Annotated in this window: 53 protein-coding genes and 2 pseudogenes (2 of these 55 running past the window's edge); 16 read left to right on the top strand and 39 right to left on the bottom strand. The window is 71.7% G+C overall.

What is annotated here, in order from left to right; genetic code table 11:
• The 3 genes in view from FF096_RS09075 to FF096_RS09085 are tightly spaced (at most 7 nt apart) and all read right to left on the bottom strand, a layout consistent with a single transcriptional unit that may run on beyond the window.
• On the bottom strand, nt 1-852 hold the 5' portion of the coding sequence (locus FF096_RS09075; protein ID WP_309222959.1) for a lysine 5,6-aminomutase subunit alpha TIM-barrel domain-containing protein. Its footprint begins 708 nt before the window's first position; only the first 852 of its 1560 coding nucleotides appear in the window; its start codon is at nt 850-852; its stop codon lies beyond the left edge, outside the window.
• Nucleotides 849-2414 carry an amidohydrolase gene (locus tag FF096_RS09080; RefSeq protein WP_155216852.1) on the bottom strand — a complete coding sequence of 522 codons (1566 nt, stop codon included), beginning with the start codon at nt 2412-2414 and terminating at the stop codon, nt 849-851. The genes FF096_RS09075 and FF096_RS09080 overlap by 4 nt, the downstream gene beginning before the upstream one ends.
• Before the next feature lie 7 nt (nt 2415-2421).
• Nucleotides 2422-3471, bottom strand: coding sequence for a zinc-binding alcohol dehydrogenase (locus tag FF096_RS09085; RefSeq protein ID WP_309223052.1), 1050 nt, complete (start codon nt 3469-3471; stop codon nt 2422-2424).
• 153 nt (nt 3472-3624) lie between these two features.
• Between FF096_RS09085 and FF096_RS09090 the strand changes: the two genes are divergently transcribed.
• Complete coding sequence (locus FF096_RS09090; RefSeq protein WP_309222960.1) at nt 3625-5031, top strand: lysine 2,3-aminomutase; 1407 nt, start codon at nt 3625-3627, stop codon at nt 5029-5031.
• 96 nt (nt 5032-5127) lie between these two features.
• Here the strand turns inward: FF096_RS09090 and FF096_RS09095 are convergent, their stop codons facing one another.
• Nucleotides 5128-5322, bottom strand: a complete 195-nt coding sequence (locus tag FF096_RS09095; RefSeq protein WP_155216349.1) for a CsbD family protein — start codon at nt 5320-5322, stop codon at nt 5128-5130.
• Between the two features lie 263 nt (nt 5323-5585).
• Here FF096_RS09095 and FF096_RS09100 point away from each other — a divergent pair, with 263 nt between their 5' ends.
• Nucleotides 5586-6194: a histidine phosphatase family protein gene (locus tag FF096_RS09100; RefSeq protein WP_155216351.1), complete on the top strand. Its 609-nt coding sequence runs from the start codon at nt 5586-5588 to the stop codon at nt 6192-6194.
• A gap of 11 nt (nt 6195-6205) precedes the next feature.
• Here FF096_RS09100 and FF096_RS09105 read toward each other — a convergent pair whose 3' ends face one another.
• The 3 genes from FF096_RS09105 to FF096_RS09115 form a co-directional block, all read right to left on the bottom strand.
• Nucleotides 6206-6676: an Lrp/AsnC family transcriptional regulator gene (locus FF096_RS09105; RefSeq protein WP_309222961.1), complete on the bottom strand. Its 471-nt coding sequence runs from the start codon at nt 6674-6676 to the stop codon at nt 6206-6208.
• Between the two features lie 85 nt (nt 6677-6761).
• The gene (locus tag FF096_RS09110) at nt 6762-7904 is read right to left on the bottom strand and encodes an acyl-CoA dehydrogenase family protein (protein ID WP_155216353.1); all 1143 of its coding nucleotides are present in this window, start codon (nt 7902-7904) and stop codon (nt 6762-6764) included.
• On the bottom strand, nt 7901-9016 hold the full coding sequence (locus FF096_RS09115; protein ID WP_309222962.1) for a Xaa-Pro peptidase family protein: 1116 nt from the start codon (nt 9014-9016) through the stop codon (nt 7901-7903). Before FF096_RS09115 ends, FF096_RS09110 begins: the two co-directional genes overlap by 4 nt.
• Before the next feature lie 171 nt (nt 9017-9187).
• On the opposite strand from FF096_RS09115, the gene FF096_RS09120 reads away from it, so the two are divergent.
• Nucleotides 9188-9415: a hypothetical protein gene (locus FF096_RS09120; RefSeq protein ID WP_155216355.1), complete on the top strand. Its 228-nt coding sequence runs from the start codon at nt 9188-9190 to the stop codon at nt 9413-9415.
• Nucleotides 9416-9549: 134 nt separating this feature from the next.
• Nucleotides 9550-10458, top strand: coding sequence for a 5'-3' exonuclease (locus FF096_RS09125; RefSeq protein ID WP_155216860.1), 909 nt, complete (start codon nt 9550-9552; stop codon nt 10456-10458).
• 6 nt (nt 10459-10464) lie between these two features.
• Here FF096_RS09125 and FF096_RS09130 read toward each other — a convergent pair whose 3' ends face one another.
• The 4 genes from FF096_RS09130 to FF096_RS09145 form a co-directional block, all read right to left on the bottom strand.
• Nucleotides 10465-11997: a cell wall anchor protein gene (locus FF096_RS09130; RefSeq protein ID WP_155216357.1), complete on the bottom strand. Its 1533-nt coding sequence runs from the start codon at nt 11995-11997 to the stop codon at nt 10465-10467.
• Between the two features lie 153 nt (nt 11998-12150).
• Nucleotides 12151-12969 carry a sugar phosphate isomerase/epimerase gene (locus FF096_RS09135; RefSeq protein ID WP_309222963.1) on the bottom strand — a complete coding sequence of 273 codons (819 nt, stop codon included), beginning with the start codon at nt 12967-12969 and terminating at the stop codon, nt 12151-12153.
• On the bottom strand, nt 12966-14120 hold the full coding sequence (locus FF096_RS09140) for a dihydrodipicolinate synthase family protein (RefSeq protein WP_309222964.1): 1155 nt from the start codon (nt 14118-14120) through the stop codon (nt 12966-12968). Before FF096_RS09140 ends, FF096_RS09135 begins: the two co-directional genes overlap by 4 nt.
• Nucleotides 14117-15268, bottom strand: a complete 1152-nt coding sequence (locus FF096_RS09145) for a Gfo/Idh/MocA family protein (protein WP_155216359.1) — start codon at nt 15266-15268, stop codon at nt 14117-14119. Before FF096_RS09145 ends, FF096_RS09140 begins: the two co-directional genes overlap by 4 nt.
• Before the next feature lie 266 nt (nt 15269-15534).
• Between FF096_RS09145 and FF096_RS09150 the strand changes: the two genes are divergently transcribed.
• Nucleotides 15535-16551: a LacI family DNA-binding transcriptional regulator gene (locus tag FF096_RS09150; RefSeq protein ID WP_309222965.1), complete on the top strand. Its 1017-nt coding sequence runs from the start codon at nt 15535-15537 to the stop codon at nt 16549-16551.
• Between the two features lie 36 nt (nt 16552-16587).
• Here FF096_RS09150 and FF096_RS09155 read toward each other — a convergent pair whose 3' ends face one another.
• The gene (locus FF096_RS09155) at nt 16588-17295 is read right to left on the bottom strand and encodes a hypothetical protein (protein WP_155216363.1); all 708 of its coding nucleotides are present in this window, start codon (nt 17293-17295) and stop codon (nt 16588-16590) included.
• 71 nt (nt 17296-17366) lie between these two features.
• Between FF096_RS09155 and FF096_RS09160 the strand changes: the two genes are divergently transcribed.
• The gene (locus FF096_RS09160) at nt 17367-18896 is read left to right on the top strand and encodes an alpha-N-arabinofuranosidase (RefSeq protein ID WP_155216365.1); all 1530 of its coding nucleotides are present in this window, start codon (nt 17367-17369) and stop codon (nt 18894-18896) included.
• A gap of 105 nt (nt 18897-19001) precedes the next feature.
• Nucleotides 19002-20219 carry a hypothetical protein gene (locus FF096_RS09165; protein WP_155216367.1) on the top strand — a complete coding sequence of 406 codons (1218 nt, stop codon included), beginning with the start codon at nt 19002-19004 and terminating at the stop codon, nt 20217-20219.
• A gap of 16 nt (nt 20220-20235) precedes the next feature.
• Here the strand turns inward: FF096_RS09165 and FF096_RS09170 are convergent, their stop codons facing one another.
• The 5 genes from FF096_RS09170 to FF096_RS09190 form a co-directional block, all read right to left on the bottom strand.
• The gene (locus FF096_RS09170; protein WP_155216369.1) at nt 20236-22044 is read right to left on the bottom strand and encodes an IucA/IucC family siderophore biosynthesis protein; all 1809 of its coding nucleotides are present in this window, start codon (nt 22042-22044) and stop codon (nt 20236-20238) included.
• On the bottom strand, nt 22031-22669 hold the full coding sequence (locus tag FF096_RS09175) for a GNAT family N-acetyltransferase (RefSeq protein ID WP_309222966.1): 639 nt from the start codon (nt 22667-22669) through the stop codon (nt 22031-22033). The genes FF096_RS09170 and FF096_RS09175 overlap by 14 nt, the downstream gene beginning before the upstream one ends.
• A complete protein-coding gene (locus FF096_RS09180; RefSeq protein WP_155216371.1) occupies nt 22666-23946 on the bottom strand; it encodes a lysine N(6)-hydroxylase/L-ornithine N(5)-oxygenase family protein in 1281 nt (426 codons plus the stop codon). The genes FF096_RS09175 and FF096_RS09180 overlap by 4 nt, the downstream gene beginning before the upstream one ends.
• A 35-nt stretch (nt 23947-23981) precedes the next feature.
• Complete coding sequence (locus FF096_RS09185) at nt 23982-25532, bottom strand: aspartate aminotransferase family protein (protein WP_155216373.1); 1551 nt, start codon at nt 25530-25532, stop codon at nt 23982-23984.
• A gap of 136 nt (nt 25533-25668) precedes the next feature.
• A complete protein-coding gene (locus FF096_RS09190) occupies nt 25669-25836 on the bottom strand; it encodes a hypothetical protein (RefSeq protein WP_155216376.1) in 168 nt (55 codons plus the stop codon).
• A gap of 251 nt (nt 25837-26087) precedes the next feature.
• On the opposite strand from FF096_RS09190, the gene FF096_RS09195 reads away from it, so the two are divergent.
• The gene (locus tag FF096_RS09195) at nt 26088-28130 is read left to right on the top strand and encodes a penicillin acylase family protein (protein WP_309222967.1); all 2043 of its coding nucleotides are present in this window, start codon (nt 26088-26090) and stop codon (nt 28128-28130) included.
• Nucleotides 28123-28686, top strand: a complete 564-nt coding sequence (locus FF096_RS09200; RefSeq protein ID WP_155216378.1) for a GNAT family N-acetyltransferase — start codon at nt 28123-28125, stop codon at nt 28684-28686. Before FF096_RS09195 ends, FF096_RS09200 begins: the two co-directional genes overlap by 8 nt.
• A 36-nt stretch (nt 28687-28722) precedes the next feature.
• On the opposite strand, the gene FF096_RS09205 is transcribed toward FF096_RS09200, so the two are convergent.
• The 7 genes from FF096_RS09205 to FF096_RS09235 all read right to left on the bottom strand — a co-directional run bounded on the left by FF096_RS09205 (nt 28723) and on the right by FF096_RS09235 (nt 34377).
• Entirely contained in the window at nt 28723-29427 is a 705-nt protein-coding gene (locus FF096_RS09205) for a dihydrofolate reductase family protein (protein WP_309223053.1), read from the bottom strand.
• Nucleotides 29427-30068 (bottom strand): GTP cyclohydrolase II, encoded by a 642-nt coding sequence (gene ribA, locus FF096_RS09210; protein WP_155216380.1) that lies wholly within the window; start codon nt 30066-30068, stop codon nt 29427-29429. The genes FF096_RS09205 and ribA overlap by 1 nt, the downstream gene beginning before the upstream one ends.
• An 11-nt stretch (nt 30069-30079) precedes the next feature.
• Nucleotides 30080-31018, bottom strand: a complete 939-nt coding sequence (locus FF096_RS09215) for a lysylphosphatidylglycerol synthase domain-containing protein (protein ID WP_309222968.1) — start codon at nt 31016-31018, stop codon at nt 30080-30082.
• 86 nt (nt 31019-31104) lie between these two features.
• On the bottom strand, nt 31105-31929 hold the full coding sequence (locus FF096_RS09220) for a methyltransferase domain-containing protein (protein WP_155216382.1): 825 nt from the start codon (nt 31927-31929) through the stop codon (nt 31105-31107).
• Nucleotides 31926-32954, bottom strand: a complete 1029-nt coding sequence (locus FF096_RS09225) for a glycosyltransferase family 4 protein (protein WP_155216873.1) — start codon at nt 32952-32954, stop codon at nt 31926-31928. The genes FF096_RS09220 and FF096_RS09225 overlap by 4 nt, the downstream gene beginning before the upstream one ends.
• A gap of 7 nt (nt 32955-32961) precedes the next feature.
• Nucleotides 32962-33393, bottom strand: a complete 432-nt coding sequence (locus tag FF096_RS09230) for a 6-carboxytetrahydropterin synthase (protein WP_309222969.1) — start codon at nt 33391-33393, stop codon at nt 32962-32964.
• Nucleotides 33394-33396: 3 nt separating this feature from the next.
• Nucleotides 33397-34377, bottom strand: coding sequence for a zinc-binding alcohol dehydrogenase (locus tag FF096_RS09235; RefSeq protein ID WP_309222970.1), 981 nt, complete (start codon nt 34375-34377; stop codon nt 33397-33399).
• Between the two features lie 96 nt (nt 34378-34473).
• Here FF096_RS09235 and FF096_RS27465 point away from each other — a divergent pair.
• Nucleotides 34474-36953 (top strand): annotated as a pseudogene (locus FF096_RS27465) (CDP-alcohol phosphatidyltransferase family protein); the annotation flags it as partial.
• 131 nt (nt 36954-37084) lie between these two features.
• Here FF096_RS27465 and FF096_RS09250 read toward each other — a convergent pair.
• The 3 genes from FF096_RS09250 to FF096_RS09260 all read right to left on the bottom strand — a co-directional run bounded on the left by FF096_RS09250 (nt 37085) and on the right by FF096_RS09260 (nt 40763).
• Entirely contained in the window at nt 37085-38197 is a 1113-nt protein-coding gene (locus FF096_RS09250; RefSeq protein WP_155216879.1) for a ricin-type beta-trefoil lectin domain protein, read from the bottom strand.
• Nucleotides 38198-38436: 239 nt separating this feature from the next.
• On the bottom strand, nt 38437-39480 hold the full coding sequence (locus FF096_RS09255; protein WP_309222971.1) for an SAM-dependent methyltransferase: 1044 nt from the start codon (nt 39478-39480) through the stop codon (nt 38437-38439).
• A 98-nt stretch (nt 39481-39578) separates the two neighbouring features.
• The gene (locus FF096_RS09260; RefSeq protein ID WP_155216386.1) at nt 39579-40763 is read right to left on the bottom strand and encodes a snapalysin family zinc-dependent metalloprotease; all 1185 of its coding nucleotides are present in this window, start codon (nt 40761-40763) and stop codon (nt 39579-39581) included.
• A 232-nt stretch (nt 40764-40995) separates the two neighbouring features.
• On the opposite strand from FF096_RS09260, the gene FF096_RS09265 reads away from it, so the two are divergent.
• From FF096_RS09265 to FF096_RS09285, 5 genes are all read left to right on the top strand, one after another.
• A complete protein-coding gene (locus FF096_RS09265) occupies nt 40996-41574 on the top strand; it encodes a hypothetical protein (protein ID WP_155216388.1) in 579 nt (192 codons plus the stop codon).
• A gap of 98 nt (nt 41575-41672) precedes the next feature.
• Nucleotides 41673-42353, top strand: coding sequence for a response regulator transcription factor (locus tag FF096_RS09270; protein WP_155216390.1), 681 nt, complete (start codon nt 41673-41675; stop codon nt 42351-42353).
• A gap of 13 nt (nt 42354-42366) precedes the next feature.
• Nucleotides 42367-43848 carry a HAMP domain-containing sensor histidine kinase gene (locus tag FF096_RS09275; protein WP_155216392.1) on the top strand — a complete coding sequence of 494 codons (1482 nt, stop codon included), beginning with the start codon at nt 42367-42369 and terminating at the stop codon, nt 43846-43848.
• Nucleotides 43845-44735, top strand: a complete 891-nt coding sequence (locus FF096_RS09280; protein ID WP_155216394.1) for a Gmad2 immunoglobulin-like domain-containing protein — start codon at nt 43845-43847, stop codon at nt 44733-44735. Before FF096_RS09275 ends, FF096_RS09280 begins: the two co-directional genes overlap by 4 nt.
• A gap of 173 nt (nt 44736-44908) precedes the next feature.
• A complete protein-coding gene (locus FF096_RS09285) occupies nt 44909-45454 on the top strand; it encodes a DUF488 domain-containing protein (RefSeq protein ID WP_309222972.1) in 546 nt (181 codons plus the stop codon).
• 73 nt (nt 45455-45527) lie between these two features.
• Here FF096_RS09285 and FF096_RS09290 read toward each other — a convergent pair whose 3' ends face one another.
• Nucleotides 45528-45683, bottom strand: a complete 156-nt coding sequence (locus FF096_RS09290) for a hypothetical protein (RefSeq protein WP_196222496.1) — start codon at nt 45681-45683, stop codon at nt 45528-45530.
• Between the two features lie 41 nt (nt 45684-45724).
• Between FF096_RS09290 and FF096_RS09295 the strand changes: the two genes are divergently transcribed.
• The gene (locus FF096_RS09295) at nt 45725-46699 is read left to right on the top strand and encodes a hypothetical protein (protein ID WP_196222497.1); all 975 of its coding nucleotides are present in this window, start codon (nt 45725-45727) and stop codon (nt 46697-46699) included.
• A 36-nt stretch (nt 46700-46735) separates the two neighbouring features.
• Here the strand turns inward: FF096_RS09295 and FF096_RS09300 are convergent.
• From FF096_RS09300 to FF096_RS09350, 11 genes and pseudogenes are all read right to left on the bottom strand, one after another.
• Nucleotides 46736-46897: pseudogene (locus FF096_RS09300) on the bottom strand (RtcB family protein); the annotation flags it as partial.
• Nucleotides 46898-47098: 201 nt separating this feature from the next.
• A complete protein-coding gene (gene mnhG, locus FF096_RS09305) occupies nt 47099-47473 on the bottom strand; it encodes a monovalent cation/H(+) antiporter subunit G (RefSeq protein ID WP_155216398.1) in 375 nt (124 codons plus the stop codon).
• Complete coding sequence (locus FF096_RS09310) at nt 47470-47733, bottom strand: monovalent cation/H+ antiporter complex subunit F (protein ID WP_155216400.1); 264 nt, start codon at nt 47731-47733, stop codon at nt 47470-47472. The genes mnhG and FF096_RS09310 overlap by 4 nt, the downstream gene beginning before the upstream one ends.
• Entirely contained in the window at nt 47730-48359 is a 630-nt protein-coding gene (locus FF096_RS09315; protein WP_309222973.1) for a Na+/H+ antiporter subunit E, read from the bottom strand. Before FF096_RS09315 ends, FF096_RS09310 begins: the two co-directional genes overlap by 4 nt.
• Nucleotides 48356-49933 (bottom strand): Na+/H+ antiporter subunit D, encoded by a 1578-nt coding sequence (locus FF096_RS09320; RefSeq protein ID WP_155216402.1) that lies wholly within the window; start codon nt 49931-49933, stop codon nt 48356-48358. The genes FF096_RS09315 and FF096_RS09320 overlap by 4 nt, the downstream gene beginning before the upstream one ends.
• The gene (locus FF096_RS09325; protein WP_309222974.1) at nt 49930-50394 is read right to left on the bottom strand and encodes a Na(+)/H(+) antiporter subunit C; all 465 of its coding nucleotides are present in this window, start codon (nt 50392-50394) and stop codon (nt 49930-49932) included. Before FF096_RS09325 ends, FF096_RS09320 begins: the two co-directional genes overlap by 4 nt.
• Nucleotides 50391-53213 carry a Na+/H+ antiporter subunit A gene (locus tag FF096_RS09330; protein WP_309222975.1) on the bottom strand — a complete coding sequence of 941 codons (2823 nt, stop codon included), beginning with the start codon at nt 53211-53213 and terminating at the stop codon, nt 50391-50393. Before FF096_RS09330 ends, FF096_RS09325 begins: the two co-directional genes overlap by 4 nt.
• A 119-nt stretch (nt 53214-53332) precedes the next feature.
• Nucleotides 53333-54256, bottom strand: a complete 924-nt coding sequence (locus tag FF096_RS09335) for an ion transporter (protein ID WP_155216404.1) — start codon at nt 54254-54256, stop codon at nt 53333-53335.
• Nucleotides 54257-54507: 251 nt separating this feature from the next.
• Nucleotides 54508-55320: a M15 family metallopeptidase gene (locus FF096_RS09340; protein ID WP_155216406.1), complete on the bottom strand. Its 813-nt coding sequence runs from the start codon at nt 55318-55320 to the stop codon at nt 54508-54510.
• Entirely contained in the window at nt 55317-56558 is a 1242-nt protein-coding gene (locus tag FF096_RS09345; protein ID WP_309222976.1) for a D-alanyl-D-alanine carboxypeptidase, read from the bottom strand. Before FF096_RS09345 ends, FF096_RS09340 begins: the two co-directional genes overlap by 4 nt.
• A gap of 76 nt (nt 56559-56634) precedes the next feature.
• Nucleotides 56635-57516, bottom strand: the 3' portion of a protein-coding gene (locus tag FF096_RS09350) for a D-alanyl-D-alanine carboxypeptidase family protein (RefSeq protein WP_230462471.1). The gene runs 360 nt beyond the window's last position; only the last 882 of its 1242 coding nucleotides appear in the window; its start codon lies off the right edge, out of view; it ends in the stop codon at nt 56635-56637.

A 57516-nucleotide genomic window follows, 5' to 3' on the forward strand; every position in this document is an offset into this window, starting at 1 on the left:
CGAGAACCGCTGGTCCACGAACGTCCGCACCGGATTGATGTCCCGGAACAGAATCCCGTACATCGAATCGTTGAGCATCATGTCCAGACGCTCCAACCCGGCCAACGTCGCCATCTCCGGCATACACAGCCCCGACGCGTAGTTCGTCAGCCGCACATACCGGCCCAACTCCTTCGACGACACATCCAACGCCGCCCGCATCAACCGGAAGTTCTCCTGCGTCGCGTACGTGCCGGCGAACCCCTCCCGCGTCGCACCCTCCGGCACGTAATCAAGCAACGACTGCCCCGTCGACCGGATCACCGCGATCACATCCGCCCCGGCCCGCGCCGCCGCCTGCGCCTGCGGGATGTCCTCGTAGATGTCCCCCGTCGCCACGATCAGATAAATCCACGGCCGCCGCGGCGGATCCCCGAACCGCCGCACCAACCGCTCCCGCTCGGCCCGCCGCCGATCGATACGCCGAATCCCCGCCGCCACCGCCCGCCGCGCCGCCCGCCGCGCCGCCGTCGCCGCCCGACCAGACGGCACCACGAACCGCACCGACCCCGCCGCCGCCTTCTGCGCCAACAACGTCACATCCGCGCACTGCTCCCGCACCAACGCGTCGAACACCGGCAGCGCCACCCCGTGACCCAAACCGACATCCGCCACCACCGCCTCCACCAGACGGTTCACCCACGGAATGCCATCCGGATCAGCACCGGCCACCCCCGCCAGCCGCAGCACCGCCCGCTCCACCGACACCGTCGTATGGCTACGCGCCAACTCCACCACCGGCTGCCCGGCCCGCCGCGCCAACTGACGCGCCCGCGCCACCAGCACCGGATCCAGATCAAGCTTCCCAGTCACGCGGACCCTTCCTCATAAATCACCTCGCCACGCAACACCGTGCGCCGGCACACCGGCAACGGCGTCGGATCATCCGCACCCCGCGCCTCCGGATCCTCGGCCTGCAACACCGGCAACCCCCGCTCCACCCCAGCCGGCGTCGACCACACCGCGAACGTCGCCGGCGCACCCAACGCCAGAACCCCCTCGCTGTCCAGATGCACCGCCCGCCAACCACCCCGGGTATGCGCCGCGAACGCAGCCCGCACACTCATCCGCTGCACCGGGTTGTGATGCGCCACCGCCGCCCGCACCGAACCCCACGGATCCAACGGCGTCACCGGCGAATCCGACCCGAACGCCAACGCCACACCCACCCCGTGCATCGCACCCATCGGATTCGACGCCAACGCCCGCGCCAACCCCAACCGCGCCTCATACATCCGACCCGCGCCACCCCACAACCGGTCGAACGCCGGCTGCATCGACGCCACCACCCCGAACTCCACGAACCCGGCGATCAACCGCCGATCCACGATCTCCGCGTGCTCCACCCGATGCCGCGCCGCCCGCAACCGATCCGTACCCACCTGCCGGGCCGCCGCCGCGAAACCCTCCAACACCGTCGACACCGCCGCGTCACCGATCGCATGGAACCCGCCCTGCATCCCATGCGCCGCACAATCCAACAAATGATCACGGACCTGGTCCGCGCTCAGATAACCGTGACCACACCCGTCACCATCGGCGTACGACTCCGACAGAAACGCCGTACGCGACCCCAACGCACCATCAGCGAACAAATCACCACCGGCACCGACCGCACCCAACTCCCGCGCCCGAGCCGCACCACCCAACTCACCCCAGTACCCGTACACCTCCGGCACCCCCGCACCGGAAATCGCCAACAAACCGGTGAAATCCTCCTCATCGGAAATCTCCGGCCCACCACACTCGTGCACCGCCGCGATCCCCAACGACGCCGCCCGCCGCAACGCCACCCGCTGCGCCGCCACCCGCTGCGCCCGCGTCACCGACGCCCGCGCCACCGCCCGCACCACATGATGCGCATCACGACGCAGCCAACCCGACCCGTCGTACCCCGGCACACCGGCCGCCTCCGGACACGCCGCCAACAACGCCGACGACACCAACGCCGAATGAATCGACGCCTGCGACAGATACACCCGCCGCCCGGCCGCCGCCCGCCCCAACTCCTCCGCCGACGGCGGACACCCCACCGACCACGTCGACTCGTCCCACCCGTGCCCCAACACCACCGCGTCCGCCGGCAACCCCGCCGCGAACGCCGACACCGCGTCCAACAACTCACCAGCCGAACGCACCCCGGACAGATCCAGCCCGGACAACACCAACCCCGTGTCGCTGACATGCACATGCGCGTCCACGAAAGCCGGCGTCACCAACGCACCAGCCAGATCCACCACCCGATCCGCCGACGGCGCCTCCGCATCCGAACCCAGCCAGGCGATCCGCCCATCACGCACCAGCAACGCCGTCGCGGACGGATCCGCCGGACAATGCAACACACCGGCGCGATACAAGGTCGAGGGGTTGTTCATCATGGCCTCAGTCTGCCGCCAGCCGCGCCTCGAACAGCCCACGCACCCCCGGCTCACCCCGCAGCAGACCCAACGCCAACTCCGCGTGCCCCGGCACATAACCGTTACCGACCAGCATCGTCACGTCCGCCGCCAGACCCTCCGCACCCAACGCCGCCGCCGCGAAACTCGTCGCCATCGAGAAAAAGATCACCGTGCCGCCGTCCGCGGTCGCCAACACCGCGCCATGCTCACAACCCGGCACATCCACACACACCACCGTCACGTCCGCCGGCACCCCCAACGCCGACGTCACCGCCGTCGACAACGCCACCGGATCACGCGCGTCGGCCATCGCCACCGCATCCGCAACACCGGCCGCCACCAGCGCGTCACGCTCCCCGACCACCGGCACCACACCGACCGTACGACCCGCACCCGCCCGCCGCGCCGCCGCCAACGACAACGAACCGCTCTTACCCGCCCCGCCGACCACCGCCACCGCCACCGGCCGGTCACCGCCCTCGGCCGACCGCTGCGCCACGTACTGCGACACCACCCGCGACGTCAACGCCGGCGCACCACACACGTCCAGCACCGCCAGGGACAGCTGCGGATCAAGATCCGTCGGCAGCACCGCCGCGACCGACCGGGCGAACAGAATCGCCCACCCCTCGCACGGCACCTGCTCACTACGACCGTCCCAACGGGCCAACCCGTCGGTCACCACCAGCGGAGTCAACGTCAACGACACCAACGTGGCCACCCGATCGCCCACCGCCAACCCCAACGGCGACCGACGACCCGCCTCCTCGACAGTGCCGATCAACATGCCACCCGACCCGGTCACCGGGTTCTGCATCTTCCCCCGGGTGGCGATGATGTCGAGCACCTCGGCCCGCACGGCGTCACCGTCCCCACCGTGCTTGACCGACAACTGCCGGAAACTCGCCGCGTCCAGGTTCAACCGCTCCACCCGGATCCGCACCTCGTTCGGCGCGATCTCCGCACTCGCGTCCAGCCGCCAGGCAGCCTGCGGCAGCACACCCGCCGGTTCCACGACGCGGTGCAGGCCCACCGGTGACGTCACGCCGACCTCCCCTGTCCGACCGCCTGAAGCCCCGCCTTCGGCTCGCGTGGCGGGAAAACTTACGGCAGACTAATTTCTCTACCGAAATTTTTCCAGTAGCCTTCGGGTCGCTGACCACCCGGACAGACCAGAGGAGGGGCCGTGACCCAGACCCAACCGCCGGTGCAGACCATCCCGGCACCACCGCCGGCCCCCACCACCGCCCGCACCGGCCAGCCCTACGAATACCGCCGCACCCCACTCGTCGAACCCGACTGGACCCGCTTTCCCGGCTGGCGCGACATCACCCGCGACCAGTGGGAGAACGCCCAGTGGCAACGCGTCAACTGCGTCAAGAACATCAAGCAACTACGCACCGTGCTCGGCGACACCGTCGACGACACCTTCTACGCCGACCTCGAAGCCGACCAGCGCGCCCTGGCCACCATGTCCATGCTGGTTACCCCACAAATGATCAACACCATGACGCCGGACGCGCCACCCACGACCGAAGCGCTGCTCGCCGACCCGATCCGGCGCTACATGATCCCGGTGGCCTCCGACCGACGCACCGACTGGCCGTCACACCCGTACGCCACCCGCGACTCACTCCACGAACACGACATGTGGGTCGCCGAAGGACTCACCCACCGCTACCCCACCAAAGTCCTCGCCGAACTGCTCTCCACCTGCCCGCAGTACTGCGGCCACTGCACCCGCATGGACCTGGTCGGCAACTCCACCCCCACGGTCGACAAACTCAAACTCACCCTCAAACCCGTCGACCGCTACAACGCCCACATCAGCTACCTCAAGGCACACCCCGGAGTCCGCGACGTCGTCGTCTCCGGCGGCGACGTGGCCAACGTGCCCTGGCGCAACCTCGAGTCCTACCTCATGCGCCTGCTGGAGATCGAAACCATCCGCGACATCCGGCTCGCCACCAAGGCACTCATGGGCCTACCCCAGCACTGGCTGCAACCCGACGTCGTCGAGGGTCTGGAGCGGGTCGCCCGCACCGCCGCCCGGCGCGGCGTGAACCTCGCCATCCACACCCACGTCAACCACGCCCAGTCCCTCACCCCACTGGTCGCCAGGGCCGCCCAGACCGCCCTCGACATCGGCGTACGCGACGTACGCAACCAGGGCGTGCTGATGCGCGGGGTCAACGCCACCAGCACCGACCTACTCGACCTCTGCTTCGCGCTCCAAGGCGAAGCGGGCATCCTGCCCTACTACTTCTACATGTGCGACATGATCCCCAACGCCGAGCACTGGCGCGTCCCCGTCTGGCACGCCCAGCAGCTCCAGCACGACATCATGGGCTACCTGCCCGGGTACGCCACCCCACGGATCGTCTGCGACGTGCCCTTCGTCGGCAAGCGCTGGGTGCACATGGTCACCGAGTACGACCGGGACCGCGGCATCTCCTACTGGACGAAGAACTACCGCACCTCCATCGAGTCCGCCGACCTGGAGGCGCTCAGCAAGCGCTACGCCTACTACGACCCGATCGACACCCTCCCCGAAGCCGGTCAGCAGTGGTGGCGCGACCACCGCGACGACTGACCACAGCAGCCGAGCCGGCGGCGACACCACCTGCTGGCCGTCACCGAGCACGAACGGGCCGCCGGGTTCAACCCGGCGGCCCGTTCGGCTGGACGGTCACTTCGTGACGGCGTCCTTCGCGTTCCGCCCGGCCTCCTTGACCTTCTCACCGGCCTCACGGGCGCGCGCTTCGCTCTGCTGACTGGCGCCCTCGGCCCGCATGCGCTCGTTGTCGGTCATCTCGCCGATGCGCTCCCTGGCGGCGCCGCTCAGTTCCTCGACCTTGTTCTTCGCCTTGTCGGTGAAGCTCATGTCGTCTCCCCTGCCTGGTCGGCGTAGCGCGGAGCGGACCGCTCCGCTGTGTGTCGTGTCCCCCGGTGCGGCGAGCTAAAACGGCTGTGCGGGTGGGTGGTGGCTGCCACATCCGCTAAGCCATCCTAGGATACTAGAAAGTGGGCGGTAGATCCTGACGGTGTCCGGCAGCGGGGCCCGCCCGGCTGGTTGACTGAGGCCATGGGCCTGCGAACCGGAGACCACCCGGCGGTGTGTGCCGGGCGACGTCAGGGCTCGACGGCATGAGCGAGATCGTGCTCGTCCGGCACGGGGAGACCAGCTGGAGCGCCAGCCGTCGGCACACCTCGTACACCGACCTGCCCCTCACCCCCGACGGCGAGCGGCAGGCCCGCGCACTCGGACCGGCCCTGGCCGGACGGCGGTTCGCCGCCGTGCTGACCAGCCCCCGGCTACGGGCCCGACGCACCGCGCAGCTGGCCGGGCTGGCCGTCACCGACACCGACGACGACCTCGCCGAATGGCACTACGGCGACTACGAGGGCCGCACCACCGCGCAGATCCAGCAGGAACACCCCGGCTGGAGCGTGTGGACCGACGGGTGTCCGGGCGGCGAGTCACCCCACGAGATCGGCGCACGCCTCGACCGGCTGCTCGCCAAGCTGCACCCCCTGCTCGACCAGGGACCGGTCGCACTGGTCGGCCACGCACACGCGTTACGCGTGCTGGGGGCCCGCTGGCTCGGCCTGCCCCCGTCCGCCGGCGGGCTGTTCCGCCTGGACACCGCCACCCTCAGCGTGCTCGGCCACGAACACGGCCGCCCGGTGATCCTCCGGTGGAACCAACCACCGCCCGCACCGCCCGAACAACGCGCCGCCACGGCCCGCCACTGACCAGCCGTCGATCAGCGGGGCGGCGGGACCGTCGGCTCCCGCCCCACCTTCGGTGGCCGATGCTCGTACGGGGTGGACAGCACGACCGTCGTCCGGGTGGTGACGTTGGCCGCCGTCCTGATCTCCTGAAGCACCCGCTCCAGATCGGCCGGACCGGCCACCCGGACCAGCAGCAGGTAGAAGTCCTCCCCCGCCACCGAGTAGCACGAGTCGATCTCCGGCAGGTGAGCCAGCCGTTCCGGCGCGTCGTCCGGCTGCGACGGGTCGAACGGCCGGATCGCCACGAACGCCGTCAGGGGCAGATCCAGCGCCTCGAAGGAGACCCGCGCCGCATAGCCCTTGATGACCCCGCGCTGCTCCAACCGACGCACCCGCTGGTGCACCGCCGAGACCGACAGGCCGACCTTCTCCGCCAGATCCGTGTACGACAGTCGGCCGTCCGCGGTCAGCGCCACCACGATGGCGCGGTCGATCTCCTCCACGGCGTGGAACCTACCGCCTACGGCCGGTCAACGCGACCGACAAGCCGCCCGCCGTCGCCATCCGCAGGTCGACGGTCGCGGTCGGTCAGCCCTTCGCCAACGCCCGGGAGATCACCAGGCGCTGGATCTGGTTGGTGCCCTCCACGATCTGCAACACCTTCGCCTCCCGCAGGTACCGCTCGACCGGGTGGTCGGCGACGTATCCCGCGCCGCCGAGGACCTGCACCGCCTCCACGGTCACCCGCATCGCCACGTCCGTGGCGAACAACTTCGCCTTGGCCGCCTCGATCGAGTACGGCCGCCCGGCGTCCCGCAGCCGCGCCGCGGACAGGGTCAACGCCCGGGCGGCGGAGATCTGGGTGGCCAGGTCGGCCAGGATGAAGCCGAGGCCCTGGAAGTCGATGATCGCCTTCCCGAACTGCTCGCGTTGCCGGGCGTAGTCCACCGCGTAGTCCAGCGCCGCCTGGGCCAGCCCGACCGCGCAGGCGGCGATGCCCAGCCGCCCAGAGTCCAGAGCGGACATGGCGATGGTGAAACCCGCCCCCGCGTCACCGATCAGCCGGTCGGCCGGCACCCGGGCCTCGTCGAAGACCACCTGCGCCACGGGCGAGGAACGCAACCCCATGGTGCGCTCGGCGGCCTGCGGAAGGATGCCGGGAGTGGCCCGGTCGGCCAGCAGGCAGGAGATGCCACGCGAGCCCGGCCCGCCGGTACGGCAGAAGATGTTGTAGAAGTCGGCCACCTGCGCGTGCGTGATCCACGCCTTGGTGCCGGTGACCACGTAGCTGTCCCCGTCGCGCACCGCCCGGGTGTTCAGCGACGCCGCGTCCGAGCCGCCCTGCGGCTCCGACAGGCAGTACGCCCCGAGCAACTCGCCGCCGATCATGTCGGGCAGCAGCTTGCGCTGTTGTTCACTGCCGAACGTGGCGACCGGGTGGCAGGACAGGGTGTGCACGCTGACCGCCTCGGCGACCCCGAGCCAGCGGCTGGCCAGGATCTCCAGCACCTGTAGGTAGACCTCGTACGGCTGGGCGGCGCCCCCGTACTCCTCCGGGTAGGGCAGGCCGAGCAGGCCCGCTCGGCCCAGCGTGCGCAGCACCTCCCGGGGGAACTCACCCCGCCGTTCGTACTCGACCACCTTCGGCGCGAGTTCCCGGTCGGCCAACTCGGTGGCCAACTCCAGCAGGTCGTGTGCCTCGTCGGAGGGCAGGATCCGGTCGACAGTCATAGTGTGATCAGCTCCGTGGGGGTGGTGTTGAGCCGTCGTACGCCGTCCGTCGTGCAGACGACGATGTCCTCGATCCGGGCACCGTGCCGCCCGGCCAGGTAGATGCCGGGCTCGACGGAGAAGGTCATTCCCGCCGCCAACGGCCGATCGTTTCCGGCCACCACGTACGGCTCCTCGTGGCCGTCCAGGCCGATGCCGTGACCGGTGCGGTGCAGGAACGCCTCGCCGTACCCGGCTGCGGTGATCGGGGTACGGGCGGCGGCGTCCACGGTCGCGGCGCTCACCCCGGGGCGGACCGCCGCCACGGCGGCACACTGTGCCTCGTGCAGCACCGCGTAGTAGTCGAGGAACCCGGGCGGTGCGGTGCCGCCGGCCAGGTAGGTGCGGGTGCAGTCGGAACGGTAGCCCGAGGGCATGGTGCCGCCGATGTCCACCACGACCGGCTCACCCCGGCCGATCGGCCGGTCGGAGGTGCCGTGGTGCGGGCTGGCGCCGTTCGGCCCGGCGGCCACGATGACGAAGTCGACGGTGACGTGCCCGGCCGCCCGGATCGCGGCGGCGATGTCGGTGGCCACCTCCACCTCGGTGCGCCCCGGCCGTAGCCACTCCCCCATCCGGGCGTGTACCGAGTCGATCGCCGCGCCCGCCTCGGCCAGGGCCTCCACCTCCGCGGCCGACTTGTGGACACGCAGTTCCCGCAGCACCGACGAGGCGAGCCGCTGCCGGGCGTCGGGCAGTGCCGCCCGCAGCGCCAGCACCTGCTCGGCCCACATCCGGTCGGCCAGACCGACCTCGCCGACCGGTCCGCCGAGGGCGGCGGTCACCAGCGGGTACGGGTCGGTGCCGTCGGCGTGGTCGACGATGCGTACCCCGGTGGCCGGTGCCGGCGACGCCTCGGCCGCCGGCCGTTCCAGGGTCGGCACGATCAGCGTCGGTTCACCCTCGGCCGGCAGCACCAGCAGGGTCAGCCGCTCACCGGCGTGCGCGTCGTACCCGGTCAGGTAACGCAGATCGGAGCCGGGGCTGAGCAGCAACGCGTCCAGCCCGGCGGCGGCGACGGCACGCTGCGCGGTGACCAGTCGCCCCGGCGGATACAGGTCCTCGAACCCCACCCAGCTAGCTTAACGGTCGTTTGGGTGTGGTGGGCGGACGGTGTCGAAGCCACCGACGCGGACCGGTCAGGATTCGAGAAGCATCGACCGTCGGACCTCACTAGCTTGGCCATCAGCTTCTCCCGGCCGGGCGATCGCCCGAGCTGATACCGCCACACACAGGAGGTACCGATGAGCGGGAACAACTGGATCCGGCAGATCCACCGGTGGCTGGCGATCGTGTTCACGGTGACCGTCATCGTCACCTTCGTCGCGCTCGCCCAGGAGGATCCGATCGTCTGGATCTCCTACCTACCGCTGCTGCCGCTGGCCCTGCTCATGTTCACCGGTCTGTACCTGTTCGTGCTGCCGTACGTGGTCAAGCGGCGCGGCGGGCGGGGCCCGGCCGGTGCGAGCTGACCGCGCGACCGGGCCGGAACGGTCATCGGTGCCTCCTTCGTCGCATCACCCGCAACGCCCCGACGGCCTGCCGTGCGCGGTGAACGTCAGTGGGGTGTGCCAGGCTGTCGAGCGTGACAGCGCAGACCCCGATCATGCTCATCGACGCGCCCAGTCTCTACTTCCGGGCGTTCCACGGCATCCCCGAATCCGCCGCGAAGACCACCGACGGTCAGCCGGTCAACGCCGTGCGTGGGTTCCTCGACATGCTCGCCAGCCTGGTACGCACCCGGCGGCCCGGTCGGATGGTGTGCGCGATGGACCACGACTGGCGGCCCGACTGGCGGGTCGCGCTGCTGCCGTCGTACAAGGCACACCGGGTCGCTCCCGAGGGCGGCGAGGTGGTGCCGGACACCCTCACCCCGCAGGTGCCGATGATCCTGGAGGTGCTCGACGCGCTGGGGGTGACCGTCGTCGGGGCGGCCGGCTACGAGGCCGACGACGTGCTGGGCACCCTGTCGGTCACCCAACCCGGCCCGGTGGAGGTGGTCTCCGGCGACCGGGACCTGTTCCAGCTGGTCGACGACGCCCGGGGAGTGCGGCTGCTCTACATCGGGCGGGGCGTGGCCAAGCTGGACGACTGCGACGATGCCGCGGTACGCGCCCGCTACGGGGTGCCCGCCGACCGGTACGCCGAGTTCGCCGCGCTCCGTGGCGACCCCTCCGACGGGCTGCCCGGAGTGGCCGGGGTCGGCGAGAAGACCGCCGCCCGGCTGATCGACAGGTACGGCGACATCGCCGGCATCCTCGCCGCCCTCGACGACCCGGCCGCCGGTTTCGCACCCGGGCTGCGGACCAAGCTCAACGCGGCACGCGACTACCTGGCCGTGGCACCGAAGGTGGTGCGGGTCGCCCTGGACGTGCCGCTGCCCGCCCTGGCGACCGAGCTGCCGGCGGCACCGGCCGACCCGCGACGGCTGCTCGACCTGGCCGAGCGGTGGAACCTCGCCGGCTCCACCCGACGCCTGGTCGACGCGCTCGCCTCCCGTACCCCGGCGGGCTGACCCGGCTCAGACGATGAACCGGATCCGGCCGCGGCGGGCCAGCAGGTAGCCGAGGGCCCCGGCGACGATCAGCACGAGACCGACACCGACGATCAGGCCGATCGGGGTGCCGGTGATCGGCAACGACCCTCCGCCTCCGCCGCCGCCGGAGAGCCGCACCTGGATCGTCGCGGTGTCGTTGGCCGGGTCGAGGTCGGCGACCGCGCCGTCACCGTCGAAGGTGCGCAGCCGGACCGTGCCGTCCTTGCCACCGGCCCGGTCGATCCGCACGTCGAACTCGTAACCCATCTGCTCACCAACGCTGATCGTGCCGCGAGCAAGGCACAGGTAGACCCGCGCGCCCGGCTTGCCGGGCTGCCACTCGTCCTCCGCCTGGTCGACGCAGGACTGCGGAGCGGTGACCGCGGTGACGGCGGTCGGTAGGGTCACGATGGTCTCGATGTTGAGGCCCCGCTGACCGTTGGGCCCGGCACTCGCCGGGCCGTGGTTGAGGTAGCCGACCCGCATCGTGACGGTGTCGCCGACCGCTGCGGTGATGGTGGCCCCCTCGGCGGCCACGTCGGCCCGCTGGTCGCCGTCGACGGTCAGCGTGATCCGGGTTTCGTTGTCGAAGCTGTCGGTGTCGGTCTGCCGGTGCGCTCTGGCCTGCGCCGCGCTGACCGGCACCAGCGTCAGGGCGTCGTCGCTCCCCTTCGGACCGAGCGGCCCGGTGGAGGACAACCGGGAGCGGTACTCCGCCCAGTCGGCGGGGGTGAACCAGAGCGCGTAGCTGTGGTGCAGGTTCGGCGCCCAGCTGTCGGCCGGGACCGTTCCGCCGAAGGTGGAGTCCACCTGGAGCACCTCGCCGGGCTCCACCGAGTTGTCGAAGGTGCAGGCGAAGGAGCTGCTGTCGAGGTCCGGTTCGCTGTACTCGCAGTTCTCGTACCGCTTCGAGGGGGTGTACCCGTACGACCCGGACAGGTACAACACCAGGCCGTGCGCGGTCGTCGTGCCCCGGTTGCGCACCGTCAACGGCACGTCGACGCGGGCACCCAGGGCGCTGTCGAGGGTCAGCGTCCGCTCGGTGGCGAGATCGACCCCTTCGCCCACGGTGACCGTGGACCGGTAGGTCCCGGTGGTCCCGTCCGGCGTGGTGACGGTGAACAGCAGATCCCCCTGCTGGCCCAGTTGCGCGTCCGTGGTCGCCCGCACCGCGAGGCTGAACAGCTCCGATCCCCAGTCGCTGCCGATCGTCAACCGGCAGGTGAGGATCGCGCCCTCCACCGTGCAGAACTCCCCGTCGTCACCCTGGTCGACCGCTGCGAACGACATGACGGCGCTGCGGTCCACCCGCACGGCGTAGGTGCCGACCTGCTGGTCGCCGCGTAGGCGCAGCGAGACCCACTTCGGTGGGCCGTCGGCGGCGACCAGGACGTTGTTGACGCTCACCACTGTGGTCGCCGCCGGCTCGGCGGCGGCCGGCGCACCGGCGGCCACCGTGACGAGCATGCCGACGACGGCCGTGCCGGCGAGCCACCGGCGGAGAACATGGGTCTGCATGGCGAGTCCCTCGAGAACGGTGAAACCGCGAGAGCTGAGCCGGGTAAGACTCTCACGGCTGCCCCGGTCACCGGAACCAGGTGGCCCACGTCCGTCAGCACCCGCTCGGTCCGGTACCGCCGGACACCGGGCGTCCCGCGGTACCGAACCGGGTCAGGTGACCGCGTGCAGGTAGCCGTCGATGGCGGCGGCCAGGACCTGGTCGCCGGGCCGGGCCCAGACCTCGGCGTTGAAGACCTCCACCTCGATCGGCCCGGTGTAGCCCGCCGCGTCCACCGCCTCACGCAGCCGCCGCAGCTCGATGCAGCCGTCACCGGGCAGCGCCCGGCCGAGCAGCACCCCCTCCGGCAACGGGGTGACCCAGTCACAGACCTGGAAGGCGGCGATCCACCGGCCCGCGCGGGCGATCTGGTCGTAGACGGTGTCGTCCCACCACACGTGGTAGGCGTCCACCACCACACCCACCACCCCCGGGTCGAACCGCTCGGCGATGTCCAGCGCCTGGCCGAGCGTGGCGATGACGCACCGGTCGGCGGCGAACATCGGGTGCAGCGGTTCGATGGCCAGCCTCACCCCGGCGTCGTCGGCGTACGGAGCGAGTTCGGCGACCGCGTCGGCCACCCGGGCTCGCGCACCGTCGATGTCCCGGCTGCCCGCCGCCAGGCCACCGGAGACCAGCACCAGGACCGGGGCGCCGAGGGTGACCGCCTCGTCGATGGCGCGCAGGTTCTGCTCCCGCCAGTCGTCGGCGGTGAAGAACCCGCCCCGGCACAGGCTGGTGACCGTCAGCCCGGCGTCGCGGACCAGCTTCGCGGCGCGCCCGAGCCCGTACTCGGCGACCGGTTCCCGCCACAGGCCGATACCCGGTACGCCAGCGGCGACGCACCCGGCGACGACGTCGGGCAGCGGCCAGTGCTGGGCGGTGGCCTGGTTGAACGAGAACCGGCGCAGGGCCGCCCGGTCCCCGCTCACTGGGCCACCCCGGCCACGGTGAAGAAGGCACGAGCCCGGGCGGCGGCCGACTCGGCGTCGGGCAGCAGGCCGGCGGCGTCGGCGAGAGTGAGCAGGACGCCCAGGTGCTCCGGGGAGCGGCCGGACTGCAACCCGCCGACCATCGTGAAGTGCTCCTGGTGCCCGGCCAGCCAGGCGAGGAACACGATGCCCGTCTTGTAGTACCAGGTGGGTGCGGCGAACAGGTGCCGGGCCAGCGGCACGGTCGGGGCGAGGATCTGGTCGTACGCGCCGTGGTCGCCACGGTCGAGGGCGGCCAGCGCCGCCGACGCGGCCGGTGCGATGGCGGCGAAGACCCCGAGCAACGCGTCGGAGTGGCCGACCTCGTCGCCCCGGATGAGTTCCGGGTAGTGGAAGTCGTCGCCGGTGTAGAGGCGTACCCCCGCCGGTAGTCGGCGGCGCAACGCCACCTCGCGCCCCGCGTCGAGCAGCGACACCTTGATGCCGTCCACTCTCGACGCGTGGGTCTTCAGCAGCTCGACCACGGTGTCGGCGGCCAGGTCCAGGTCGGTGGTGCCCCAGTAACCGGACAGCGCCGGGTCGAACATCGGGCCGAGCCAGTGCAGCACCACCGGTCGGTCGGCGGCGGCCAGCAGTTCGTCGTACACCCGCAGGTAGTCCTCGGGGCCACGGGCGGCGGCGGCCAGGTGCCGGCTGCACATCAGCACCGGCACCGCCCCGGCGGCCTGCACGTCGTCGAGCTGTTCGCGGTAGGCGGCGGTGACCTCGGCGAGGGTCGCCGGGCCGGGCGGCAGCTGGTCGGTGGCGACCCCGGCGACGATCCGCCCACCGGCGGCGCGGGCCTGCGCCGCGCTGCGGCGGATCAGCTCCCGGGTGGCGGGATAGTCCAGGCCCATGCCGCGCTGCGCGGTGTCCATCGCCTCGGCCACCCCCAGCCCGTAGGACCAGAGGTGCCGACGGAAGGCGAGGGTCCGCTCCCAGTCCAGCACCGCCGGGGCACCCGGGGTGTTGTCGGCGGTCGGGTCGGCCACCACGTGCGCGGCGGCGTACGCGATGCGGCAGGTCGGCGGGCTCTCCGGGCGGGGATGTCCGGCGCCGCCGGAGAGCCGCAGGCGACGTCCGCCGGGCAGGGTCACCTCCGCGCCGCTCACAGGGACAGCTCCGGCACCTCGACGCGGCGACCCTCGCGGGCCGACACCAGGCCCAGCTCGGCCAGTTGCACCCCACGGGCACCGGCCAGGAAGTCCCACCGGAACGGCTCGCCGGTGGCGACGTGCCGCAGGAACGCCTCCCACTGCACCTTGAAGCCGTTGTCGAAGTCCTCGTTGTCCGGCACCTCCGTCCACTGCGAACGGAAGTCCTCGGTGATCGGCAGGTCCGGGTTCCAGACCGGCTTGGGGGTGACCGCCCGGTGCTGCACCCGGCAGCGCCGCAGCCCGGCCACCGCGCTGCCCTCGGTGCCGTCGACCTGGAACTCGACCAGTTCGTCGCGGAACACCCGCACGCACCAGGACGAGTTGAGCTGGGCGATCACGCCACCCTCCAGCTCGAAGACGCCGTAGGCGGCGTCGTCGGCGGTGGCCTCGTAGGGGCGTCCGGCCTCGTCCACGCGGCGCGGGATGTGCGTGGCGACGGTCGCGGAGACCGCGCGCACCTCGCCGAACAGCTCCGCCAGCACGTAGTGCCAGTGCGGGAACATGTCCACCACGATGCCGCCGCCGTCGGCGGCCCGGTAGTTCCAGGACGGCCGTTGCGCCGGCTGCCAGTCGCCCTCGAAGACCCAGTAGCCGAACTCGCCGCGCACCGACAGCACCCGGCCGAAGAAGCCCCCGTCGAGCAGGCGCTTGAGTTTGCGCAGCCCCGGCAGGAAGAGCTTGTCCTGCACCACACCGGTGCGTACGCCGGCGGCCCGCGCGGCGCGGGCCAGGTCCGAAGCGGCGGCGGTGTCCTCGGCGAGGGGCTTCTCGGTGTAGATGTGCTTACCGGCCTCGATGGCCTGCCGGATGGCTTTCTCCCGCTGCTGGGTCACCTGCGCGTCGAAGTAGACCTGCACGTCGTCGCGGGACAACGCGGCGCTCAGGTCGGTGGTCCAGTCGTCCAGGCCGTGCCGTTCGGCGATCTGGCGCAGTTTGGCCTCGCTGCGGCCGACGAGGACGAGCTGTGGCCAGATCGTGGTGCCGTCGGCCAACGGCACGCCACCGGCGGAGCGGATGGCCAGCAGGGAGCGCACCAGGTGCTGCCGGTATCCCATCCGGCCGGTGACGCCGTTCACGATGATGCCGATCGACCTACGGGTCATGGGGATCCTTCCGTCGTACCCACCCGAAGCGGTCAGGTAAGCGCTTTCCTACAAGCCTAGGTGGTGCCGTCACAGCCAGGCAAGGGCTTACCTGACCGCGGAAGTTTCGGCCTGCGTCACCGCGGATCCACCGCCGGAGCGCTCGGCAGCGGCCCCGGCCCGCCGCCATGACCTGCGTTTACCGGGCACCTGAGAAGCATCCTCACTGCGGTACGGTGTGGCTGGTCGCCACGGCAGCGGCCGACGCGACGCGTGAGGGGGCGGGTGTGGCGACGCTGTCCGATGTGGCCCGACGGGCCGGTGTCTCACCGGCCACCGCCTCCCGCGTGATCAACGGCAGCAGCAAGCCGGTCACCGAGGAGCTGCGCGAGCGGGTGCTGCGGGCCGTCGCCGAGTTGCAGTACGTGCCCAACGCCCACGCCCAACTGCTGGCCCGCTCGCATCGCGGCGCCGTCGGCGTGATCGTGCACGACGTCTCCGACCCGTACTTCGCCGAGATCACCCGAGGTCTGCAACGGGTCGCCACCGACCAGGGCCGACTGTTGATGATCTGCAACAGCTACCGCGACCCGGAACGGGAACTGGAGTACGTCGAGCTGCTGCGCGGCCAGCAGGTCGCCGCCATCATCCTGGCCGGTTCCGGATACCACGACGCCGACTTCACCCGGCTGCTCAACGGCAAGCTCACCGCGTACGAGGCCACCGGCGGACGGGTCGCGGTGATCGGCCGCCACGAGCACTCCGGCGACGCGGTGATGCCGGACAACCGGGGCGGCGGCGAGCTGCTCGGGCGGGAACTGTGCCGCCTCGGCCACGAACACATCGGTGTGGTCGCCGGCCCCCGGGTGCTGACCACCACGACCGACCGGCTCACCGGGCTACGCGCCGCCCTCGCCGAGCACGGTCGGGAACTGCCGGAACACCGCGTCCGGTACGCGAACTTCGACCGTGACGGCGGTGCCGAGGCCACTGCGGCGCTGCTCGACGCGGAGCCCGGGCTGACCGCCATCGCGGCACTCAACGACTCGATGGCGATCGGCGCGCTGGCCCTGCTGCGCGACCGCGCGGTGCCGGTGCCCCAGCGGGTCAGTGTCTTCGGTTTCGACGACATGCCGATGGCCCGCGACGTCACACCGGCGCTGACCACCGTCCGGTTGCCGCTGGTCGAGATGGGCTCCCGCGCGATGGCGCTGGCCCTCGACCCGGGAGCCGCCGGGCCCCGGGTGGAGTCGCTGCCCGCCGAGCTGATCTTCCGCGACAGCGCCGGTCCCGCCCCGAGGTGACACGCCTGCCGGTCTCCGTCGGCGATCGTCGTGCGGTCACGTACCGGCGGAGGCGGTGTCGGCACCGGTGGTGGACGCCGACGGCTCGGGTGCGTGCCGGATCAGGGTGACGCTGTACGCCACGATCCACACCAACCAGAGCAGCCAGCCGACGAGGCCGAGCAGGGCGAGCGGGTTGGTGTCGCCGACGCCGTACGGGCTTGTCGTCGCGGTGACGAACAGCAGCACAGCGGCGAGGAAGCCGATGACGGCGTGCCAGCGGGTGATGACGCCGTTACGGACGCCGGCCATCGAGAAGCCGACGAGTGCCGTCGCCAGGAACACCTGGTTGAAGCCGAACAGGGCGGTGTGCAGGCCCCACAGTCCGGCGACGTCGCCCGAGCCGTCCTCGGCGGCGGACATCAGGGCCAGGCGGGTGGCCTCGACGCTGGTGAACACCACCGACTGCATGAGCACGCCGGCGAGACCGACCAGGGACCACGGGTCGACGCCGCCCCGCTCGGAGCGTCCGAGGCGGGCGCAGACCCCGACGGCGAAGACGGTGGCCAGCAACCAGGCCGCCGGTAGGAGCGCCGATGCCAGTCGCAGTGACCCGGCCCCGGTGGCGTAGACCGCGGCGATCTCCTCGACGGATGCGCGCTCGGACGGGGTCGGGAAACCCGCCGCCGTCAGGAGGAGGTTCGCCGCGACCAGGATCGCGACGAACCCGATGCCGGCGATGCCGGCAAGGCGAGAGAAGCGCATGTAGTGCCCTTTCCGGGGCTCGTCTACCGTCACCGAAAACGTTATCGTGGCTGAGCACCGTTAGGAGACCCATGCCCCGCGCGCACCTCACCGTCAACCCGGCCTTCACCATCGGACCGGTCCGTCGCCGCCTCTTCGGCGGATTCGTCGAGCATCTCGGTCGGCACATCTACGACGGCATCCACGAGCCCGGGCATCCGAGCGCCGGACCGGACGGGTTCCGGCGGGACGTGGTCGAGCTGGTCAAGGAGCTCGGGGTCAGCACGATCCGGTACCCGGGCGGCAACTTCGTCTCCGGCTACAACTGGGAGGACGGCATCGGGCCGGTGGCCGAGCGTCCACACCGCCTCGATCTGGCCTGGCACTCCACCGAGACGAACCAGGTCGGCCTGCACGAGTTCCAGCACTGGCTGGAACTCGTCGGCAGTGAGCTGATGCTGGCCGTCAACCTCGGCACCCGGGGCCCGAAGGAGGCCGTCGAGCTGCTGGAGTACACCAACGTGCCGGCCGGCACCGCCCGCGCCGCGCAGCGGGCCGCCAACGGTCGCCAGGAGCCGTTCGACATCCGCATGTGGTGCCTCGGCAACGAGATGGACGGGCCCTGGCAGCTCGGCCACCGCAACGCCGAGGACTACGGCAAGCTCGCGTCGATGACCGCGAAGGCGATGCGACAGGTCGACCGGGACCTGGAACTGGTCGCCTGCGGCTCGTCCGGCCGGGGCATGCCCACCTTCGGCGAGTGGGAACGCGTGGTGCTGACGCACGCGTACGACGACGTCGACTACATCTCCTGCCACGCGTACTACGAGGAGCACGACGGGGATCTCGCCAGCTTCCTCGCCTCCGGGATCGACATGGACACCTACATCGAGTCCGTGGTGGCGACCGTCGACCACGTCCGCGCGGTCAAGCGCTCGCCCAAGCGCGTCGATCTCGCGTTCGACGAGTGGAACATCTGGTACATGACCCGGTGGCAGGAGCGGGCCCGCACCTTCACCATCGACGACTGGCCGGTGGCCCCGCGCCTGCTGGAGGACCGCTACACCGTCGCCGACGCCGTCGTCCTCGGCGGCCTGCTGATCAGCCTGCTCAACCATGCCGACCGGGTCACCTCGGCGAACCTCGCGCAACTGGTCAACGTGATCGCACCGATCATGACCGAGCCGGGTGGACCGGCGTGGCGGCAGACGACGTTCTTCCCGTTCTCGGTGACCTCGCACGCCGCCCGGGGCGACGCGCTGCGGGTCCTGGCCGACACCGACGAGACGACCACCGCGACCTTCGGCTCGGTGCCGGTGGTGGCCGCCGCCGCCACCAGCGCCGGGGACGAGATGTCGATCTTCCTCCAGAACCGGCACCTCACCGAGGCCACGACCGTGACGATCGACCTGAGCGCCTGCCAGCCGACCGGTGCGGTCTCGGCCCGGGGGATCTGGGACACCGACGTACGCGCCGCCAACGACCTGCGCGACCCGAACCGGGTGGGGCTGCGGACCAACGACACCGCACGGCTCTCCGACGGTCTACTCACCGTCGAGCTGCCACCCGTGTCGTGGACCGCGCTGACGGTCGCGCGGCGCACCGACCCCGGCGAGGTCTGACCCTCCGACGGCGATCCGCTCGTATCACTGCGGGCGTGGTCCTCGGGCGGCGACCGTTGGTCAGCGGGAATGTCCGGGTGGCATCGCCTTGCGATCATCAGTGCCGTGCGCAGGATCGCCGCGACGATGGTCGCCGTGCTGCTGGTGTCGGGCTGCGGTGACGGACCGAGCCGGACAGCATCGTCCGCGGATCCTTCGGTGACCGCCACCGGCGGCTCACCGAAGGCCGTCGCCGAGGCGGTCCCACCCACCTGGCGCCCGGCCACGCTGCCGGAGCTGGCCGGGCCGACCAGCGTGCTGTGGGACGTCGTGACGGTGGACGCCACGCACGCGTGGGCGGTCGGCAGCGAGGGCTACTCCCCCGAACAGCCGGACGACACCGGCACCCCGTTGGTCCTCCAGTGGGACGGGACGAACTGGGCACGCGCCGCCCTGCCGGAGATCGCGTGGCACGGTCGGTTCGAGCTCGTCGCGGCCGACTCGCCCACCAACGTCTGGGTGGTCGGCAGCACCGCCGGACCCACTCCGGAGGAGCAGGTGACGCACATTCTGCGCTTCGACGGCACCGTGTGGCGCGAGGTGCCGTTCCCCCGGGGGCACGGCGGACACGTCGCGCTGGTCACCGGCCTCACCGTCGCAGGCGGGCACACCTGGGTGGTGGGCAACGACCGCAGCGAGGTCATCATCGAGCAGTGGGACGGTGACTCCTGGCGGTCGCACCCGTCACCCGCCGAATGCCGCACCGGTGGTACGTCCTTCGGCGGCACGCCGAACGTCTGCACCGTCACCGCGATCCGGGCCTTCCGCCCGGATGACGTCTGGGCAGCGGGCAACGGCGCGTGGCAGGGGTTCAAGGGCCCCCTGCTCTTTCACTGGGACGGCTCCGGCTGGCGTACGGTCGGTGTGGGCATAAGCGAACAGGACTCCTCGTTCACGGCCCTCGCGGGCCGCTCGTCGGGTGAGCTGTGGGCGGTCGGCGACGGAGGGTTGGCGGTACGCGGCCGGGCCGGATCCTTCGAGCCGATCCGGGACGCGCCCGGTGGCGCGCTGGCCGACGTGACGACCGACCCGACCGGACAGCCGTGGCTGGTCGAGAACTCTCCGGCGTCGCAGGCGACGCTGGCCACGTACGCGGGTGCCTGGCGCGGCCTGCCGGCACCGCAGCCGCCGGACGCGGTCGGCATGAGGTTGCACGGCATCTCCGCAGCCCCGGAGAGCCCGCAGATGTTCGCGGTCGGAGCCGCCACCCTCCCGACCACTCCGCGCCACCTGCGGGCGGTGCTGCTCGAACACGTGCCGGACCCGGCAGACCCTTCCCACTGACCCGGTGGGCAGCGGGTTACCCGTCGGCGGGCGCGAAGCGCGCCAGCGGATTGGCCAGCGCGCCCACCAGTTGCAGCGCGGCGGACGGGTCGGCCAGGTCGACCATCTGCTGGTTGTCGCGCAGTTGCAGCCGGTTGAGGCAGGACAGCGCGAACTCCGGGGCGAACAGGTCGTAGCGGGCCAGCCGGTCGGCCAGGTGCGGCACCCGGGCGGCGTACTCGGTGGCGCAGTCGGCCACGGTACGCCAGAACTCCTCCTCGCTGATGACGCCCTGGGCGGCCAGCGTCGCACCGAGGAAGCGGAAGAAGCAATCGAAGACGTCGGTGAAGATCGACAGCAGCTTCATGTCCTCCGGGATGTCGGCGCGGATCCGCTCGACCGCCGGAGGCAGCTGCGCCTCGGCGCTCATCACCACGATCTCCTCGGCGATGTCCTTGAAGATCGCCCGCTCCACGACCCCGTCGCGCAACACCAGGATGACGTTCTCGCCGTGCGGCATGAACGCCAGGTCGTAGGCGTAGAAGGCGTGCAGCAGCGGGGTCAGGTAGGCGTTCAGGTAGCGCCGTAGCCAGACCGCCGGTGCCAGCCCGGAGGCGGCGATCAGCTCCGCGGCGAACGACCGCCCGTCGGTGTCGACGTGCAGCAGCGACGCCATGGTGGCCAGCCGCTGGCCGGGAGCCAGGTCAGGCACCGGGCTCTCCCGCCAGAGGGCGGCCAGCATCTTGCGGTACGGCGAGTAGCGGTCGGTGGCGACCTCGTACTGCCGGTGCCGGTAGCCGACGGCGGCCCGCTCGCGGATGATCGTCAGTCCGGTGGCCCGGAACACCTCGTCGCCGTCGATCAGACCGGCCAGCCAGTCGTTGATCGCCGGGGTGGCCTCCATGTACGCGGCCGACAGGCCCCGCATGAAGCCCATGTTCAGCACGGACAGCGCGGTCTTGACGTAGTGCCGTTCCGGGTGGCTGACGTTGAAGAAGGTGCGGATGGACTGCTGGGCGAGGTATTCGTCCGGGCCCTCACCGAGGCAGACCAGCCGACGGCGCGCCACCTCACCGGCGAAGGTGACCGACAGTTTGTTCCACCACTGCCAGGGGTGCACCGGGATGAGGTGGTAGTCGGCGAGGTCCAGCCCCAGCTCGGTCATGGTCCCGGCGAACCGGGCGAGGGTCGCCTCGTCCAGTTCGGTACGCAGCAGCGTCTCCTGGTCCAGGTCGGCGGCGCTGGTGAAGGTGGCGTGGTCGCGGTGGGCGGCGAGCCAGATCAGCCGTACCGGCTGGGCCGCCTCGGGGGCGTAGCGGTGGTATTCGTCGATGCCGAAGCCGAGCCGCCCGTTGTTGGCCACGAAGCACGGGTGGCCCTCGGTCATCGACGTCTCGATGGTCTGGAAGTCGGCCTCCACCAGCTTCGCCGCGCTGGGCAGCGCCCGGTCCAGCTTGTACGCCAGACCGGCGAGGGTGGACGTGATCTCCTCGAGGTAGACCGGCAGGATCCGGTCGGTGAGGCCGAGCGCGTCGCGCAGGTCGAGGCAGAGGTCGACGGCGTCCAGCGGCGTCGGTTCGCCGTCGCGGTGCCGGGTGATGCTCTCCGGGTCGATGTCCCAGTGCTCCAGGGTCATCACCCGGGCCGCGAACCGGTACCGGACCGCGCCGGAGGCGGCGGTGAGGGCGTACCACCGGCGACCGGTGTCGTCGGCGGTCGGACCGTCCGGTTCGGGGGCGAGCAGTCGCTCGTGGGTGAACTCGGCGAGCGCCTTGCGCACCAGCAGGCGGTTGGCTCGCTCCCAGGTCTCCGGACGTAGGTGGGCGACCGGGTCACGCGTGGTCAAGGTGATGCTCCTTCGCGTCGCTGCCGGCGGCACCGGCTCGGGTGGCGGCGTCGGTATCGGTGGCGGCGCCGATAGTGGCCAGGAATCGCTGCCGGGTGCAGATGCTCAGCAACGCCGTCTTCTCCGGCTTGGTGATCGGTCCGATCACCTCGAAGCCCACCGCCGCGTTGAGTGCGTGCACGGCGGTGTTGCGTACGTCCGGCTCGACCACGACCCGCTCGGTGGCGGGGTCGGCGAAGAGCCAGGCCATCACGGTGGTGATGACGGCCCGGGTGAAACCGGGCACCGGGGTGTCGGTGGGCGCGCAGAGGAAGTGCATCCCGACGTCACCGGGGCGGGCGTCGTACAGGCCGACCAGTTCGACGTGCGCCGGGTCGTACCGCTCGGCGAGGAACGTCGGCTCGGCGCGCCACAGGCCCAGGTACGCCTCGTGGTGCGGGTGCTCGGCGATGCGCTGGTACTCGGCGGCAACCGCGTCGACGTCGGCGTCCTGCATCAGCCAGAAGGCGGCCTTGGGGTGGGTCACCCACCGGTGCAGCACCGGCGCGTCGGCGGCCACGTCGAGCGTACGCAGGGCGAACTCGCCGAGCCGCCGGTCGTGGCGGGTGTAGACGAGCTGCGTCACCCGGTCACCCCGAAGTCCTGGAAGGCGATCGACTTCTCGATCGGGTAGACCTCACGGCCGAGCAGTTCGCGGATGATCCAGCTGTTGCGGTACGGGCCCATGCCCAGGTCGGGCGAGGTGATGCTGTGGGTGTGGGTGCCACCGTTCTGGAGGAACACCCCGCGCCCGGTGGAGTCCACGCTGTAGTTGCGGGCCACGTCGAGCCGGCCGTGGTCGTCGAAGCGCAACCGGTCCCGGACCGGTGCCAGGAACTCGGGCACCTCGTACCGGTAGCCGGTGGCCAGCACCAGCCCCTCGGTGTCCAGCGTGAACTCCCGTTCCTGCTCGACGTGGCGCAGCCGGAGCGTGTGCACGCCGGTGCTCTCGTCGTGGGTCACCGAGGTCAACTCGGTGTTGGTCAGCAACCGGGTGCTCACCGGGCCGTCGAGGCTGGAGGCGTAGAGCAGGTCGTAGATGTCGTTGATCAGGTCGGCGGAGATGCCCTTGAACAGCCCCTTCTGCTCGGCCTCCAGCCGGTACCGGGTGGGCTCGGGCAGCGCGTGGAAGTAGTCCACGTAGTCCGGCGAGGTCATCTCCAGCGTGAGCTTGGTGTACTCCAGCGGGAAGAACCGTGGCGAGCGGGTCACCCAGTTCAGCTGGTAGCCGTGGGTGCCGATGTCGCCGAGCAGGTCGTGGTAGATCTCGGCGGCGCTCTGTCCACTGCCGACGATGGTGATGCTCCGCTTGGCCCGCAACGCGTCCCGGTGCTCCAGGTACCGGGAGTTGTGCACCGCGTCGGAGGTCAGACCGGCGCAGGCGGCCGGCAGGTGGGGCGGGGTGCCGGTACCGAGCACCAGGTGGCGGGCCCGGTGGGTGACGGTGCCGCCGTCGACGGTGGCGGTCACCACATACCGGTCGTCGGTGGCGTCGTACTCGACGGTGGTGACCCGGTGCCCGAACCTCAGGTTGGGCAGCTTGGCGGCGGCCCAGCGGCAGTACGCGTCGTACTCCGCCCGCAGCGGGAAGAAGTTCTCCCGGATGTAGAAGGGATAGAGCCGGCCGATCTCCTTGAGGTAGCTGAGGAAGGAGAAGGGTGAGGTGGGGTCGGCGAGGGTGACCAGGTCGGCCAGGAACGGCGTCTGTAACCGGGCCGACTCCAGCAGCATGCCGGGATGCCACGAGACGTCGTCGCGCGCCTCCAGGAACAGCCCGTCGAGGTCGGCGACGGGTGCGGTCAGGCAGGCCAGGCCGAGGTTGTACGGCCCGAGGCCGATCCCGATGAAGTCGTAACTGGACATCCGGCCCTCCAGGCTCGGGTTCGCAGGTGACATGGTCAGCCGACCGGGCAGGTCAGGCCCGCCGCGGACGATCCGGCGTGTTCGTGGACGTAGCGTCCGGCGTGCTCGGCGATCAGGTCGAGCACGTAGGCGATGTCGTCGACGGTGGTCGCCGGGTTGAGCACGGTGAACTTGAGGTACTGCCGGCCGTCGACCCGGGTGCCGGCGACCACGGCGAGGCCGGAGGCGGCCAACGCCTCACGGGCCCGCAGGTTGGCCGCGTCGGCGAGTTCCCGGCCCGGCCCGGTGGGCTGCCAGCGGAACACCACTGTGCTCAGCTGTGAGCGGGTCAGCACCTCGAAGCGGGGGTCGGCGGCGAGCAGCTGCCACGCCTGCGCGGCCCGGTCGCAGACCTCGTCGAAGAGTTCACCGACGGCGTCGGGCCCCATCACCCGCAACGTCAGCCAGAGCTTGAGCGCGTCGAACCGGCGGGTGGTCTGCAAGCTCTTGTCGACCTGGTTGGGGATGCGTTGGGCGACCATCCGGGCCGGGTTGAGGTAGTCGGCGTGCCAGGTGGCGTGCCGCAGGGTCCGCCGGTCGCGGACCAGCAGTGCGCTGGAGCTGACCGGCTGGAAGAAGGACTTGTGGAAGTCGACCGTGACCGAGTCGGCGCGCTCGATGCCGTGGAGCAGGTGCCGACGGGTGGGCGAGACCAGCAGGCCGCAGCCGTACGCGGCGTCGACGTGCAGCCACACACCGGCCGTGGCGCACACCTCGGCGATCTCGTCGAGCGGATCGATGGTGCCGAAGTCGGTGGTGCCGGCGGTGGCCACCACCGCCATGACGGTGAGCCCGGCACGCCGACAGCGGGCGATCTCGTGCCGGACCGCGCCGGGTCGCATCCGCCGGTCGGGGCCGGTCTCCACCACCACGACCGCGTCCGGGGCCAGGCCGAGCAGCTTGGCCGCCTTCTGCACGCTGAAATGACCGGCCGACGAGGCGATGATCCGCAGGCGGGGCAGCAGGATCCGCCGGTCGGCCGGGGTCGCCGCGGCCAGCGCCTCCTCCCGGGCCAGCAGCAGGGCGTGCAGGTTGGACTGGGTGCCACCACTGGTGAACACGCCGTCGGCGGCCGGGCCGAGGCCGATGCGGTCGGCGGTCCACTCGATGAGTCGGCGTTCGATCAGGGTGCCACCGGCGCTCTGGTCCCAGGTGTCCATGGAGGAGTTGACCGCGCTGAGGACCGCCTCGCCGAGCAGTGCCGGGATCACCACGGGGCAGTTGAGGTGGGCCAGGTAGCGTGGGTGGTGGAACCAGACGGCATCGCGCAGGTAGACGTCCTCCAGCTCGTCGAGGGCAGCGGTGGTGTCACCCAGCGGCTGGTCCAGGTCGATCGCCTCCATCTGCGGGGCGAGTTCGTCCGGGCGTACGCCGGTGAAGGGTCCGGTCACCTCGGCGACGCGACGGGCCACCCGCTCGGTGCCGTCGGCCACGGCTCGTCGATACTGCTCCACTGTCTCGTCGCTGAGCAGGTGTGCCCGGGCGGGTGTGGGCCGGGGCTTCGGGTTGCTCGGCGTTGCCTCGGCGGGGTGCACCGGCAAGGTCATGGACGTGTCCTTCACGCTCGGCGATTCGATGTTCGGAGCAGCCGTGAACCGCCGCACGACAGGTGGGCGGCGGGTGGTTCGGGTCTGGGAGGTGCACAGCGGCCGGGGACGGATCGCGCCCGGCCGCGCGGCGGCGTCAGGTGGGCTTCTTCGCCCCCCGGATCGCCGTGGCGAGGTTCTCCGGCAGCGGCGCCGCGCCGCCGCCCGCCGCACCGTCGAGTCCGAAGTCGACCAGCACGGCGGTGCCGCCGACAGCGAGCGATCCCCGGTGGGAGGGGCGGCGGGCGGCGAGGTGCTCAGGCATTCGTGTCGTCTTTCGATCAGGGGCTCGGACCAGGCAGAGCGGTTAGGCTAACCTAACCTAACTTCCTGCCCGGACTCGGCTCCTGTCAAGTCCCGACGGCGTTTCCGCACCACACTGGAGTTCACACTGTCCGTCATCGATACGCCACGGTACGAGACGCCGTCCAGGCCGACCGCACCACCCCGCGACCGCCGTGCCGGTACCCCGCTGGTGGCTCCCGCAGTCCGCGTCCGAGCCGGTACGGTGACGCGGTGAGCGCGCGCCGCTATCGCGACGACTACGGCATCCCGCACCTGCGCGCCGTCGACCACACCTCGCTGGCCTTCGCCCAGGGGCAGGTCACCGCCCTGGACCGGGCCTGGCAGATCGAGGTGGAACGGCACCGCGCGCAGGGCACCTCCGCCTCGTTCCTCGGTGTCGAGGCGGTGGCCTGGGACAGCTTCGCCCGCCGGGCGAGGCTCGACGACACCGCGCGCCGCTGCCACGCCGCCCTCGACCCGGCCACCGCCGAGTGGGTAGGCCACTACGTCGACGGAGTCAACGACGCGCTGGCCGCCGGTGCGGCGCGGGCCCCGGAGTTCGCCGCCACAGGCCTACGGCCGGGTCGCTGGCAGCCGTGGACGCCACTCGCGCTCTGGCTCAGCCACCACGTTCTCTTCGCCGGGTTCGGCACCAAACTCTGGCGTGACCTGGTGGCCCGCCAACTCGGTCCGGCGGCGGCCCGCCTGTTCGCCGTCGACAACCACGTCACCTCCGGCAGCAACGGTTGGCTGGTGGCCGCCGACCGCACCGCCGCCGGGGCCGCCCTGATCGCCGGTGACCCACACCGGTTCATCGAGGCACCCGGCATCTACCAGCAGATCCGCCTGGCCTGCCCGGAGTACGACGTGGTCGGCTTCGCCGTGCCCGGTGTTCCGGGCATCCCGCACTTCGGCCATGCCGGTGCGGTCGCCTGGGCGATCACCAACGCGATGGCGGACTACCAGGACGGGTACGCCGAACGACTGCGCCGCCGGGGCGACCGGGTCGAGGCGTACGGACCCGACGGATGGCGACTCGCACACCGCCACGTCGAGACCATCGAGGTGTCCGGTGCCGAACCGGTCGAGGTCGAGGTGATCGAGACCGAGCGAGGCCCGGTGGTCTCCGGTGGGCCGGACGACGACCCGGCCACCACGATCAGCCTGCGATACCCACCCCGGGTCCTCGGCGAGCTGGGCTTCGCCGTCCTGCCCGCGTTGCTGCGGGCCCGCACCGTCGACGACGTCGACGCGGCACTGGACGGCTGGGTCGAGCCGGTCAACGTGGTCCTCGCGGCCGACACCGTCGGCGGGCTGCTGCACCGGGTGGCCGGTCGGGTGCCCCGACGCCATCCGGACAACGGGCGACGGGTGGTCCCCGCCTGGGGCGCCGACCACGCCTGGCAGGGCTGGCACGACATGCCGAGCGCCCCGGTCGGTCAGGTGGCGGTGATGGCCAACGAGCGGGGCATCTCCGCCGGGCTCGGCGTGGAGTTCGCGCCGCCGTACCGGGCCGAACGGATCCGCCACCTGCTGGACGCCGTCGACGACTGGCAGGCCGGGCAGATGGCCAGCGTGCACACCGACACATACCTGGCCGCCGCCGGGCCGCTGCTGGACCTGCTCGCCACGCTGGACGGGCTCGACCCGGCCGCCGCCGGGCTACGGGACCGGCTGCTGGCCTGGGACCGCCGGATGGCCGCCGACAGCGTCGACGCCGCCGCCTTCGCCGACCTGCGGGCCGCGGTGACCCGCCGGCTCGCCGCCCATCCCGCGCTGGCCGAGCTGGCCGAACCGCCCGGCTACCCGGAGGTGTTCCGGCCCTGGCTGACCCTGACCTCCCGGGTCGGGTACGCGGTGATCTCACTGCTGTCCGCGGACCTGCCCGGCCTGGATCGGGCCGACCTGCTGCGTGGGGCCCTGGCGGAGATCGCCGCGGCCGACGACACCCGGCCCTGGGGCGACCGGCACCGGCTCCTGCCGTGGCGGGCGCTGCCCGACCCGGCCGCGCCACCGGGTCCGGCGCTCGCCGGTGACCACGACTGTGTGCTGGCCACCTCCAGCGTGCCCGGGGTGACCGACCTGTGTCTGCGCGGGCCGACGGCCCGCTACGTGTGGGACCTGGCCCGGCGGGAGGACAGCCGCTGGGTGGTGCCGCTGGGCGCCACCGGGGCCGGGCCGCACCGCGACGACCAGCTACCACTGTGGGTCGACGGGGAGCTGATCACGGTGACCTGCGACTGGGACCGGCTGACCGAGGAGCACGATGACTGACCCCCACCACTACGAACGGCAGGTGCCCGGGTTCGGTGTGGTCACCTTCCGGCCGGTCGACCCGGATGCCGACGCCGACGTGATCCACTCCTGGGTCAGCCAGGAGCGGGCCCGGTTCTGGGGGATGCTCGACGCCGACCGGGACCGCGTCGCCGAGATCTACCGGTACGTCGACTCGCTCGCCACCCATCACGCGTACCTCACCCGACGCGACGGGCAGCCGGTGGCGCTGTTCCAGACCTACGAGCCGGAACACGATCCGGTCGGCGAGTGCTATCCGGTACGTCCCGGCGACCACGGCGGTCACCTGCTGATCGGCACTCCGGTGCGGCCCGAGCCCGGTTTCACCGGCACGCTGCTGGACGAGTTCATCGCCTTCGTCTTCGCCGATCCTCGCCGGCAACGGCTGGTGATGGAGCCGGACGCCCGCAACGACAAGGCGATCGCGCGGCTGCGCCGGGCCGGCTTCGTCGACGGCCCGGTGGTGGACCTGCCCGACAAACGGGCCCGGCTGATGTTCCTGCCGCGACCGGCGGACCGGCACGACGTGCGGTAGCCGCTCGCCGCCGAGGCGACATCGACGTTCGTCGGCCTAACCCAGGTCGCAGCGATCCGACAGCGCGTAACGGGTCAACACCACGTCGCCGATCTGGCGTGCCTCCACCACCTGCGCCCGTCGTCCCGGGTGCCACGGGAAGCTGCCCTCGCCGACGAACCGGGGCGCCCGTCGGTCGCCGACGAAGAAGGGGGCGACCACCAGGTGGAGTTCGTCGGCGAGCCCGGCGGCGAGGAACTGCCCGTGCACGCCCGCGCCGCCCTCCACCAGCAGCCGACCCACCCCCCGCTCGGCGAGGTCGGTCAACATCCGCGCCAGGTCCACCGGCTCACCGGCGTCGAGCACGGTGGCCCGCCCGCCCAACCGGTGTCGGGTCTTCTCCACCGCGCCGCTGGCGCTGTAGACGATCCGCTCGGTGTCGCCGACGGTGAAGAACCGGGCGTCCGGATCCAGGTCTCCGCAGGCGGTCATGGTCACCCGGGTCGGTGACGACGGCAGACCCCGAGCGACCCGTTCGGCCCGACGCCGTTCGCACCGCACCAGCAACCGGGGGTCGTCCCGGCGGACCGTACCGGCGCCGACCAGGATCGCGTCGCAGCCGGCGCGGACCTCGTCGACCCGGTCGAGGTCCGCGTCGTTGGACAGCAGCAGCCGCTCGTCGGTGGCGTCGTCGATATAGCCGTCGATCGAGGTGGCGCAGCTGAGCAGCACGTACGGCCGCGCCACCTCCGGCGGGCCGATCACCGGGCGACGGGGAGGTCGGCGGCGCGGGCCGCACGGCTGGCCTTCGCCGCGAGGTACTCGGCGTTGGCCGGGGACAGGAACACGCCGGTGGGCACCTGCTCGGTCACGGTGACCCCGAGCCGACCCAACTGCTCGGTCTTCTCCGGGTTGTTGCTCAGCACCGCGATCGGCCCGACACCGAGCGCGGCGAGCATCTGCGCCGCCACGGTGTAGTCGCGCTCGTCCTCGGCGTGGCCGAGCGCCACGTTGGCCTCGAAGGTGTCCAGCCCCGCGTCCTGCAACGCGTACGCGTCGAGCTTGGCGTACAGCCCGATGCCCCGACCCTCCTGACGCAGGTAGAGCAGGTAGCCGCCGACGTCGGCGATCCGCTGCACCGCCTCGCGCAGTTGGGGCCCGCAGTCGCAGCGCTGGCTACCGAACACGTCGCCGGTGAGGCACTCGCTGTGCGGACGCACCAGCGGCACGCCGCCGTCGCGTTCCGCCGCGCCGGGGTCGCCGAGGGCGAAGGCGAGATGCTCCCGAGAGTCGACCAGCCCGTCGAAGGTGAACAGCCGGGCCGTGGTGCTGTAGCCGTCAGGGAACCGCAACGGCACGGTCACCTGCGTCCGGACGGTGGCGACAGGCAGTGATTCGGACATGGGTCTCCTCGTCAGACGGTGGCGGGTACACGGACACGTCGGGCCAGTAGCACGGCGGCTCCGGGCAGGCTCGCGACGAGCACCAGAGCGCCGTACACCGTCGCGGTGGCCACCCCCTCGGCGGCGGTCAGGCCGGCGGCGGCGAACGCCCACGCGGCCACCCCCTCGCGCGGGCCGAACCCGGCGACGTTGGCCGGCACCCCCATCGCGAGCAGGGCCAGCAGGGTCAGCGGCAGCAGCAGGCTCAGCGGTGCGGTGGAACCCGCCGTGCGTGCCGCCACCAGGAACGTCGCGAGGTGCCCGGCGACCGCCAGCGCGGAGGCGATAAGCACCCCGGCCCAGGTCCGCCGCGCCAGCAGGCCGTTGCGGACGTCGGAGACGGCGGTACCCAGGGCGCGGGCCCACCGGGAGGCGCCGGAGCGCGGCAGCAGCCGGGCCGCCGCCACCACGGCGACCAGCACCGCCACCGCCACCGCGGTGGCCACCGGCAGGAACGGTCGCACCGGCGACGGGAAGGCGAACAGCAGCACCGCGGCGACCGCGACCAGCACCACCTGCCCCGCCGTCCGTTCCCACACCACCGCCCGGATGCCGCGCCCGACGTCACCGACGTCGCGGCCGTGACGCACCGCGCGGTGCACGTCACCGAGGATCCCGCCGGGCAGGGTCGCGTTGAGGAAGATCGCCCGGTAGCAGTGGGCGACCGCCTCCGTCAGGGGCAGGCGCACGCCCAGACCATCGGCGACGAGGCTCCACCGCCAGGCGGCGCAGACCGTGGTGAGGACGCCGATGGCGAGCGCGGCGGCCAGCGCCGGCGCGTCGATCAGCCGCAGACCGGCGAGGAACGGGCCGGTGCCGAGCCAGCAGAGCAGCCCCACCAGGACGCCCGCACCCAGCGCCAGACGGGCCCAGCCCCAGAACGAGCGGCCCACCGGGGTCGCCTCGGGCACGGCACTGCCACCTTCATCCCCCACTCGCGCCTCCCCGACATGGCGATCTTCCCTGACTGTACGCACGTAGCTGATCGACTGCCGGTTCAACGGCGCAGCGCCAGCAGGTCGACGTGATCGACCATTACCCCGAGGCGACCGGTTTCAGCCTCGGCCAGCCGACGTCGTGCGTACTCCTCGGTGCGGGTGCTCAGCTCGGGGTCCTGCTCCCGTGCCGCGTCGAGCCACCCGGTGAACCACTGCGCCGCCAGGGCCGCCTGGTCCGGCCCGAGCTGCCACGGGCTCGGCCGTAGCTGCACCTCCACCCCATGCCGGGCGAAGGCCGCGACGCAGGCGTCGACGGCGTCCGGTCCGAGCAGCCGACGACCGTTGGCGGTACGCCGCTGGTGGGCGTTGAAGGCGGCGGCGATCTCGTCGTCCAGTGAATCGTCCGGGGTCAGTCGCACGGTGCCGGTCACGGAGATCAGGAACAGTGCCGGGCACCCGGCCTTCGCACAGGCGGCGATCAGGTCGTCGAGTTCCTCGGCGGTGAGCATGTCGAGCAGGGCCGAGGCGCTGACCAGCGCGGCGTCGGCCAGCTCGGCGGCGGCCAGCCGGGTCAGGTCGCCCCGGCGCGTCTCGACGGTCACCGGCGCGCCGTCGGCGGCGGTGGGGGGCACCGCGGCGCGGGCCCGGGCCAGCAGGTCGGCGTCCTGGTCGTGCAGGATCCAGTGCTGCGGGCCGGGCAGCAGCGGGGCCAGCCAGCGGGCCAGCGACCCGGTCCCCGCCCCGAGGTCGTGCACCACCAGGGGTCCGCCGCCGGGCAACGCCGCGCGCAGCATGTCGACCAGGTCCGTGGACCGGGCCGCCACGTCGGCCGGTTCCCGCAGCGCGAGCCACTGCGCGAAATCCGGCGGGAGTTCGATGCTCATGCCGACGCCTCCTTCAGGGCCGTGATGATCTGGGCGACGGTGCGCTGCCAACCGGCGAGGGTGTGTCGTCGCTGGCCGGCGGCGTACCGCAGGTGCTCGCGCAACGCCGCGTCGTCGAGCCAGCGGCGCAGAGCCGTGGCGAGGGCGGCCGGGTCCTCGGGCGGCACCAGCAGGCCCGGCCGGTCGCCCGCCGCCGTGTGCCCGAGGGTGTCGGGCAGTCCACCGACGGCCGTGGCGAGCACCGGTACGCCACGGGCCAGCGCCTCGGTGACCACCATCCCGTACGTCTCGCCGCGTGACGGGTGCACCAGCAGGTCGGCGGCGGCGTACGCGGCGGCGAGCCGGTCACCGGCCAACGGTCCGGTCAGCCGGATCCGGTCGGCGAGCCCCCCGGCGGTGATCCGCTCCCGCAGTCGCTCGACGAACGCCGGTTCCCGGTGCAGCGGTCCGACGCAGGTCAGCGTCCAAGATCTGTCGGCCACCCTGGTCAACGCCTCGACCAGCACGTCGTGGCCCTTGTGCCGGGCGACCGCCGCGACGCACAGCAGCGCCGACCCGGTCGTCGAACCGGTCGCCGGTGCCGCCGGGTCCACCCCGGGCGGGGCCACGTGCACCCGGTCGGCGGGCAGCGCGTACCGCCGCAGCAGCGCCTGTCGGGTCCAGGCGCTGGTGGCCACCACCGAGGTGACCGCCTCCAGCGCCCGGGCCTCGGCGTCGTCGTCGCGGGGCAGATGCACCAACGCGACCAGCCGCAACCGGTCGGCGTGCGCGGCGAGTTCGTCCGGCACCACCGAGGCGACCAGGCCGTCGACCAGGGCCAACGCGCCGTCCGGCAGTCCGCGCAGGACCCCCGCCAGCGCGGCCCGCGCCGCCGGGGCCGGTTGCGGCCAGTCGCCGGGTACCTGATGCTCCCGCACCGACCAGCCGGCGGCGGCGAGCCCGGCGCAGATCCGCCGGTCGTAGCCGTTGCCGCCGCTGGGTGACGCCGGGTCGTCGATGTCGCCCGGCAGGATCACGTGCAGCATCAGCACGTCAGGCGGCGCCCTCACCGACGGCGTTCGGTCCGGGCAGCGCCCGCTCGTAGCTGGCCCAGGCCACATGCGACTCGTGCAGGGTGACCGTGATCCCGGTCAGGCCCCGGGCACCGGCGCCGAGCTGACCGGCGGCCACCCGGTCGGCGAGGCGGTCGGCGATGGTGCGGGCCAGCACCTCGGTGGTGGTGTTCGTGCCGGCGAACGCGGGCTCGTCGTCGAGGTTGCGGTAGTTCAGCTCGCCGAGCACCGCCTTGAGCTGGTCGGTGGCCAACCCGATGTCGACCACGATGCCGTCGTCGTCCAGGTCGGGGCGGCGGAAGGTGGCGTCGACGACGAACGTCGCGCCGTGCAGCCGTTGGGCGGGGCCGAAGACGTCGCCACGGAAACTGTGAGCGATCATGATGTGGTCACGGACGGTCACGCTGAACACGGTTCACTCCCCGTCGTAGGTGATGAGATGGCACAGTGCGGGCAGGTCGCCCGCGCTGAGTCGGGCGAGCACGTCAGGCAGCTCCGCGAACGGCGACCGGCCGGTGATCAACGTGTCGAACGCCGGGTCGGCGAGCAGGTCCAGGGCGAGCGCCATCCGGTCGGCGTAGCCGCGACTGCCCCGTCGTGCCGGCGCGACCATGCCCACCTGACTGCTGCGGATGGTCAACCGACCGGAGTGGAACGCGCCACCGAGCGACAGCTGCACCGGTCGGTCGCCATACCAGCTCAGTTCCAGCAGGGTGCCCTCCGGCGCGAGCAGGTCCAGGCCGTGTTGCAGGCCGGCGGCGGTGGCGCTGGCGTGCACGACCAGGTCACGGCCGTCGGCGGCGGTACCCGGCGCGGCGAAGTCGACACCCAGCGCGGCGGCCACCTCGGCGCGGGCCGGATCGGTGTCGACCAGTTCCACCCGCACCCCGGGGAAGCGGGCCAGCAGGGCGGTCACGGCGCAGCCGACCATCCCGCCGCCGATCACGGTGACCCGGTCGCCGACCAGGGGCGGGGCGTCCCACAACGCGTTGACGGCGGTCTCCACCGTGCCGGCCAGCACGGCGCGCGCCGCCGGGACCTGTGGCGGTACGACGGTCACCGCCTCGACCGGCACCACGTACGCGCTCTGGTGCGGGTGCAGGCAGAACACGGTACGCCCGAGCAGGTGCGCCGGGCCCTGCTCGACCTCGCCGACGCTGAGATAGCCGTACTTGACCGGGGCCGGGAAGTCGCCCTCCTGGAACGGTGCGCGCATCGCGGCGTACTGGCTGGCGGGCACGGCACCGGTGAAGACGATAGTCTCGGTGCCCCGGCTCACCCCGGAGTACCGGCTGCGCACCAGGACCTCCCCGGTGCTCGGCTCCGGCAGCGTCACCGGGCGGATCTCGCCCACACCGGGAGCCCGGAGCCAGAAGGCGCGGGCGGTTTGCGTCACCGGTTTTTTCTCCTCTACCGCGTCCGGACCGAACCGATCCGTCGTATTTTCCGTAGTTCCCTGACAGGGGTCGTCGATCATAAACACGGAGGCACGGTGTCCACAGTTCGAACCGGTCCGCAAATCGGGCTCTTCGTCCAGATCGTTCTGCTGGCGGGGGTCGCCGCGACAGTCGGTCTCGGTGTCGCGGGCTGGCTGACCGGCACGGCGTACGGCGTGGTGACCTGTCTGGCGCTGCTGCGTGGTCTGCGTCGTGCGGGCACGCCGCGGCTCGGACCTGCCGACTGGGTGACGATGGGGCGCGGAATGCTGGTCGGGGCGGTGACCGCCCTGATCGCCGACGCGCTGAGCAGTGGTCGTACCGCGCCGGTGGCGTTGCTGGTGGCGATGACCGGCGTGGCGCTGGCCCTCGACGCGGTCGACGGCAAGGTGGCCCGCCGCACCGGGACGACCAGTGCCCTCGGCGCCCGGTTCGACATGGAGGTCGACTCGTTCCTGGTGCTGATGCTGAGCCTCTACGTGGCCCCTTCGGTCGGGCCCTGGGTACTCGCCATCGGCCTGATGCGGTACGTCTTCCTGGCCGCCGGCTGGGTGCTGCCCTGGATGGTCGCCCAGCTACCGCCCCGGTACTGGCGTAAGGTGGTCGCCGCCGTCCAGGGGATCATGCTCGCGGTCGCCGCCGCCCAGGTCCTGCCCGGAATGGTGACCACCGCGTTGCTGGTGACCGCGCTGGGCCTGCTGGTCGAGTCGTTCGGGCGGGATGTCCGGTGGCTGTGGCGGCACCGGACGACGTCGACCGCACCGGCCCTGGCGATGCCGACCGTGCCGATCGACGTGCGCCGGGTCGACCGATCCGACGAGCATGACCAGTCCACCGCCCCCGCCCTGTCGCTGCGCTGACCCGGGAGAAGCAGTTGTTGATCACGGACCCGGCGCCCGCGCGCCCGACCACAGACACCGAGCCGACCGAGGCGGGGGTGGGCCGACGGGGCGTGCGCCGCCGGGTCGTGACCCGCGTGGTCACCGCCCTCGCCGCCGTGCTGGTGCTGGGCGCGTTCACCCTGCCCAACCGGCCGTGGCAGCTGGAGCCCGGCGCGTTGATGCGGATCCCGTTGGAGGCGCTGCTGCTCGCCGCGCTGCTGCTCGCGCTGCCCGGTCGCCCCCGGCGGGTGGTGGCCGCGCTGACCGGTGCGCTGCTCGGACTCGTCGTCGTGGTGAAGGTCGGCGACCTGGGCTTCTACGCGTCGCTGGGACGTCCGTTCGACCTGGTGCTGGACTGGTCGCTGCTGGACGAGGCGTTCACCTTCGTGGCCGAGTCGATCGGCCGGCCCGGCGCGATCGCCATCGCGCTCGGGGTCGGGCTGTCGTTGCTGGCCGTGCCGGTGCTGACCGCCCTGTCCACGGTACGGCTGTCCAGCCTGTTGACCCGGCACCGGACCGGTAGCACGCGGGCCATCGCCACGCTGGTGCTGGTCTGGGCGGTGCTGGCCGTGTTCGGGGTGCGGATCGTGCCCGCCATGCCGATCGCGGACACCAACGCCAGCATCCTCGTCCAGGAGCACGCCGCCGAGGTGTGGGACCGGCTGTCCGACCGTCAGGTGTTCGCCAAGGAGGTGGGGGTGGACCCGTTCCGGGATCTGCCCGCCGACCAGTTGCTCACCGGGCTACGCGGGAAGAACGTGCTGATCGCCTTCGTGGAGAGCTACGGCCGCAGCGCGGTCACCGATCCCGAGTTCGCCGCCATCCCCCGGATGCTCGACGAGGGCGCGGGTCGGCTGTCCGCCGCCGGGTTCGCCACCCGCAGTGGCTTCCTCACCTCGCCGACCATCGGCGGCGCGAGCTGGCTGGCACACGCCACCCTGCTGTCCGGTCTCTGGGTCGACAACAACCAGCGGTACCGGAACCTGCTCGCCAGCGACCGGTTCACCCTCGGTGACGCGTTCCGGCGTGCCTCCTGGCGTACGGTCGGGGTGATGCCGGCGGTGAACCAGCCCTGGCCGGAGGGCGCCTTCTACGGCTACGAACAGTTCTACAGCGGGCCCGACCTGGACTACCAGGGCCCCAGGTTCGCCTTCGCGCCGATGCCCGACCAGTTCGCCATCCACCAGTTCCACCAGCGGGAGTTGACCGGCGCTCGGGACCGTCCGGTGATGGTCGAGCTGTCCCTGGTCTCCAGCCACTCCCCCTGGACGAAGGTGCCGTCACTTGTCGAGTGGGACGCCATCGACGACGGCGAGGTGTTCCGGCGGGGCATCATCGGTACGCCGACGGCGCAGGCCCGCACCGGCTACCGGCACTCGATCAGCTACACGTTGCGCACGCTCATCTCCTACGCGGAGACGTACGGTGACGACGACACGGTGCTGGTCATCGTCGGTGACCACCAGCCCGCGCCGGTGGTCACCGGCGAGAATCCGAGCCACGACGTGCCGATCCACATCGTGACCAAGGATTCGGCGGTGCTGCAACGCATCGGCGACTGGGGTTGGCAGGACGGCCTGACCCCGGACGCGAAGGCGCCGGTCTGGCCGATGGACCAGTTCCGCGACCGCTTCCTCACCGCCTTCGGCCCCACCCCCGACCGACCTCGGGCCCAGGGCCGCTGAACGCGACCCCGGTACCGGTCGACGCGGTCGGGGGCAGCCGGCGCGAGCGGCGTTCCGGCCGGGCGTGCGAGCCCTGGAACCCGGGCCGGCGGTAGCTGCGGCTACCGCCGGCTCCACCGCTGGTTGGCCTGACCGTTGCAGGTCCAGAGGATGAGTTTCGTGCCGTTGGCGGTACCGGCGGCGTTGGCGTCCAGGCAGAGACCGGACTGTACGCCGGTGATGGTGCCGTCGGCGTTCAGCTGCCACTGCTGGTTGGTCCCACCGTGGCAGTCGTAGATGGTGACCCGGGTGCCCGGCGAGGTGCCGTAGCCCGCGGCGTCGAGGCACTTGTTGCCGTAGACGGTCAGCGCCCGCCCGGAGGTGTAGCTCCACTGCTGGTTGGCGCCGCCGTGGCAGTCCCACAACTGGAGCTGAGTGCCGTTGACGGTGCTGGAGCCCGGCACATCGAGGCACCGGCCGGACGCGGCGCCGACGATCCCGGTGGTCGATCCCCCGCCGCTGCCCGGGGTGCCGATGCTGCCGGGAACCGACTGCAGCGCGCTGTACCAGACCGCGGCCATCTTGTCGTAGCCGTTGGCGGTCGGGTGGACCCCGTCGATCAGGTCGGCGGTGGTCAGGGCGCTGTGCATGTCCACCAGGTGGACCCGCTTGCCCGCGTTCACCTTGCTCTGCACGATGCCGGGAATCGCCGCGTTGAAGGTGCGTACGGCCGCCGCCTGGTTGGCGTTCGAGAGCGTGATGATCTGCGCGACGAACACGTCCGCGTCAGGGGCGGTGGTGGTGATCCGGTCGATCAGCGTGGAGAGCCGGTTCGGCGCGGTACTCACGTTGTAGTTCTGCAGGATGTCATTGGTGCCGATGTGCAGCAGGACGGTCCGCGGCCGTTGGGTGTTCAGCCACCCGCCGATGTTGGCGTCGATCTGGTCGATACGCCAGCCGGGATGCCCTTGATGGTCGTGGTCACCGAGGTTGGCCGGCCCGTTGAACTGCGACCCGACGAAGTCCACGGTGTACCCGCCGTTGACCAGGCGCTGCCAGAGGCCGATCCGGTAGCCGCCCGGGATCTGGGTGCCCTCGGTGATCGAGTCGCCGAGCGGCATCACCCGTACCCCGCCGTTGGACTCCGCGCTGGCCGCGCCGGGTTGCACCACCACACCGGCGGCCACCAGACCGAGCGCGGCGACCGCCGCGAACAATCGTGCCCTCGTACGCATCATCAACTCCTGCCGTTGTTCTCCGGGCGTGACCAGCTCCGACATCGCGTCGAAAGCCGACACCTGTCAGGTGAACGCTAACAGTCACACAAGTCGATATACATCCGTCTCCCCGCCCCCGCCCCCGCCCCCTGTCCGATCGTGCAGTGCGTGTCCCCGCACACGTCGCCGCCCCCGCACCTCGGAGACCAGCAAGTGTCCGAGGCGCGGGGACGGGACCAGGCAGGGCGGGAGAGGCCCTAGGGGGCGGGTTTGCGGGCGACCAGAACGTCACGGACGATGGCCTGGTCGACCCGGTGGGACAGGCCCCGCCAGGGGCCGTCGTCGAGAACGGTGAGGCCGGCGGCGGTCAGCCGTTCGGCGGCCGCCTCCCGGCGCGCGACGTTGGTGTTCCACGAGACGCCCAACGCGCCGCCCGGGCGCAGCACCCGCGCCCACCCGGGCGCGGCGGCGGTGAGCAGGGCGAGTGGGTCGCGGGCCAGACCTTCGACGGTACGGCTGCCGTGCTGCACGCCGTAGGGCGCGTCGGCCACCACCACGTCGATCGTCTCCGGGCGGAAGAACTCACCCACCCGGGTGGTGTCGGCGTTGACCACGTCCACCGTCTGCACGTCACCGGCCTTGTGCGCCTCCTTGGAGGCAGCCAGTTCCATCCGCAGTCGCCGCCCGACGACCTTGCGTTCCCGGCGGATCGGGCCGGACTCCAGCACCCGGTGCTTGATCCGCTTGCGCTTGAGCCAGGTGCTCAGGAACGTCTGGTACGCCTCGAAGTCCTTGCTGTCCCGGTCGATCCCGGCGGCGTCGAACCCGTACATCATCGCCTGGTTGAGCGTGGTGCCCCGACCGCACAGCGGGTCCAGCACCCGGAACCGCCGGGTCAGCAGGTCGCCGGCCCAGTCGGAGGCGAGCAGGGTGACGTTGAGCAGCAGCTTGGTGAACTGTTCGTTGGTCTTGCCCGGATACTTCTGAATGGTGAGCAGGTCGTCGTCGAAGCGGTCCAGCCGGGCCACCGGCACCGGCCGCAGCAGATCGCCGACGAACTCGAAGATCGCGTACGCGCTGGAGAGGTTGCCCAGCAGCGCGGCGTCCCGCTCACTCAGACCCCCGGCGACGTCGAAGGTGATGTAGCGCGCGCCGCCGATGGTCTCGGTGGCCACGTCACCGATCCGGCCGTCGAGCACCGCGTCGCCGAAGATCTCCAGCTCCGCGCAGGTCAACTCCACCGCCGCCCCCGAGTACACCCGGTTACTCGACGGCAGACTCAGTACCCCATACCTAGCCACAGCCGCCCACTATCCCACCCCGCGCCGATCACGCGGATGTGGCACCCGGAACACCCCGTTCGAGGCGTTCGCGAGGTGCCACACCCGGCGGGGTGGTGTCAGGCGGGGAGACCGCCGACCTGGGTGTTGATCCAGGAGCGGATCGAGGGCAGGTCACCGTAGATGGACGGGGCGGTGGCGCAGGTGGAGCTGTTGTTACCCGCCCGGCTGGTCGCGCCGATGACGTTCCACACGCCGTTGATCCGACGCACCTGCGGGCCGCCGGAGTCGCCGTAGCAGGCACCGGCGTTGCCGTTGGTGTTGTTGGTGCAGATCTCGTACGGGCCGTTGATGCCGAGGCACCGGCTGTCCGCCACGATCGAGGTGTCCAGTTCGTGTGCCACGGTGGGCGCGGAGCCGCAGCCACGGGGCGCGCAGGTCTGGCCCCAGCCGATGATCCGGGTGGCCGTGCCGACCGCGCCGGAGGTGCTCGGGATCGGCGCGGGCGCGTAGCTGACCGAACTGGCCAGCTGGAGCAGCTTGACGTCGATGCTCGGGTGGTTGACCGCCCGGCTGACCCGGACGACCGTGCCGCCGCTGGTGCGGTTGATGCTGCCCACCCGCACCGAGGACGGGGTCGAGCAGTGCTTCGCGGTGACCACCCAGTTGGACTTGATCAGGGTTGCGGTGCAGCCGGAGGTGTAGACCAGCCAGGGGTAGTTCTCGGTGGCCGGCCGACCGTTGACCACCAGCGTCCCGACGCCGGAGTCCTCGGTCCAGGTGAACGTGCCGGTGGCGGCCGAGACGCTCCGGCTGCCGGCGAAGAGCTGGTTGACCCGGCTCGCCTCGGCGGCGCTGGGGTAGGCGTTGGTGCAGGAGACCGGTGCGCTGCTGCCGGACATCAGGTCCGAGCAGAGGCCGGTGCGCCGGTCGGGCAGGCCGAGGATGTGGCCGATCTCGTGGGTGGCGATCCGGGTACGGTGGTAGCCCTGGTTGACAGCCTCCCATCCCATCCAGACCCGGCCGTTGCCGAGGCTGGTCGTCTGCGCCCGGGGCCAGCCGTTGTCGACGTAGATGGTGATGTTGCCGGGCGTGCGGGCCACGAGCCGGACGTTGCTGACCCGGCTGTTCCAGATCTGGGCGGCCTGGTCGAAGTTGGTCCGGAACTCACCGGCCCGGCTGGCGTCGTAGTAGACGGTCCGGGCGGCGGAGGCGCTGGCGGCGGTAACCACCTGCACCCCGGCTGCCGCCAGCACCGCCGCCAGCGCGGCGGTGGCCGCGCGCAGCAGTTGTCGTCGGATCATCACGCACTCCCCTGGGACTGAGCGGCGCACCAACGCGTCGCAATCGATATGCGTGAATGTTAATAGTCATTCTTCGCCGGTTCTCATCGCGAAAGTGTCATACCGCCCGGGCGCTGTTACTCGCGTGTTACGCCACCGTGAAACTGCGGTGGCGGGGCACCACGACGGTGGATTCCACCAGCTCACACCCGCTCGCGCGATAGGTCGCGGCGGGACGAGAAAGGAGATGAGGATGCCGATCAGAAGGACCGCCGCCACGCTGCTCGTGGCGCTCGCCGCATTGGTCGCCGCGACGGCCACGGCCCCGCCCACCACCGCCAAGCAGGCGGCGACCGGGGCGCCCTACTGCGGGATCACCTGGGGCAGCGGCGACAAGACGGCCGGGGCGCTCAGCTCCGCCCCGCTGGTCGACGTACGCGTCGGCCGACACGACTGCTACGACCGGGTGGTGTTCGAGTTCGCCGGCCCGGTCACCGGCTACGCCGTCGCCTACGGCGAGACGTACACCGACGGGGAAGGGTTGGCGCTGTCGCCGTACACCGCCGGTGACGCGCTGCTGCGGGTCTCGCTGCGCGCCCCCGCCTACGACGACGAGCACCTGGCGACGGTGCCGTACCGCACCGGCGAGCACGTGGCCAACGTGCTGCGCTACCCGACGCTGCGCGACGTGGTCTTCGGCGGCAGCTTCGAGGGCTACAGCACCTTCGCCGTCGGGGTCCGCGCCCGGTTGCCGTTCCGGGTGTTCGTCCTGGCCGGGCCGGAAGGCCACAGCCGGATCGTGCTCGACGTGGCACACCAGTGGCAGGAGTGACCGACCGTGGGGACGGGGGTTCGGCACCGACCGGTCCCCCGTCACCGCCCGTCACGTCGAGCGGCCCACCGGCATACCGGGACTACCCTGAGTGCATCATGGACGGCCGCGTACTGGTGGTCGAGGACGACGCCTCCATCCGGGAGGTCACCGCCCTCGGGCTGCGCCGCGCCGGTTTCCGGGTGGACACCGCAGCCGACGGACGGCAGGCCCTGGCCGTCTGGCGGGCCGCAACCGTGGACCTGATCGTGCTGGACGTCATGCTGCCCGGCCTCGACGGCCTCCAGGTGTGCCGCGAGATCCGGCGCAGCAGTGCGGTGCCGATCCTCATGCTGACCGCCCGTACCGACACCATCGACGTGGTGGTCGGCCTCGAATGCGGTGCCGACGACTACCTGCGCAAGCCGTTCGACCTGCCCGAACTGGTAGCCCGGGTCCGTTCGGTGCTGCGCCGCACGGCGGTGCCGCCGGAGCCCGCCCCGCTCCGCGTCGGCGACCTGGAGATCGACCCCGGGGCGTTCGTGGCCCGCCGCGCCGGTCAGGAGGTGCCGCTGACCACGACCGAGTTCCGGCTGCTGTTGGAGCTCGCCCGCCGCCCCGGCCAGGTGTTCACCCGCGAACTGCTGCTCGACCGGGTCTGGAACCACAGCTACCTGGGCGACAGCCGGTTGGTCGACGTCGCGGTGCAACGGCTGCGCGCCAAGGTCGAGACGGATCCGGGCAACCCCCGGCTGATCCGCACCGTACGCGGCGCCGGATACAAGCTCGTCGCCGGATGACCGGGCAGCCACGATGGACACCACCGGGGTACGGGCCACGACGCCGGACAAGCCCCCCGCACCGGCGAGGGCGCACCGGCAGACCGTACGGCCCGGTCGGCTGCGCCGTCGGCTGACCATCGCGTTCGTCCTGGTCGCCGGGATCTCCGCCGGGGTGCTCGCCGGTGGGTCGTACCTGCTGCTGCGGCAGACCCGTTACGACGCGTCGCTGCACGCCGCCGCCGCCGACGCCCGGTACCAGTTGGTGCTGGCCCGGCAGTTCCTGCCGCTGACCGAGCAGCGCCGCACCGACCTGCTGACCAGTTTCGAGGACAGCGGTCGGCACGTGGTGCTGGTCGCCGAGGACAGCTGGCCCTCCGACCCGGCGTACGCACCACCCCTGACCGAGCGGCTGCGCGGCATGGTCGCCGCCGGACAGCTCGGCTACCAGCGCAGTGCCGAGCCGACCCGGCTGCTCGTGGTGGGTGGCCGGATCCCCGGCTCGACCGCCGAGCTGTACGTCATCACCGGCGAGGACGACCTCGCCGCCGGACTGGACCAACTCCGCAACGCCCTCGCGGCCGGCTGGGTGCTGGTGGTGCTGCTCGCCGCCGCGGTGGGGCACACCCTCGCCCGGCGCACCCTGGAACCGGTGGGGCGGGCCAGCCGGGCCGCACGAGCCATCACCGAGGGCCTGCTCGCCACCCGGCTGCCGGTGCGCGGACGCGACGAGTTCAGCGCCTGGGCCGCCTCGTTCAACGAGATGGCCGAGGCGTTGGAGGCGAAGATCGCGGCCCTGCACCGCGCACAGGAACGGGAGCGACGCTTCACCGCCGACGTGGCGCACGAGCTGCGTACCCCGGTGACCGCCCTGGTGGGCGCGGCCTCGCTGCTGCGCGACCACCTCGACCACCTGCCCGGCGACGCCCGGCGCGCCGGTGAGCTGCTGGTCACCGACGTGGTCCGGCTGCGCCGCCTGGTCGAGGACCTGATGGAGATCTCCCGGCTGGACGCCGGGCGGGAGGTGGTCGACCTGACCGACGTGGACGTACCGGCCCTGGTCCACCGGATCGTGGCCGCGCGCGGCCGGCCGGACCAGGTGGCGATCGACGGCGCCCCGCTGCGGCTGCGCACCGACCCGCGCCGACTGGAACGGGTGCTGGGCAACCTGATCGCCAACGCGGTACAGCACGGCGCGGGTGAGATCCGGGTACGGGCGAACCGGTCCGGCGACCGGGTGCACGTCGACGTGACCGACCAGGGGCCGGGCATCCCGGCCGAGCACCTGCCCCGCCTGTTCGACAGGTTCCACAAGGTCGACCCGGCGCGCTCCGGTGGCGGCAGCGGGCTCGGTCTGGCCATCGCGTGGGAGAACGCCCGCCTGCTCGGTGGCCGGTTGACCGTGCACAGCGCCCTCGGTGCGGGCACCCGGTTCCGCCTCGACCTGCCCGTAACCCCCGACGACGCCGAGTCGGGGCACCCGCAACCGGCCGAGTCGAGCGGCGGTGCCGGATGACCCGCCGCCGTACCGCGTCGCTGCTCGCCCTGCTGGTCCTGGTCGCCGGGTGCGCGCCGCCGCGGTCCGGCTCGCTCGGCCCGGCACCCACCGCCGCGCCGGGCCCGCCCAGCTCCACCAGCGTCGGAGAGCCGCCCACCACGGCGGCGTCGACCAGCACGCCCCCGAACACCGACACCCCCGCCCGGCCGACGCGCGACCCCGGCACCACCGCCGCCAGCCGGGCGGCGACCCTCACCCTGCAACTGTGGTACGTCCGCGACGGGCGACTCGCACCGACCCGGCGTACCCGGCCGACCACCGTGGCCACCTCACGGCTCGCCCTGGAGGAACTGGCCGCCGGACCGACCACTGCCGAGTCCGCCACCGGCCTGGTCACCCTCGTGCCCGACGGCACGCAGGTGAGCCGCATCGTCGCGGGTGTCGCCACGGTCCGGCTGGCCGCCGCGCCCGATCCGGTGGTCGGCAGGTTACGGGAGGCCCAGGTGGTCTACACCCTCACCCAGTTCCCCACCGTCCGGCAGGTCGCCTTCGGCACCGCCACACCGACCGACCGCGCCGACTACGCCGACCTGCTGCCGCCGATCGTGGTGACCAGCCCGACCATCGGCGACCGGGTGACCAGCCCGGTCACCGTCACCGGCAGCGCGGACGTGTTCGAGGCGACCGTCAACGTCCGGGTGCTCGACGCCACCGGCCGCCAGCTCGCCACCGCCTTCACCACCGCCACCTGCGGCACCGGATGCCGAGGCAGCTACCGGGTCAACGTGCGCTACCGGCTCTCCCGCGACCAGTCCGGCACCATCGAGGTGTACGAGGTGTCCGCCGACGACGGCTCCCGCACGAAGACCGTCGCCGTACCGGTGACCCTGGCCGCCACCGGGTAGACCACCGTTCCCTACCGGCGACGGCTTCCCGGGCATGGCTGCGATCCGCCGCTGTACGCCCAAGTCGGGCGGCCGCGTGCCCCTGTGGCCGTACGCTCGGACTGTTCGGCCTGACGGCGGCGAGTGCCGCCAGCCGACGCGACGACGAGGAGTTCCACCGAACGAGGCCGACAGTGACATCGCGGGAGATCTGGACCATCGGGCACTGGACATGCCCCGAGCCGGCGTTCCTGAAGCCGCTGCACGAGCACGACATCACTCTGCTCGTCGACGTCCGCGCGCAGCCCGGGTCGCGACGCAACCCGCAGTTCAGCCGCGACGCGCTGCCGCACTGGTTGGAGCGGGCCGGCATCGACTACCTGCACCTGCCCGAGCTGGGCGGCCGACGCCGCAAACAGGACGTGGACCCGCAGGTCAACGCGGGCTGGCGGCAACCAAGCTTCAAGAACTACGCCGACTACACCCTGACACCGCAGTATCAGGCAGGCATCAGCCGACTGGCCGACCTCGCCACACAGCACCGCACCGCCATCATGTGCGGCGAGCCGATGCCGTGGCGCTGCCACCGGCTGCTCATCGCCAGCACGCTCACCGCTGACGGCTGGACGGTGTGGCACCTGATCGGCAACGCCGCGCCTCGGCGGCACGAACTCGGTATGTGGGGTGCGGATCCGTCGATCGGCACGGACGGGCAGGTAACCTACCCGCCGTCGTCGTGAGCCACGACGTGGCGTTCTGTCCCCCGGACGAAATGGTCCGCACCGAAGCGGCGATCCCCTCTCCACGTGAGGCTCAGCGGTTCTGGCGTTCGATGCCGCGACGGACGAGGTCACGGATGCCGGGCAGGGTGACCGCGCGGATCGTGACCTCGTTCAGCCAGACGTGCAGGCGACTCGGCGGCGCGTACTGGTTCATGCCCCGTCGGGCGAGCGCCTGCCGCTTGACCACCTCGGCGCGGAGGCCGGCCTGCGGTGACCGATGATGGGTCCGTGGCCCAGCAGCAGCACGCGGTACGCCGGAGGAACCTTCCCACGTCGAGCGCGGAGGGGGCGTGGCATGCGCTGGTCCTCGACGTCGAACAGCCAGCTCGCCCCGCACTGCGGGTGGAGGTAGCCGGCCGCGGCCTGCTCGTGCTGCGGCACGGCACCGAGATCGTGCTCCTGGCCAGCGTGGCGGATGACCGCTTCGGCGTCGCGTACGCCGCAACAGGGCAGCACCGCCCGCCGGTCGCGCCGATCCGCGCCGCCCAGGCGGCGACCTTCGGCACCGCCGACGCGGGCGGCGTCTGGCAGGGGCGGTGGGCGCACCACTTCGCTGCCGCGCTGAGCGGAACCGTCGACGGGCCGTTACACGCGGGTCGCTGGGTGATCGGCGGCGACATCGCCCACCCGGCCGGCGACGCGGCGCGGCACCGGACCCCGGTCCTGTTACCGCACGACCGGGGCTGGATCGACTGGTTCAGCGGAGACCGGCACCGGCAGATTCTGCCGCTGCGCCCGCTGGCCAACCCTGAGGCCGGGCGGGTCAGGGCCTATCGGAAGCAGTTCCGGGAGGGCATCCTCCCCCCTGTGCTGCTCTGGTGGATCAGTGGTCTCGACTGCCCCGTCGTGCTGGACGGTCACGATCGACTCGTCGCCGCTGCCGCCGAGGACGGACAGCCGCCGGTGCTCACGCTCTCCTTGGTGGACCAGCACCAGGTCGACGTCGACACGGACACCACCGTGCGCCGCTACGCGACGACCACCCGGACCGTACGGCACCAGGTGTCCGCCGGTACGCCCGGCGCGGCGGAGGCCCTCGCCGCCGCGCACCGCCGCCTCGCCCGCGACCTACGCGGTATCGAAACCGGTTACGGCACCACTCGTGCCTGGCCGTTGCGGGGCGGCCCGGCGACGTGGCACCGCCTCGCCGAGGCACATGTGCCGGACTGGCACACGGAGATCAGCGCGGCCGACGGGACGTAGGGTCGACGCCTGCCCCCGACGGGCGTCGACCGCAGCTCAACCCTTCACACAGATCACCTGCTTGAGGTGGGCGACCACCTCGACCAGGTCATCCTGCTGCGCCATCACCTCGGTGATGTCCTTGTACGCGCCGGGGATCTCGTCGAGAACTCCGGCGTCCTTGCGGCACTCCACACCCGACGTCTGCGCCGCCAGGCACGCGGGGTGCGGAGAACACGAGGGCCGCCCCGACCCATGGCGGGTGGGGCGGCCCTCGGCGTCGGCCGACGCGCTGGCTAGCTGCGTCCGTCCGATCGCCGGGGCGATGTGATCAGGCCAGCTGGTGCGCCGGTGGGCACGAGTACGCCAGTCGGCCGGTAGTGGTTGCGTTGCCGCCCCGCAATGGATATCGCCCGGCCCTCAGGCCCGGACCTCGTCCCGCTCACCGGCGAGCCGGTCCAGGTGGGCGGCGAGTTCGTCGGTGAGCAACAGGTCGGTGCGGATCTCCTCGTGCGGGTACCCGGCCCGACCAATCATGTGCGCGGCCACCGGGGCGGTGGCCAGCTGGAAGATGCCGACCAGCACCAGCGTGGTGATGTCCACGCCGGTCCGCAGCCGCAGCGCGCAGCCGACCAGCACCAGCAGCAGTCCGAGGACCTGCGGCTTGGCGGCGGCATGCATCCGGGTGAGCAGGTCCGGGAAGCGCACCAGGGCCACCCCGGCGGCGAGACTGAGGAGCGCGCCGCTGATCAGGCAGACGGCGGCGACGATGTCGAGGACGGCGTCGAGGGTCATTCGCTCTTCCTCCGCGTGGCGAAACGGGCGATGCTGACCGACCCGACGAACCCGAGGACCGCGAGGACCACCAGCACCGGCAGGGCGGTGGCGTCACGGCTGTAGGCGGCCTCGGTGGCGATCGCGGCGACGATGATGGCCAGCAGCACGTCGGTGGCCACGGCCCGGTCCAGGATCGACGGACCCCGGATGATGCGGCTCAGGGTCAGCCCACCGGCCACCGCCAACAACACGGTGACGGTCACGGCGACGGTGGTCATGTCGGTTCCCCTTCCAGGTGCGCCAACGGGTTCGGGTACCCGGCGGTGCGGACTCGGCGCAGCTCGTCGGCTGAGCCGACGGCCTCGATGATGCGCGCCTCCAGGTCGTACACGCTGCGCCGGAACTGTTCGACCTCGTCCCGGCTGTTCACACCGATGACGTGGACGAACAGGGTGCCGGTGGTGCGGTCGGCCTCCAGGATCAGGCTGCCCGGGACCAGGGTCAGCGCCTCGGCGGTGAGGGTGAGGTTGAGGTCGGTGTTCACCCGCAACGGGACCGCGATGATGGCGCTACGCGGCACATGCCTGGGCCGCAGGGCCAGCCAGGCGATCTGCGCCGAGGCGACCACCAGGTCGCTGAGGAAGCGTCGCCAGAAACGCAGCATCCCGAGCGGGTGGATCCGCCCGGCGAACGTCACCGGCGGCAGCGGGAAGACCGCGATGAGGATCGCGGCCACCACCAGCCCACTGATCACGTTGGCCCAGGAGAGCGTGCCCCAGAGCAGCACCCAGACCGTCACCAGACCGGTCATCGCGATGATCTGGTTGCGGTGCCGGGCCGATCGGCTCAGCGGCGGGTTCGGCGGGTCGACCGGTTCGGCGGGGGTCATCTGGTCGGCGCTCACGGCGTACCCCCCGGGAAGACGGCGTCGACGTACGGTGTCCGACGCAGCAGGTCGTTGGCGGCGTCACTGCTGACATCGAAGAGTGGACCGGCGACCACGGTCAGCACCAGGCCGAAGACCACCAGCGCCACGGTCGGCGCGATCATCAGCTTGGGCAGCACGGCGCCGGAGTGCCCGGCGGGCAACGGCTGCTGCGGCTGGACCGAGCCGTCGACTTGGGATGCCTGCTCCGCCTCGTCGGCGTCCGGCATCTCCGCGTGCGGGGCCCGCCAGAACGCCAGGTTCCACACCCGGGCCACCGCGTACAGGGTGAGCAGACTGGTGATCAGCCCACCGGCGACCAGGATCCAGGCCAACACCCCACCGTCGTCGATACCGGCCTGGACCAGGCCGAGTTTGCCGAGGAACCCGGAGAAGGGTGGGATGCCGGCGAGGTTCAGCGCGGGTACGAAGAACAGGATGGCCAGCAGTGGCGAGAGTCTCGCCAGGCCACCGAGGCGTTCCATGTTGGTGCTGCCACCTCGACGTTCGACCAGGCCGGCGGCGAGGAAGAGGGTGGTCTGGATGGTGATGTGGTGCACCACGTAGAAGATCGCCGCGGACAGCCCGAGAGCCGAGGTCAACCCGACTCCGAAGAGCATGTAGCCGATGTGGCTGATCAGGGTGAACGACAGCAACCGTTTGATGTCCGACTGGGCGACCGCGCCGAGGATGCCGACCACCATGGTCAGCACCGCCGTCACCATCAGCAGGGTCGCGGTCCGACCGCCGGGGAAGAGCAGCGTCTCGGTCCGGATGATGGCGTACACACCGACTTTGGTGAGCAGTCCGGCGAAGACGGCGGTGACCGGGGCCGGGGCGGTCGGGTAACTGTCCGGCAGCCAGGCCGACAGGGGGAAGACCGCCGCTTTGATGCCGAAGGCCAGCAGCAGCATGCCCTGCAACAACAGCCGCAGGTCGTCCGGTAGGGCGTCCAGCCGGTCGACGAGCTGGGCCAGGTTGAGCGTCCCGGTCGAGGCGTACACCAGGCCGATCGCGACCAGGAAGATCACCGACGAGAGCAGGCTCACCACGACGTACGTGGTGCCGGCCCGGATTCGCGTCTCGGTGCTGCCCAGGGTGAGCAGCACGTAGCTGGCGACCAGCAGGATCTCGAAGCCGACGTAGAGGTTGAACAGGTCACCGGAGAGGAAGGCGTTGCACACACCGGCGGTCAGCACCAGGTAGGTCGGGTGGTAGACCGACAGCGGCGTCTCCTCGTTGCCGTCGGCCATGCCCTGACCCATGGAGTACACCAGCACGCAGAGGGTCACCGCGGCGGAGACCACCAGCATCAGGGCAGCGAGTTGGTCGGCCACCAGGACGATGCCCAACGGTGCGACCCAGCCGCCGACCTCCACCACGAGCGGCCCGTCTTTGCTGGACTGCACCAGCAGCGTCGCGGCCACCCCGACGGTGGCGGTGAGCACGGTCAGGCTCACCCACCGCTGGGCGCGCGGACGCCCGAGCAGCAGCAGTGTCAATGCCGCGCCGAGCAGTGGCATCACCACCGGCAGCGGAACGAGGTGCGTCATCCGGCCCTCCCCGAGTCCACCGTGCCGGCCAGGGTCCGGTCGGCACCGGTTTCCTCGTTGTCGTCGTCATCGTCACCGTCGACGTCGTCGTCCGGGACCTCGTCGCGCTCGGCGAGGTCCATGATCCGGCGGTCCTCGACGTCGTCCTGCACCTCGTCGTGCCCGTTGAGGTGCCAGCTGCGGTACGCCAGGGCGAGCAGGAACGCCGTCATGCCGAGCGTGATCACGATGGCGGTGAGGATCATCGCCTGCGGCAACGGATCGCTCATCTCCTCCTGCGAGGAACTGCCGACGATCGGCGGCGCGCCGGCCCGCCCACCGGTGAGCAGCAGCAGGTTGGCCCCGTTGCCGAGCAGGATGACCCCCATCAACACCCGGGTGAGGCTGCGTTCCAGCAGCAGCGTCACGCCGGCCGCGACGAGCACGCCGATCACGATGACGTAGGTGAGGTTCGGTGTCACACCAGCTCCTTTTCCCGTACCTCGTTGTCCTCGGTCTCGTGCTGGCGGTCCATCTCCGCGCCGAGGCTGCGCAGGATGTCCAGTACCAGGCCGACGACGATCAGGAAGACACCGACGTCGAAGAAGGCCGACGTGACGAAGTGGACGTGCCCCAGCACCGGCAGGTGGAAGTCGAGCAGCGCGCTCTGCAGGAACTCGCCGCCGAGCAGCAGCGCCGCCAGACCGGTGCCGACGGCCACGAAGAGCCCGGCACCGAGCACCATGCCCGCGTCGACGGGCGCCGCCCCGTTGAGCTCCGTACGCCCGCCCGCCAGGTAGCGCACGGCCAGGGCGAGACCGGCGACCAGGCCGGCGGTGAAGCCGCCACCGGGCGCGTTGTGGCCGCTGAAGAGCAGGTAGATGGCGAAGAGCATGATGGCGTGGAACAGCAGCCGGGTGATCACCTGGAGGATGACCGACTGCGCGCGGGCGGTGGCGCCGGTGGTCAGCCAGCGGGGACGGGGCGACTCGGCCCGACCGCCGCCGGGGATGTCACTGCGCCGGTCCAGGTCGCGCGCGTGGCGGAAGATCAGGCTGGCCACGCCGGTGGCGGCCACCACCAGCACCGCGATCTCGCCCATGGTGTCCCAGGCCCGGATGTCCACCAGGGTCACATTCACCACGTTCTTGCCGCCGCCGTACGACACCGCCTCGTCGGGGAAGCCGACGGAGATCGGGACGGCCTGCCGGGCTCCGGCGGCGACGTACGCCATGCCGGCGGTGATCGCGCCGACGGCGACCCCCAGGGCCACCCGACCGCGCCGACTGGACCGGATCGGTCGCTCCGAGAACTTCGCCGGTAGCCGCCGCAGCACCAGCACGAACATCACGATGGTGACGGTTTCCACCAGGAACTGGGTCAACGCCAGGTCCGGCGCGCCGTGCAGGATGAACAGCAGCGCGATGCCGTATCCGGCGACGCCCACCAGGATCATCGCGGTGAGCCGGCGCAGCGCGCGGGCGGCCATCACGGCGGCGACCACCACCACGGCGGCGGCGACCCCCTGCAACGGCGTGTCCCAGAGGTGGAACCGCTGCGGCCAGGGGCTGCCGGCCACCAGCGTGCCGCCCGGCAGCAGGACCAGCACCACCAGGATGACGCCGAGGTAGAACGGCAGCGAACCACGCTGGGTCGCACCGGTCAGCTCCACCGCCAGCCGGTCGACCAGCCCGATCGACTTGCGGTAGACGTCCGCACCGTCGAACGGCAGCCGCAGGGTGGCCCGCACCCGCTCACGGCGCATCAGCTGGAACAGCCCGACACCACCGGCCACGGCGAGCACCGAAAGGCCGAGCGCCGGCGTGAAACCGTGCCAGAGCGCCAGGTGGTAACCGGTCTCGGCGGAGGGATAGAGGTCCGCGTACGGGGCGAGCAGGCGGTCCACGGCCGGGGCGAGCACGCCGACGGTGACCCCGGCGAGGGCCAACACGGCCGCCGGAGCGAGCAGCGACCAGGAGACCGGCCGGACCTCGGTGGCCTCGATGCCGGGTTTGTCGGCGAACGCACCCCAGAGGAACCGCAGGGTGTACGCGACGGTCAGCACCGAGCCGAAGACCACACCGGCCAGCACCACCAGGTCGGCGGTGCCGCCGTGCAGCAGCGCCTCCAGCGCGGCCTCTTTGGCGACGAACCCGGCCATCGGCGGGAGCCCGGCCATCGAGGCGGCGGCGAGTCCCGCCACCCCCGCCAACGCCGGGGACCGGCGGCCGAGGCCACTGAGTTCACGCAGGTCCCGGGTGCCGGTGGCGTGGTCGACGACACCGACGGTGAGGAAGAGAGTGGCTTTGAACAGCGCATGGGCCAGCACCATCGCCACACCGGCCAGCGCGGCGTCCCGGGTGCCGCCGCCGAGGATCACCATCAGCAGGCCGAGCTGGCTGACCGTGCCGTACGCCAGCAGCAGCTTGAGGTCGACCTGGCGCAACGCGGCCCAGCCGCCGAGGAACATGGTGATCAAGCCGGTGGCCAGCAGCACCGGTCGCCACGGCGCGACGTCGGCGACCGCCGGTCCCATCAGGGCGACGAGGAACACACCGGCTTTCACCATCGCGGCGGCGTGCAGGTACGCGCTGACCGGCGTCGGGGCCGCCATCGCGCCCGGCAGCCAGAAGCTGAACGGGAAGATCGCGGACTTGCTGAGCGCGCCGAGCAGTACCAGCACCACGGCGACCGCGAGGTAACCGCCGCTGGGCAGGTTCTCCGCGACCTCCGACCAGCGGTAGCTGCCGGCGTGCTGGCCGAGCATGACGAACCCGGCGAGCATCGCCAGACCGCCCAGCGTCGTCACCAGCAGGGCCTTCATGGCCGCCCGCCGACCGGCGCGCTTCACGGGGTCGTAGCCGATCAGCAGGTACGAGAAGACGGTGGTCAGTTCCCAGAACACGTAGAGCAGCAGCAGGTCGTCGGAGACCACCAGGCCGAGCATCGCGCCGGCGAAGGCGACGAAGACGGCGGCGAAACGGCCCAGACCGGCATCGTCGGTGCGGAAGTAGCGGGCGCTGTAGGCCAGCACCAGTGCGCCGACCCCACCGACCAGGGCCACCATCAGCCAGGACACCGTGCCCATCCGCAGTGCGAGTTCGAGCCCGAGCTGCGGTACCCACGGCACCGTCTCGACCACCGGCTCACCGCCGCGCACCCCGCTCGTGTGGCTGAGTGCCCAGATCAGCGCCGCAGCGGGTGGCAGCGCCACCAGGTAAAGTGCGTTGCGTCCCCAGAGCCGCACCAGCCCCGGGGCGATCACAGCTGCCAACGCATGGACCGCCACCAGTGCCAGCACACAGCCTCCCCAGAGATCATCAGACGGTGTAACGACCTTATCCGGTCACAGCCGTTATCCGCATCTGTCGTGATTCTGATCAAACGCGGACACGGCACAACGAGACCTGCCGGTGGCCGTCACTCCTTTCCCACCCGCCGCACTCGACCGTCGTCCCGGTCGATACGCAACTCCCGTTCCAGCTCGACGATCAGGGTACGCAGGTCGTCGAGACGCTGACTGATCGCTATCCGGTCCACCTCGTCGGGTACGCCGTCGCCGTCGGAGTCGTAACCGGGGCCGAGCCCCTCGGTCATCTCCAGCCGACGCGCCTCCTCCATCGAGTTGACGAAGACCGCGATGAGGATGTTGAGCAGCAGGTTCACGGTGATCACCACGAAGCTGGCGTAGTACAGCACCGTCCACGGCGAGAACGCCATCCCCTGCTCGATCAGCTCCGGGAGGGTCTCCAACGACAGCAGCACGAACAGCGTCAGCAACGACCGGCCGATGTCCCCGTACTGGTCCGGATAGACCTCGCCGAAGATCAGCCAGCCGGCCATGCCGTAGACGTAGAGCGTAACCACGGCCAGTGCGAAGAAGCCACCGATGCCGGGCAGGCTGCGCCACAACGCGGCGACGATCGTCCGCAGGCCGGGTGAGAACCGCACCAGCCGGACGATCCGCAGCACCCGGACCACCCGCAGCAGCGCCGAGTCGCCGTGCAGTCCGGGGAGGAAGATCGCGGCGATCACCAGGAAGTCGAAGACGTTCCAACCGTGCCGGAAGAAGTCCTGCGGGCGGCGGCCGTACGCCAGGATCCGGATGGTGATCTCGACGACGAAGATCGACCGGAAGCCCCACTCCAGCAGCCGCAGCGCGGGGTCGGCGCGCCCCAGGTCCGGGTAGGTCTCCAGGCCGAGGACCACCCCGTTGGCGAGGATGACCACCACGATGGCGATCTCGAAGGAGCGGGACACGGCGAGCCGGGCGCAGAGGTCGAACAACCCGTGGGTGCTACGAGCCGACCCGCGACGCGGGACCGGCAGACGCCTGCCCGTCATCGGGCGACCGACCCCGGCGCGGATCCCGAATCCGGTGAGGAAACGCACCGTGCGTCGTCGGCGTGCTGACGTACGGCAATCATGGCCGACAGCCTACGGGGCGGCGGGTGACCCGCCCGACACCCCTCCGGTGCCACCGGAGGCCAGCTCACCCGCGCCACGGCGCGGTCGGGTCGGACCTGAGTGGAACCCCGCCGCGCGCGCTGTCCGGCGCGCCGACGCCCGGGGAGGCACACCGTCTCCAACGCCGGTCAGCCGGCCGAGGAGCGGGCCACCGGCAGGTCGAAGTAGGTGTCGGGCCAGGGTTCGTCGCGGTAGCGGAAATGCCACCACTCCTGGTCGTAACCGACGAAGCCGCCGTCGACCATCAACTGCCGCAACTGTTGCCGGTTCCTGCGGGCGGTGGCGCTGACGCGGTCCGCCTCGACGTGTGACAGCGGATCGAAGCAGTCGAAGCCGGTGCCCATGTCGACGCTGGTGTCGCCGAATCGCTGCCCGGGTTCGGCGGTGCAGGCCACCAGCGGCTGGTCGGGTTCGTAGCGGGTCGGCTCGGGTGCCGGCAGGTCGACCAGGGTGAGGTCGACGGTGCTACCCCGGCTGTGGGCGCTGGGCGCGCCGAGGTAGCCGCGCTCCACCAGCTGCGTCTTGGCCACCCGTGGGTAGAACTCGGTCTTCATGCTGTCCTGGCCCGGCTGACCGGTCCAGTCGATGAAGTCCTCGGTGGCCCGCTGTGGGCGATAGCAGTCGTACACCTTGAGGCTGCGGCCGACGGCGAGCGCGGCCTCCTGCACCGCGCGCAGCGCCTCGGCGGCACGGGCGGTGAGCAGGCACACCGGCTCCTGGTAGCCCGCTATGCGGCGGCCGACGAAGTTGTGCGCCGTGGCGTACCGGATATCGGCAAGGATTCGGTGATCCACATCGGACAGCACGACGAAGCCCGGCCCGGCCCGGGTCGGCGACGTGGGCGCAGGGTGCGGTTCGTCGCGCGTACACCCGGCCACCACCAGCGCGACGGCCGCGACCGTCGCGGCCAGCCGCCCCCGGACGGCCGTCGTCCCGGTCATTCGGTACGCGGCGGCCGTCCCGTCCCGGCGGTGCGCAGCCGCCGGCGGCGGCCCACCAGACCCACGACGAGCAGCGTCAGACCGGCGGCGAGGCCGACCAGGGAGGCCGCCCGGAGCCGACCGGCGAAGGCACGCGGATCGTCCGTCTCCGCCCCGGACGCGCCACCGGGCAGCGCCTGCGGGGGCACCGACGCCGGTGCCGCCGAGGCGGTCGTCGAGCCGGGGCTCACCAGGACGCCCACCGAAGCCGCCGGGGGCAACGCGAAGCCCCAGTCGAGCAGGGCAGCGCCCTGTTGCCACGCCCGCTGGTCGATCACGTCCGCGCCCAGCAGCGTCACCACGAGGCGACGCCCACCGCGTTCGGCGGCACCGACGTAGGTGTGCCGGGCCAGGTCGGTGTAGCCGGTCTTGCCGCCCAGCGCGCCGGGATAGTGGTAGAGCAGTTGGTTGTCGTTGACGATGGTGAACCCCTTGGCGCGCTGCCTCGGCTGGGCCGGGATGGTCGCCTCCCGGGTGGCCACGTACCGCCGGAAACGCGCGTCGGCGAAGCAGGCCCGGGTGATCAGAGCCAGGTCGTACGCGCTGGTGAACTGACCCGGACCGTCCAGCCCGGACGGGGTCGCGGCGTGGGTCTGGTACGCGCCGAGCAGGCGGGCCTGCTCGTTCATCGCCCGTAGCCCACCGGCCATGCCGTCCACGCCGCCACCGAGGCGGGCCAGCGCGTTCGCCACCTCGTTTCCCGAGCGCAGCAGCAGCCCGAGCCAGAGCGTCTCGACCCGGTAGCGGCCCCCTTCGACCAGCCCCACGGCCGAACTGCCCGGCTCGATGTCGAGGTCACCGGCGGTGATGGTGACGACGTCGGCCGGGTCCAGTCTGGGCAGCATGGTCGCGGCCAGCAGCAGCTTCTGCACGCTGGCCGGGGTGGCGTACTCGTGGGGCCCACAACCACCGAGCACCTCGCCGCTGTCCAGATCGGCGACCAGCCACGAGGCGGCGGCCACCTTCGGCGGCTTCGGCACGCCCGGAGGCACGACCAGGCCGGAGGTGGCCAGTCGGGGGCCACCGACGGCCCGTTGCACCGGGTCCGGAGAGGGTGTCACCGGCGGAGTGGGTCCGGGAGCCGGTGGCGCTGGACGCGGGCACGGCACCGGCGCGACCGCGTTGGCGCCGGAGACGGGCACCACGGGCGTGGTCAGCAGGGCGGCAGCCACCGCGACTGCGAGCGCGGAAACTCTCACAATCGCCGACACTATCGGGTGAATTCCGGCGAGTCTGGCGAATCGACCAGCCTGGACGGCGGTTTCGCGCCACCACCTATTCGGCGGGGGTCGGTGCGACGCGGGATCGTCGCCCGGCGAGGATCGCCACCGCGATCGCGACCGCACCCACCGCCAGCGCCACGAACATGCCCGCACCCGGCCGGTCGGTGTTCGACGGGGTGCCGGCCGGCGGTGCCGCCGCGATCGGCCCGGCCCCGGCCGGCGTCGGTTCGGCGTCCAACTCCCCCGGCTCCACCAGTCGGCCGACGCTGGTCTGCCGGGGCACCGAGAATCCCCAGTCGAGCAGTGCGGCACCCTGTTCCCACCCACGCAGCGGCCGAGGCTCGGCACCGAGCAGCGTGACGACCAGCCGCCGACCGTCCCGCTCGGCCGCGCCGACGTACGTGTGTCGCGCGTAGTCGGTGAAGCCGGTCTTGCCGCCCAGCGCACCGGGATAGCGGTACACCAGCTGGTTCTCGTTCTGGATCTCGAAGCCCTTGCCCCGCAACGCCTTCTGCGCGGGGATGCGGGTGCGTTCGGTGAGCACGTACCGGCGAAACGCCGGATCGGCGAAGCAGGCCCGTGCGATCAGGGCCAGGTCGTACGCGCTGGTGAACTGACCGGGTGCGTCCAGCCCGGACGGGGTGACCGCGTGGGTCTGCCGGGCACCGAGTAGCCGGGCCTGCTCGTTCATCGCGCGTACCCCACCGGCCACACCGTCCGCGCCGCCACCGAGACGGGCCAGCGCGTTCGCCGCCTCGTTGCCGGATTGCAGCAGCAGACCCAGCCAGAGCGTCTCCACCCGATACCGGCCACCCGGCAGCAGGCCGACCGCCGAACTGCCCGGGGCGATGTCCAGGTCCTCCTTGGTGATCGTGACGACCTCGGCCGGGTCCAGCCTCGGCAGCATGGTCGCGGCCAGCAGCAGCTTCTGCAC

The sequence above is a fragment of the Micromonospora sp. CP22 genome (genome assembly GCF_009712475.1).
Taxonomy (GTDB): Bacteria; Actinomycetota; Actinomycetes; order Mycobacteriales; family Micromonosporaceae; genus Micromonospora.

Bases quoted from the DNA above. Each gene is read 5' to 3' on its own strand.
- FF096_RS09190 (WP_155216376.1), bottom strand. From the start codon at position 25,836: ATGCCTGAGCACCTCGCCGCCCGCCGCCCCTCCCACCGGGGATCGCTC.
- FF096_RS09225 (WP_155216873.1), bottom strand. From the start codon at position 32,954: ATGCTGCACGTGATCCTGCCGGGCGACATCGACGACCCGGCGTCACCC.
- FF096_RS09120 (WP_155216355.1), top strand. From the start codon at position 9,188: ATGAGCGGGAACAACTGGATCCGGCAGATCCACCGGTGGCTGGCGATC.
- ribA (WP_155216380.1), bottom strand. From the start codon at position 30,068: ATGTCCGAATCACTGCCTGTCGCCACCGTCCGGACGCAGGTGACCGTG.
- FF096_RS09145 (WP_155216359.1), bottom strand. From the start codon at position 15,268: ATGACCCGTAGGTCGATCGGCATCATCGTGAACGGCGTCACCGGCCGG.
- FF096_RS09280 (WP_155216394.1), top strand. From the start codon at position 43,845: ATGACCCGCCGCCGTACCGCGTCGCTGCTCGCCCTGCTGGTCCTGGTC.
- FF096_RS09260 (WP_155216386.1), bottom strand. From the start codon at position 40,763: ATGATCCGACGACAACTGCTGCGCGCGGCCACCGCCGCGCTGGCGGCG.
- FF096_RS09160 (WP_155216365.1), top strand. From the start codon at position 17,367: ATGCCCCGCGCGCACCTCACCGTCAACCCGGCCTTCACCATCGGACCG.
- FF096_RS09185 (WP_155216373.1), bottom strand. From the start codon at position 25,532: ATGACCTTGCCGGTGCACCCCGCCGAGGCAACGCCGAGCAACCCGAAG.
- FF096_RS09320 (WP_155216402.1), bottom strand. From the start codon at position 49,933: ATGACGCACCTCGTTCCGCTGCCGGTGGTGATGCCACTGCTCGGCGCG.
- FF096_RS09220 (WP_155216382.1), bottom strand. From the start codon at position 31,929: ATGAGCATCGAACTCCCGCCGGATTTCGCGCAGTGGCTCGCGCTGCGG.
- FF096_RS09340 (WP_155216406.1), bottom strand. From the start codon at position 55,320: ATGACCGGGACGACGGCCGTCCGGGGGCGGCTGGCCGCGACGGTCGCG.
- FF096_RS09270 (WP_155216390.1), top strand. From the start codon at position 41,673: ATGGACGGCCGCGTACTGGTGGTCGAGGACGACGCCTCCATCCGGGAG.
- FF096_RS09110 (WP_155216353.1), bottom strand. From the start codon at position 7,904: ATGACTGTCGACCGGATCCTGCCCTCCGACGAGGCACACGACCTGCTG.
- FF096_RS09155 (WP_155216363.1), bottom strand. From the start codon at position 17,295: ATGCGCTTCTCTCGCCTTGCCGGCATCGCCGGCATCGGGTTCGTCGCG.
- mnhG (WP_155216398.1), bottom strand. From the start codon at position 47,473: ATGACCCTCGACGCCGTCCTCGACATCGTCGCCGCCGTCTGCCTGATC.
- FF096_RS09100 (WP_155216351.1), top strand. From the start codon at position 5,586: ATGAGCGAGATCGTGCTCGTCCGGCACGGGGAGACCAGCTGGAGCGCC.
- FF096_RS09080 (WP_155216852.1), bottom strand. From the start codon at position 2,414: ATGAACAACCCCTCGACCTTGTATCGCGCCGGTGTGTTGCATTGTCCG.
- FF096_RS09125 (WP_155216860.1), top strand. From the start codon at position 9,550: ATGCTCATCGACGCGCCCAGTCTCTACTTCCGGGCGTTCCACGGCATC.
- FF096_RS09310 (WP_155216400.1), bottom strand. From the start codon at position 47,733: ATGACCACCGTCGCCGTGACCGTCACCGTGTTGTTGGCGGTGGCCGGT.
- FF096_RS09095 (WP_155216349.1), bottom strand. From the start codon at position 5,322: ATGAGCTTCACCGACAAGGCGAAGAACAAGGTCGAGGAACTGAGCGGC.
- FF096_RS09265 (WP_155216388.1), top strand. From the start codon at position 40,996: ATGCCGATCAGAAGGACCGCCGCCACGCTGCTCGTGGCGCTCGCCGCA.
- FF096_RS09275 (WP_155216392.1), top strand. From the start codon at position 42,367: ATGGACACCACCGGGGTACGGGCCACGACGCCGGACAAGCCCCCCGCA.
- FF096_RS09180 (WP_155216371.1), bottom strand. From the start codon at position 23,946: ATGTCCAGTTACGACTTCATCGGGATCGGCCTCGGGCCGTACAACCTC.
- FF096_RS09200 (WP_155216378.1), top strand. From the start codon at position 28,123: ATGACTGACCCCCACCACTACGAACGGCAGGTGCCCGGGTTCGGTGTG.
- FF096_RS09335 (WP_155216404.1), bottom strand. From the start codon at position 54,256: ATGACGGGCAGGCGTCTGCCGGTCCCGCGTCGCGGGTCGGCTCGTAGC.
- FF096_RS09250 (WP_155216879.1), bottom strand. From the start codon at position 38,197: ATGCGTACGAGGGCACGATTGTTCGCGGCGGTCGCCGCGCTCGGTCTG.
- FF096_RS09130 (WP_155216357.1), bottom strand. From the start codon at position 11,997: ATGCAGACCCATGTTCTCCGCCGGTGGCTCGCCGGCACGGCCGTCGTC.